Source organism: Kitasatospora paranensis (genome assembly GCF_039544005.1).
In the GTDB taxonomy this organism is placed as follows: Bacteria; Actinomycetota; Actinomycetes; order Streptomycetales; family Streptomycetaceae; genus Kitasatospora; species Kitasatospora paranensis.
This window is the reverse complement of the sequence record NZ_BAABKV010000001.1, coordinates 1521814-1579484: the sequence shown is the minus strand read 5'-3', so window position 1 is coordinate 1579484 and position 57671 is coordinate 1521814. Positions and strand designations below refer to the sequence as shown.

Below are 57671 nucleotides of genomic sequence, written 5' to 3'. Positions count from 1 at the left end.
CCGCTGCCCGGCCTCCTCGAGGGGCCGGTGGGCAGCCCGGGAAATCTGCAACTCATCGCCCTGTGCCTGGTGTTCGGCGCCCTCGCGACCGGGTACGACCTGCTCCTCGGCCGCACCGGACTGCTGTCCTTCGGGCACGCGCTCTACTTCGCCGCCGGTACCTACGTCACCGACATCCTGATGCTCCGCCTCGGTCTGCCGTTCGCCGCGGCCGCACTGCTCGGGCTGGCCGCCGGAGCTGCCCTCGCCGCCCTGCTGGGAGCGGTGAGCCTGCGGGTGACCGGCATCGGCTTCTCGATGGTCACCCTCGCCTTCGCCCAGGCGGGATCGATCCTGGTCGAGCGCAACCCCGGCGGTGTCACCGGAGGCGAGGAGGGCGTGGCCGCCCCCGCACAGCAGCTGCCCGGTGCCCTGGTCGGGATCGGGAACACCGCGAACCTGTACTGGATCGCCCTGGCCTACCTGGTGCTGACCTGCGGCGTCGTGCACTGGGCGGTCCGCTCGCCGACCGGGCGGGTCTGGGAGGGCATCAGGGAGAACGAGCGCCGGGTGGAGGTGTTGGGCCTGCGGCCGTACGGCTTCAAGCTGACCGCCTTCGTCCTCGCGGGCACTCTCGCCGCTCTCGGCGGCACCGTGTACCTGCTGCTCACCGGCGGCGCGACCCCGCAGACCACCACCTCCGACTTCACCCTCTCGCTGCTGGTCATGGTGGTCCTCGGCGGCTCCGGCAGCCGCTGGGGCCCGCTGATCGGCGGCATCCTCTACACGTGGGCCAACCACCGTCTCGGCGACCTGGCCGGATCCGGTGCGGTCGCCGACCTTCCCGCGGTGCTGCGGGTACCGCTGTCCCAACCCCTGTTCCTGCTGGGCGCGCTCTTCGTCGCGGTCGTCTACCTGCTGCCCGGCGGCGTGGTGCGCCTTCCGGAGCGGATCCGCGCGGCCCGCGGGCGCACCGGTTCCCCGTCCGGAACGGGCGGGCGGAACACGTCCGCGAAGGAGCGTGCATCATGACCCGGCAGGCCCGTCCGACCGGCTCCCCGGCGGCCGATGAGGCGCCGTACGAGGAGTTCCGGATCCCCGTGGCCGGCGGGAAGCTCACCGTACTCCGGTGGCCGGCGCGGCTCCCGGACGCGCCGGTGGTCCTGGCCCTGCACGGCATCACCGCCAACGCACTGTCCTGGGCGCGGGTCGCCCACCACCTCGCCGGGCGGGTCGTGCTGGTCGCCCCCGACCTGCGCGGGCGGGCCGGCAGCGCAGACGTCGAGGGGCCGTGGGGCATCGGTGCCCACGTCGAGGACGTCCTCGCCGTGATGGACGCTCTCGGACTCGGACGCGCCGTGCTGGCGGGCCACTCCATGGGGGCCTTCGTTGCCGCACGGACCGCGGCACGGCACCCGGGGCGGGTCACCTCGCTGGTGCTCGTGGACGGCGGACTCGGCTTCCCCGCGCCGCCCGGGCTGGACGGCGACGAGCTGATCACCGCGGTGATCGGCCCGGCCATGCGCCGGCTGTCGATGACCTTCCCCGACCGGGCCGCCTACCGCGCGTTCTGGCAGGCCCACCCGGCATTCGGCGCGGTGTGGTCCCCCTGGGTCGACGCCTACATCCAGCGCGACCTGGTGGGCGGGGAGCCGGAGCTGCGCTCGTCCTGCCGGATCGACGCCGTCCGGGCCGACGGCATCCAGCTCTTCGACGCCGAGACGCTCGATGCCATCCACCGGCTCGACTGCCCGGCCGAACTGCTGTGGGCAGAGCGCGGACTGATGGACGAGCCGCAGGGGCTCTACGACCCGCAGCGGCTGGCCGACGCGGCGCTGGACGGCACCGGCGTCGTGCCCGTCCCGGTGCCGGAGACCAACCACTACACGATCCTCGTCGCCGATGACGGCGCCGGCGCCGTCGCCGACCGGATCGCCACGGCGGCCGGGCCTCCGGCGCCCCGTCCCTGAGCCTCTGGTCCACCAGGCCCCGGGGCGCGCCGAGCGGCGCGCCCCGGGGCCTTCCCAGTCAGTGGTGCAGCGCCAGCAGATCGAGCTGAAGGGCGAGTTGGAGCTCCAGGGCGCGATCCGGGCTGTTCCAGCCCGATCCCAGGATGGACTCGATCCGATCCAGCCGCTGGACGACGGTGTTGACGTGGATGTGCAGTTCCTCCTTGGCCCGGGTCAGATTCGTGCCGGAGGCGAAGTAGGCGCGCAGGGTCCCGACCAGATCCGTGCCTCGCCGGCTGTCGTAGTCCAGCAGAGGCCCGAGGACCGAGCGGACGAAGCCTCCGACATCGTGGCCCTCGCCGAGGATCACGCCGAGGAACCCGAGGTCGGCGGCGCAGGCGCCCGCGCCGGTCCGACCCAGGACGTGCATGGCCCGCAGACAGCGCACGGCCTCGGTGTGCGCTGCGGCGAGACCCGCCGGGCCCGCGGCCGGCCCGGCGGCGGCGACGGTGACCGGGGCGCCGGTGAGACGGGAGAGTCCGGCGGCGGCGCGGCGGGCGGCCGCCCCGGGGGCGGTGTCGCGCTGCGGGAGCAGGATGACGGTGGTGTCGCCGTGCTCGGCGCTGATGCCCCCGCTGCCGAAGAGGTGCTGCAGGCCGGCGGTGGGCAGCTTGGCGCGTGTGTGTTCCGTGCCCTGGGCGACGAGCATCAGGTGGGGGCGGTCCAGGTCGGTGCCGAGACGGCGTCCGCGGTCCACCAGACCGGCGGGGTCGCGATCGGGGCCGGTGAGCAGTTCGGTCAGCAACTCTCCGCGGATGCGGTTCTCGGTCTCGGCGACCGTCCGGCGCAGCAGCAGGAGCAGCGCCGTGACGACACTGGCGCGCTCGAAGAGCCGGCGGTCGGCGTCCCCGAGGGCCCGGTGGTCGAGCAGGACCAGGCTGCCGAGGAGTTCGGGGCCGGCGAGGACGGCGCAGACCCAGTGCCGTTCCAGCGGTACGGCCCGGGCGGCTGCCCGGGAGGCGCCGGCGGCTGCGGTCACCGCGTCGGGAGTGAGGTCCGGGCACGGGCCGGCCTGGGCGAGCCGGTGCCCGGTCGGGTCGTGGACGGCGACGGGAGTGCCCAGGAGTTCGGCGAGCGCCGCCGCCACGTCGGCGGTCGCTCCGCCGCTCAGCACGAGGTCGGTGAGGCGGTCGTGGACCTCCTCCGCCCGCTGGACGGAGGCGGCGTGTTCGCGGATGACCGCGTTGGCCTCGGCCAGCCCGGTCAGGGCGGTGCGGGTGTCGGCGAGGGCCCGCGCGGTGTCGATGGCGATGGCGGCGTGGGCGGCCAGCGAGCACAGCAGGGCCACCTCGTCGGGTGAGAAGGCTCGGGCGGTGCGGTCCGCGGCGAACAGCACCCCGATGACCTTCCCGCCCTCTCTGGTGCTGGAGCCGAGCAGCAGCGGCACGCCCAGGATGGCGACCAGTCCTTCGTCCACCACACCGGCGTCGATGGTGCGGGTGTGGTCGAAGCGCCCGTCCATCGGGTAGTCGCGGGTGGCGTAGGGGCGGGCGGTCTGGGCGACGAGGCCGCCGAGCCCCTTGCCGAGCGGCACCCGGAGTTCCTGGAACAGCGGGGAGACGGAGCCGTCGGTCACCCGCATGTACGTGTCGCCGGCCTGCTCGTCGGGGAGCGTCAGGTAGGCGGTGTCGGTGCCCAGCAGCAGGCGGGCCCGGCGGACGATGGACTGCAGCACGGCGTCGAGGTCGCGCAGGGCGGCGAGGTCGCTCGCAGTGTCGAAGAGCGCGGTGAGTTCGGCCTCGCGGCGGCGGTGCTGACGCAGCGTCCGGTGGACGCGCATGGCGAGCCACGCGCCTTCCTCGATCTCGGCGTACTCGTGCGGTTGCGTGCCGCCGGCGCGGGCCTCGGCCACGGAACGGCTGATGTCCTCGGCAGAGGAACCGTCGGCGAGGAGCTCCAGCAGGCGACGAAGGGCTGACGTGACGGTGTGGTCGGACATGGTGGCCGCAATCGTTGCGCAGGTGGGGAGGGAACGCCCGCTCCGCCCGGCCGAGCGGGGGCTCGGCCGGGCGGAGCGGGTTCGCCGGGTGTGTCCCGGCAGGTCAGGACCCGGCGCCGGAGGCGGCGAGGTCCTGTGCGGTGGCCGCTCCGGCGGTGGTGCCGGAGGAGGGGCCGACCTCCGCGAGGTCACGGTCGCGGGTCTCCTTGGCGAAGAGCATCGCGACCACGGTGATCACCGCGGCGATCCCGACGTACACCGAGATCGGCGTGGAGTCGCCGTACGAGGAGAGCAGGGCGACGGCGATCAGCGGAGCCGGGGCACCCGCCGCGACGGAGGCGAACTGGGCACCGATGGAGGCCCCGGAGTAGCGCATCCGGGTGCCGAACATCTCGGAGAAGAACGCCGCCTGCGGGGCGTACATGGCGCTGTGGAAGAACAGGGCGACGGTCACCGCGAGAGTGATCATCCCGAAGCTCTTGGTGTCCACCATCGCGAAGAACGGCCAGATCCAGATGCCCACGCCGATGGCGCCGGCGAGGTAGACCGGCTTGCGGCCGATCCGGTCGGACAGCGCACCGAACATCGGGATGAGGAAGAACTGGATGGCCGAGGCGATCAGGACGGCGTTGAGGGCGGTCTGCTTCTCGACCTTCAGGTGGCCGACGCAGTACGCCAGGATGAAGGTGGTGATGACGTAGTACGAGATGTTCTCCGCCATCCGGGCGCCCATCGCGACCAGGACGTCCTTCCAGTGGTGGCGCAGCACGGCGAGCAGCGGTGCCTGCTCCTGGCCTGCTCGGCCTTGCGGGTCTCGCTGTTGGCCAGGGCCTGCCGGAAGAGCGGGGACTCCTCGACCGACAGGCGGATCCACAGGCCGACACCGACCAGGACGGCGGAGAGCAGGAACGGGATGCGCCAGCCCCAGGCGAGGATGGTGGCGTCGGTCTGCACGTTGGCCAGCAGGGTGAGGGCGCCGACCGCGAGCAGGTTGCCGAGCGCCGCGCCGCCCTGCGGCCAGGAGGCCCAGAAGCCGCGGCGCTTGGGGTCGCCGTGCTCGGAGACGAGCAGTACCGCGCCGCCCCACTCGCCGCCGAGGGCGAAGCCCTGGACGATCCGGAGCGCGGTGAGCAGGATCGGGGCGGCGATGCCGATGGAGCCGTACGTGGGCAGGCAGCCGATCAGGGCGGTCGAGATGCCCATCATCAGCAGGCTGACGACCAGCAGCTTCTTGCGGCCGAGGCGGTCGCCGAAGTGACCGAAGACGAGGGCTCCGATCGGTCGGGCGGCGAAGCCGATGGCGTAGGTGAGGAAGGAGAGCAGGGTGCCGGTCAGCGGGTCGGAGTGCGGGAAGAAGAGCTTCCCGAAGACCAGGGCGGCCGCGGAGCCGTAGAGGAAGTAGTCGTACCACTCGATGGTGGTGCCGATGAGGCTTGCGCCGACCACGCGGGCAAGGCCGCCGGGTCTGGCGGGCGCGTTCACAGCACTGGGAGCGCTGGCCATGGTGTCACCGATTTCGGGGGAGGGAGGGGACGGCGCACGCACGGTGGGTGTGTGCGGCTCGGGGGACGGCCGCCGGGCGGGGGTTGAGGCCGCCCGGCGGGGTTCGGAGGGACGGCGGGGGCCGTCAGTGGGCTGTCCAGCCGCCGTCCAGCGGCAGGGAGGTGCCGGTGATGTAGCCGCTGTGCGCGGAGCAGAGCCACAGCGCGGCCTGTGCCACCTCGTCGGGTTCGATCAGCCGCTTGATCGCGGAGCGTTCGAGCATCACCTGCTCCACCACGTCCTGGACGGGGATGCCGTGGGCTCGGGCCTGTGCGGCGATCTGGTCCTCGACCAGCGGCGTACGGACGTAACCGGGGTTGATGCAGTTGCTGGTGACACCGTGCGGGGCCCCTTCGAGCGCCGCCACCTTGCTCAGTCCTTCCAGGGCGTGCTTGGCGGCGACGTACGCGGACTTGAAGGGGCTGGCCCGCAGGCCGTGCACCGAGGAGATGTTGATGATCCGTCCCCACTCCCGCTCGTACATGTGGGGCAGGGTGCGGCGGATGATCCGGAAGGGGCTTCGACCATCACCCGCTGGATGAGCTGGAAGCGCTCGGGCGGGAAGTCGTGGATCGGGGCGACGTGCTGCAGGCCGGCGTTGTTGACCACGATGTCGGCGTCCTCGGGCAGCCCGTCCACGGCGACCGGGTCGGAGAGGTCGACGGCCAAGGCCGTCCCGCCGACCTCCTCGGCCACGGCCTTGGCCGCGTCCGCCGCCCGGTCCACGACGTAGACCCGGGCGCCCGCTGCGGCGAAGGCGACGGCGCAGGAGCGGCCGATGCCGCTGGCCGCCCCGGTGATCAGCGCGGTGCGGCCGGCCAGGAAGGGAGCGGCGGCCGTGTGCCCGTCGACGGCGTTGCCGGCGCGGAGACCGGCGGTGTGGGTGCTGTCCATGTCGGGTCACCGTAGAGAGGATGCGGTGCGGCTCCCATGTGCCGTGCGGCCACAGTGCCCGCGCCGCGCATGGTGCTGCGGCCCATTCCGCCGCCGGCCGACGGGTCGGCTCAGCCGCCGAGGGCGTGGACCATGTTCGTGACGGCCGTCATCTGGGGCGCACTCCTGACCGCGAAGTCGGGGCCGTTGTAGCCGAACCAGTCCCAGCAGCCCTGGGGGTTGACGGGCAGGGCGGTGGCGATGGCCTCGGGGTAGAGGACGACGAGGTTGTTGGTGTCGGCGTACGTGTCGAGGTTGCCCCATTCGGCGAACTCGTCACCGAGGAGGTACTGGCCGGACAGGCAGCCGTGGAGGGCGACCACGAGCTTGCAGGGCTGTCCGGCGGCGCAGGAGGGCGGCACGTAGACCTGGCCGGTGGTGTCCATCGCATAGACCGGTCCGAAGCCGCCGGGGACGTAGGCGTTCTGGTCGAAGTGCGTCAGGGTGCCCTTCGGCACTTGCGTGTTGGGGGCGTTGACGCGGCCGAGCCACGCGGTGAGCATCTCGCGCTCGGGGTCGTCGAAGCAGTTGTTCATGAACGGGGCCGAGGTGAACGAGCAGGCCACGGGTCCGTACGGGGTGACCCAGGAGTGCCCGGCCGGGTCCCAGTTGTGGTAGCTCGTCCGCGCGCCGAAGTGCTGGTAGAAGGCGACCCCGGCATCGGAGAGCGCGGCGTTGACCACCGGGTCGAGGGTGCCGTGGTAGGTGTACACGGGCTTGCCGGTGAGGTTGGAGACCGGGTCGATCCGACCCTGGGCGGCCCAGGTGACGGCCTGTTGCTCCAGGACGGGCAGGCCGATGCCGAGGTCGCAGGCCTCGAAGCCGATGACGTTGCCCTGGCCGCAGTCGTAGGGGCCCGCGGCGATGACGCCGGCTCCCTGGAAGGTGCCGGAGTAGGCGACCTGGAGCTGGCTGGCCATGAAGCCGCCGGAGGAGACGCCGGTGACGTACGAGCCGGTGATGGCGAGGTGCGGCAGGGGCGGGGTGGACGCCTGGGCGGGGGAGGCCGGGCCGACCGTCGTGAGGGCCGCGCAGGCGCCGAGGGCGGCTGCGGCACGGGCGGCGCGGCGGAGGGAGCGGAACATCATGGGACGCACTCCTGGGTGGGGGAGGCGACCGGCCGGGGAGACCGGTCGACGGTGCTGGGGTGGCGACGTGCCTCGGGCCCGCGGCCGTCCGGTGCGTGGGGGCACCGGACCGGTCCGCCGCGGGCGGAGCGGCGGGTGTGCCGTCAGAAGCTCTCCGGCGGCAGGACGATGTCCCGCTTGAGGATCTTGCCGGTGGCGCCCTTGGGGAGGGCGTCCACGATCCGTACCAGGCGGGGGTACTTGTAGGCGGCGACCCGGGCCCTCACGAACGCGCGCAGCTCGTCCGGGCTGCTGTCGGCGCCGGGCCTGAGCGCGACCACGGCGGCGACCTCCTCGCCGTGCGTGGGGTGCGGCACGCCGATCACGGCGGCCTCGGCCACGGCGGGGTGCTCGTGGAGGACCTCCTCGATCTCCCTGGGGTAGACGTTGAAACCGCCGCGGATGATCAGGTCCTTCTTGCGGTCCACGATGCGGAAGTATCCGTCGGGGTCGCGGACGCCGAGGTCGCCGGTGCGGAACCACCCGTCGGGGATCGCCTCGGCGGTGGCCGTCGGGTTGCGCCAGTAGCCCTTCATGACGTTGTGCCCGCGGACGGCGATCTCGCCCGTCCGGCCGTCGGCCACCTCGGCGCCGTCCGGGTCGAGCACGCGGAGCTCGACGCCGAGGACCGGGGTGCCGATGGTGCCGGGTCTGCGGGGGCGGTCCGGGTGGTTGAAGCAGGCGACGGGTGAGGTTTCGGACAGGCCGTAGCCTTCCAGGACGGTGCAGCCGAAGGCCTCTTCGAAGGCGTGCAGGACCTCCACCGGCAGCGCAGCACCCCCGAGACGCACACCCGCAGGGACGCCGTGCCGCCGGGGTCGCGGCCGGTGAGCAGCATGGTGCCGTACATGGTGGGCACGCCGAGGAAGGCCGTCACCCGGTCGCGTTCGATGATCTCCAGCGCCCTGGCCGGGTCGAAGCGGGGCAGCAGCGTCAGGCAGGCCCCCGCGGCGACGGCGCAGTTGAGGCCGACGACCTGCCCGAAGGCGTGGAAGAGCGGGAGGGCGCCGAGGACCACGTCGTCCTCGGTGAGCCCCAGCAGGGTCGTGCGGGTGATCTCGGTGTTGCGGATCAGGTTGTCGTGGGTGAGCTCGGCGCCCTTGGGCCGGCCGGTGGTCCCGGAGGTGTAGAGGATCACCGCGGTGTCGGCCGGATCCCGGGCGATCAACTCCGGTTCGGGGTGGTGTCCCGCCAGCAGGTCGTCGAGCCCCCGGTCGGGCACGGCGATGCAGGGGACTTCCGCGGCGACCGCGCCTCGGAGCGCCTCCTCGGCCCCCAGCGGTGCGAAGAGGAGGCAGGAGCCGGAGTCGTCGAGGTGGTACGCCACCTCGCGTTCCTTGAGCAGCGGATTCATCGGCACCACGACGGCCCCGGCGCGCAGGACGGCGTAGTACAGGACCGGGAAGGCGGGCACGTTGGGCAGCAGCAGGCCGACCCGGTCGCCCGGCCGGACACCCGAGGCCCGCAGGAGGGCGGCCGCTCGGGCGCTCGCCCGGTCGAGCTCGGCGTAGCTCGTGGTGGCGCCGTCCAGCACGACGGCCGGCCGGTCGGGACGGCGCTCCGCCGAGTTCACCAGGAATGCGGCGAGATTGGTGCGGGGGTGGGCACGTCGGGGGCTCCTTCGGTCCTCCGGGTCTCGGAGCGGCTGCCCGCGGAGCCCGGCACAACCAACCAATCGATCGGTTGTTTCCGTGGTGTTGCGAGATACCATCGGGCCCTCTGCGCTACCGTGTCAACCAATCGATCGGTTGGTTTTGCGTTCTGGGTGCGAGGAGAGGCAGATGGACGTCCCCGACTGGGAGCCGCGCCGGGTCGCGGCCGTGGCAGTCGCACTGCCGGACGGCGTGACTCCCGCCGGCACCCGTGGCAGGATCCTCGAAGCCGCCTTGGCGCTCTATGCCGAACTCGGTTTCTACGGGACTTCGATCCGCCGCATCGCGGACCGGGTCGGGATCAATTCCGCCACGCTCTACGCGCACTACCAGTCCAAGGAGCAGGTGCTGGCGGAACTCGTCCAGGTCGGCCACCGCGAGCTGCACGACCGGCTCGCCGCCGCGGTCGGGGCGGTGCCGGACGCCGACGGTGCGGCCGCACAACTGGCCGCGCTGGTCCGCGCCCACGTCGGGGTCCACGTCGACTACCCGCTGCTGGCCGTCGTCACCAACAGCGAACTGCACGCCCTCTCGCCCGAACACGCCGCGCCCGCGCTCGAACTCCGGGCGGCCTGCCGCCGGATGCTCCTCGACGTCCTCGCCCGCGGCGTCAAGGACGGCGAGTTCGCCGTTCCCGATCTCGTGCTCGCCGCCACCGCCATCGGCGCGATGGGCATGCACGTCGCCCAGTGGTTCGGTCCCGACCAGCCCTACGGCGGCGAGCAGATCGCCGAGACGTATGCCTGCCTGGCCCTGCGCATCGCCGGCGCCGCCGCGCGGTAGCTGCGCGCGGAGCCGCGGGCGTCCTGCCGGGGACGACATGTCCCCGCCCTCACTCTCGACGGGCCCTGCCCGTGTTGTCAGACAGGGAGATCCACGCTCATGCAGTCGCTCGTCACCACGCGGAACGGCGCCCTGCGGGGTGCCGTCACGGAAGGCGGGATCCTCGCCTTCAAGGGCATCCCCTACGCGGCGCCGCCCTTCGGTCCGCACCGGTTCCGGCCGCCCCGCCCGGTCGAGCCGTGGCACGGGGTCCGCGACGCCCTGTCCTACGGCCCGACCGCACCCAAGGCCCCGTACGCCGCACCCTTCGACCGGCTGATCCCCGAGGTGGACATCCCCGGTGAGGACTGCCTCAATCTGAACGTCTGGACCCCCGACCCGGGCGGCTCGCTGCCGGTGATGGTCTGGCTCCACGGCGGGGCATTCGCCAACGGGTCCGGCTCGGTGCCCGGATACGACGGCACGCGCTTCGCCCGTGACGGCGTTGTCTGTGTGACCGTCAACTACCGTCTGGGCGCCGACGGTTTCCTCCATCTCGGCGACGGTGCCGCCGCCAACCGGGGCCTGCTGGACCAGATCGCCGCCCTCGCCTGGGTGCAGGAGAACATCGGCTCCTTCGGCGGCGACGCGTCCAACGTCACCGTCTTCGGCGAGTCCGCCGGTGCCATGAGCATCGGCACCCTCCTGGCCGTGCCGGGCGCCGCGGGGCTCTTCCGCCGCGCCATCCTGCAGAGCGGCGCCGCCCACCACACCCTCGGCCCGGCGAGTGCCCGGCTGATCGGCGGCCGTCTCGCCGACCTGCTCGGCGTCGAGCCGAGCCATCGGGCCGTCGCCGCCGTCCCGCTCGACGTGCTCGCCGCGGCCCAGCAGCGGCTGCGCGCCGAGATCTCCGCGGATCCCGCCCCGGAGCGGTGGGGCGAGGCCGCCCTCAACCTCATGCCCTTCGAACCCGTCGTCGACGTGCTCCCCGCGCCTCCCCTCGAACGGATCGCGGCGGGTGCGGGAGGAGACGTGGACCTCCTGATCGGCACGAACAGCGACGAGTTCCGGCTCTTCCTCGTGCCGACCGGCGTGGCCGGATCGGTGACCGAGGCCGCCCTGCGCGGCGCCGCCGCGCGCTACGGGCTCGACTCCGACGCCGACCTCGCCGTCTACCGCGCCCAGCGCCCGGATGCGACCCCCGGCGAGCTGCTCGCCGAGATCGCCACCGACTGGTTCTACCGGATTCCCGCCGTCCGGCTCGCCGAGGCCCGCGCGGCCTGCTCCGGCAGCACCCACCTGTACGAGTTCGGCTGGCAGCCACCCACCTTCGAGGGGCGCCTCGGGGCCTGCCATGCCGCCGAACTGCCCTTCGTCTTCGACAATCTGGACGACCCGGCCTTTGCGGGCCTGATCGGTGCCGAACCCCCGCAGGGGCTCGCCGACACCATGCACGCCGCCTGGATCGCGTTCGCCACCTCCGGCTCGCCCGGCTGGCCCGGGTACGAGACCCGGCGGCGCACCACCATGCGCTTCGACGCCGTCTCCGAGGTCCTCGTGGACCCGCGATCCGACCAGCGCGCCCTCTGGGACGGGCGCCGCTGACTGCTCCGGGAGCGCCCGCCGGCCGGGCGCTCCCCGGTGGCGGCGCAGCAACATTGCAATACCGAACGACTCGGTTTAGATTTATGGGAGGCGCCGGCCACCTGCGTCGTCGCGTCCCCTCCGGAAGGACCCCCATGCAGTACGCAGTCCTCGGCACCGGCGTCGTCGGCCGGACCATCGCCGCCAAGCTCGCCTCCGTCGGCCACGAGGTCGCCATCGGCACCCGCGACCCGCAGGCCACCCTCGCCCGCTCCGAGGCCGACGCCATGGGCACCCCGCCCTTCGCCCACTGGCACCAGGACCACCCCGAGGTGCGCCTGGAGACCTTCGCCGACGCCACCGCCTCCGCCGACGCCGTCGTCAACGCCACCTCCGGTGCCGCGGCCCTGGACGTGCTCGCTCGCGCGGGTGCGGAGAATCTCGACGGCAAGCTGCTGCTGGACATCGCCAACCCGCTCGACTTCTCCCAGGGCATGCCCCCGTCGCTGAACCCGGTCAACACCGACAGCCTGGGCGAGCAGATCCAGCGCGCCTTCCCCGGCGTCAAGGTCGTCAAGACCCTCAACACGATGAACAGCGCGGTCATGGTCGACCCGGCCCGGGTCGCGGGGAGCACCACGTCTTCGTCTCCGGCGACGACGCCGACGCGAAGAAGGCCGCCACCGAACTCCTGGTCTCCTTCGGCTGGCCCGCCGCCGCCGTCCTGGACCTCGGCGACATCACCACGGCCCGCGGCACCGAGATGCTGCTGCCCATCTGGCTGCGCCTGTGGGGTGCCCTCGGTCACGCCGACTTCAACTTCCACATCCAGGGCGCCCGCGCCGCGTCCTGACACCCGGCCGGCACCCGGCCCGTGTGCGGATCCGTGCACGGGCCGGCCCGCGCCGCCGGACGCGGGTCGGCTCAGCCGGCCGCTGGGGGCCGGAGGCCCGCCAGGACGAGGTCCACCGCGCCTTCGGCCCACGCCGGCCGACCCCCGCGACCGGCCATGTAGTCGGCGTAGAAGGGTCCGAGGAGAGCCGAGACCGCCTCCTCCAGGTCGGCGTCGGTGCGGATCTCGCCGCGGTCGCGGGCCCGTTCCAGCAGTTCACCCAGCAGGGCACGGCGGGGGAGGACCGTCCGTTCGCGCAGCAGGGCGATGAGTTCCGGCGTGTGGGTCTCCTCGGCGAGGCACGTCCCGATCAGCGCCATGCCCCGGACCCGCTGCACCGTCGCCGCGAAGTCCTCCAGGACGGCCACCAGGTCCGTCCGGGTGTCCCCTGTGGCCGGCGGGGCCTCCGCCATACGGACGGCCTCCAAGGCCGCCGTGACCAGGTTCCCCTTGCTCTTCCACCGGAGATGGATGGTGGACTTGCTGACCCCGGCGGCCGCGGCCACCTGGTCCAGCGTCATCCGGACGAAGCCCTGGGACGTCAGCAGCTCCAGTGCCGCCCGCAGGATCGCGGCCTCCTTGTCCGCCGACCGCGGCCGCCCTGCGCTCCTGCTCTCGCCCATCCCCGCAGGATAGCCAATCCCGTCCCGAACCGTTCGGTATCCCCGCCGGGCGGAGCCGGCCCGTCGGGCTCCCCGACAGGTGCCGGTGTCTGCGGGCACCACTGCGGACCTCCGCGGTGTGGCCCTGCACCATCTGGGGCGAGCCGCTGCGGCCGCATAGCCTGTCCCCGCCTCGGACGGTTCGGCCGCCCGGTGCGGGATCCGGCCGACGAGCCCGAGCGGCCGGGCCGTACCCCGGCCTCCCGCGCGCCGCGCCACCGTTCCGGCGCCGGCCCCGTGTACGGGCCGACCGGCGCCGTCCACGGCCTCCTCGTCAGACCGACTCCCGGATGGTGACCCCTCATGCCCTCAGCACCGCCGCGCACCACGGCCCTTGACCACAGACCCGAACGCCTGGCCGGGATCATCGGTGCGAGCCTCATCGGTACCACGATCGAGTGGTACGACTTCTTCCTCTACACCCTGGCTTCCGCGACGGTCTTCGGCCCGCTCTTCTTCCCGAAGTCCGACCCCTGACGGGCACCCTGCTCTCGTTTCTCACCTATGCGATCGGCTTCGCCGCCCGTCCGATCGGAGCCCTCGTCTTCGGTCACTTCGGTGACCGCGTCGGCCGCAAGAAGCTGCTGATCATCAGTCTGGTGATGATGGGTGCCGCCACCACGCTCATCGGGTGCGTGCCCACGTACGGCTCCATCGGCGTCGCCGCCCCGATCCTGCTCACCTCGCTCCGGGTCGTCCAGGGGTTCGCCCTCGGCGGCGAGTGGGGCGGCGCGGTGCTGTTGATCTCCGAGCGCGGCGATGCCGAGCGCCGTGGCTACCGGGCTTCCTGGCCCCAGGGGGTGCGGCACTCGGCTTCGTCCTTGCCGCCGGCGCGCTGACCGTGCTCACCAGCGCCTGGGGCCCGGACGGCGTCCTCGCCTTCGGCTGGCGCATCCCCTTCCTCGCCTCTTTCACCCTGCTCACCACCGGGGTGTGGATGCGCATCTCGATCGAGGAGTCGCCCGTCTTCCAGCGGGCCCTCGCGGAGGCCGAGGCCCGGGAGGCCCAGGGGACGAAGGAGACCGCGCCTGTGCTCTCCGTCCTGCGCCACCACTGGCGCGACGTCCTGGTCGCCATGGGCGTGCGGATCGCGGAGAACATCTCTTTCTACGTGGTCGGGACGTTCGTCATCACGTACTGCGTCACGGTGGTCGGGCTCAGGGAGCAGACCGCCCTGAACGCGGTGCTGATCGCCGCAGCCGTCGAGTTCGCCCTCATCCCGGTGTTCGGAGCACTCTCCGACCGGGTCGGCCGCAAGCCCGTCTATCTGACCGGCGCGATAGGGATGGGGATCTGGGCATGGCCGTTCTTCTCCCTCGTGGACACCGGGCGGTACCCGATGATCCTCCTCGCCGTCACCGTCGGCCTCGCCCTCCACGCCGCCATGTACGCCCCCCAGGCGGCCTTCGTCTCGGAGCTGTTCGGCACCCGCATGCGCTATTCCGGAGCCTCCGTCGGCGCGCAGTTCGCCTCCCTCGTGGCCGGCGCCCCGGCGCCGCTGATCGCTGTCGCCCTGCTCAAGTCCTACGGCAGTTCCACGCCGATCTCGGTCTACCTGAGCGCCGCCGCGGTCGTCACCACCGTCGCGCTGCTCGCGGCCGAGGAGACCAGGGGCCGCAACCTCGCCACCGTGGCTCCGACCTCCCGCCCCGGCCGTGCAAGGGCACACGCCTCGGTGCGGGGCTGACCCGGGCGCCCGCCGTCCCGCGGACACCGGGCGGGCCGGTGTCCGGCAGGCGGTCCCCGGCGCGGGGCCGGCCACCCCCGTCCGCTCCGGTCGTGCGGCCCTACGCCGTCGGCGCCCGGACCACGACGACCGTGCACGGTGCGTGCTCGGTGCAGTGCCGGCTCACGGAACCGAGCAGGGTCGCGGCGACGCCACTGCGGCCGCGGTTGCCGACGACCAGCAGGTCCGCCCCGCGGGCCCGCCGCGGCAGGATCTCCGAGGGGTCGCCCGACTCGACGATCTGACGGATCACCTGGTGACACCTGCCCCCGGCAGCGTCGGCGACCGCATCCGCGAGCATCTGCCGGGCCACTGAACCGAGTTCCCGGTCCACGGACGCAGGCGTCAGCCCATGCACCCACGGGAAGCCCCAGCAGATCACGGCCTCGACGACGGCACCGGTCGCGGCAGCCTGGCCGGCGGCCCAGCGGAGCGCGCACACGGACGAGGCGGACCCGTCGACGCCGACCACGATCCGCCGCTCGGCAGGAAGTGACGCGGCCATCGGAGACCTCGATCCGGACGGGGGAACGGCACGGCATGCTGCCGCTGTCCCTCCACCATGCCCGGCCGGTCCCGCGCCGGGCAGGGCCGTCCGGCCCCGTAGAGGTGCCCGTGCCGTCCTGGCGGGTGGACCGGCCGTCGGGGCAGGGTGGAGGTGTCCGCGCACCTGCCGGGTGGGTGCGCCGCCCCGGCATGTCGTCCTGGAGGTGATCGCCGTGACCGTCACCGATTCGTCGCCGGTACGGGTGGAGGCCGAACTCGACACCCCGCTCTCCCGCTGGCTCTGGCTGGTGAAGTGGATCCTGGTCATCCCGCACTGGATCGTCCTGGCGTTCCTCTGGGTGGCGTTCTTCCTGCTGACCGTGGTCGCGTTCTTCGCGATCCTTTTCACCGGGCGCTATCCGCGGGGGATCTTCGACTTCAACCTCGGTGTCCTGCGCTGGTCGTGGCGGGTGGCGTTCTACTCGTACGGAGCGCTCGGCACCGACCGGTACCCGCCGTTCGGTTTCGGGGAGCACCCCGAGTACCCGGCCCGGCTGGACATCGCCCCACCGGGCGAACTCTCGCGCGGCCTGGTGCTGGTGAAGTGGTGGCTGCTGGTGCTGCCGCACTACCTGGTGGTGGCGATCTTCGTCGGCAGTGCCCGCGAGGGCTGGGGCGGCGGCGGCCTGATCGGACTGCTCGCGCTGTTCGCCGGTGTCGCCCTCGCCGCCACCGCCCGCTACCCGGCCGGGATCTTCGACCTGCTGGTCGGCCTCAACCGCTGGGTGCTGCGGGTGGCCGCGTACGCGGCGCTGATGACGGACTCCTACCCGCCGTTCCGGCTGGACCAGGGCGGAACCGAGCCGGTGCCCGTCCCGGCCGGACGGCCGGATCCGTGACGGGGACGGCCACCCGCCCCACTGGGCTGACCGCGGCCGAGGCCGCCCGCCTGCTGGCGGAGCACGGTCCGAACCGGGTGGGCTCCGCGCCCCGCACACCGATCCGGTCCCGGGTGGCCGCCCAGCTGCGCGACCCGCTCGTTCTGGTGCTTCTCGCTGCCGTCGTCCTCACCGTGGTGACCGGCGACCACGCCGACGCGATCGTGATCGGCCTGGTCGTCGTGGTCAACACTGCCGTGGGCGTCGCCCAGGAGGTCCGCGCGGACACCGCGGTGGCCGCCCTCTCCACGCTCTCCGCCCCGGCGGCCAGGGTGCTCCGCGACGGCGGTGAACGCGAACTGCCGTCCGCCGAGCTGGTGCCCGGTGACGTGCTGTTGCTCTCGGAGGGCGACATCGTCCCCGCCGATGCCGCGCCGGTCGAATCCACCGCCCTGCTCGTGGACGAGTCCATGCTGACCGGCGAGTCCGTGCCGGTCGAGAAGGACGCGGCGGTGCCCTCGGCGCGCCTCGCCGCCGGCACGGTGGTGGTCCGAGGTCGCGCGGTGGCCGTGGTGACCGCCACCGGCCAGGACAGTGCCCTCGGCCGGATCGCCGCCTCGCTCCACCCGCGGCCCCGCCTCACACCGCTGCAGCAGCGCCTGGCCGGACTCGGCCGGGTCCTCGCCCTGGTGACGGTCGTGCTCTGCCTGGTGGTCTTCGTGCTCGGCCTGGCCCGCGGCCAGGCCCTGGAAGCCATGGCCGTCACCGCGATCAGTCTGGCCGTGGCGGCCGTCCCCGAGTCGCTCCCCGCGGTCGTCACGCTCGCCCTGGCCATCGGCGCACGCCGGATGGCGGCCCGCCGCGCGATCGTCCGCCGCCTCCCCGCCGTCGAGACCCTCGGCTCGGTGACGCTGCTCGCGACCGACAAGACGGGAACCCTCACCGAGGGCCGGATGACCCTCGAACGGCTCTGGGGCCCGGGATGGGAGGCCACCGTGACCGGGCCCGGGGACCGGCCCGAGGGCGAGCTCCTGGTCGAACCCGCAGCCGGGCGGGCAGCCGCCGTGGCGCTGCTGCGGACGGCTGCGCTGTGCAACGACGCCTCGCTGCGGCCCCCGGTGGCCGCGGACGGCCGCTGGACACTCCTCGGCGACCCGACCGAGGCGGCCCTGCTCGTCGCCGCCGTGAAGGCCGGACTCGACCCGGCCGGTCTGGCACGGCACAGCCCCAGGGTGTCGGAGGAGCCGTTCGACAGCCTCCGCAAGCGGATGGCCACCGTCCACCGGGCGGGTTCCGGCCCACTGGAGATCTGCCTCAAGGGCGCGCCCGAGGCCGTCCTGGACCCGGCAGTGCTGGACGCGAGCCCGGAGCTGCTGGCCTCCGCGTCGCAGCAGGCGGCCCGGCTCGCCGCCCGGGGATATCGCGTCCTGGCCGTGGCCAGCGCCTTGCGGGACGCCCCCGGCCCCACGGAGTCCGGCCTCCGGCTGCTCGGCCTGGTGGGCCTCGCCGATCCGCCCAAGCCCGCGGCGGCGGCCACGCTGGCGGCCTGCCGGAGGGCCGGCATCACACCCGTCCTCATCACCGGTGACCACCCGGCCACCGCCCGTGCGATCGCCCGGCGTGTCGGACTGCTGGACCATGCCGACCGGGCCGCTGCCGTCGCCGCCGGAGGCGACCGTGCCGCCGGAGCCGTCCCGGATCTCACGGCCGTCCGGGTCTTCGCCCGGACGGACCCGCAGCAGAAGCTCGACATCGTCCGGGCGTGGCAGGCACGTGGCGCCGTCACCGCGATGACCGGCGACGGCGTCAACGACGGTCCGGCCCTGCAACAGGCGGACATCGGTGTCGCCATGGGGCGTCGAGGCACCGAAGTCGCCCGCCAGGCCGCCGACCTGGTCCTCGCCGACGACGAACTCGCCACGCTGGTGGCGGCGGTCGAGGAGGGCCGCCGCGTCTACGACAACATTCGGCGTTTCCTCCTGTACGCCCTCGCGGGCGGTGTCGCGGAGATCCTGGTCATGCTGCTCGGCCCGCTGCTCGGGCTCGCGCTGCCACTCCGCGCGGGCCAGATCCTCTGGATCAATCTCCTCACCCACGGGCTGACCGGTGTGGCGGTCGGTGCCGAGCCGGTCTCCGAGCAGGCGATGCGGCGGCCGCCGCGGTCCCCGCGCGAGCATGTGCTGGCCGGGGGCTCTGGCAGGGTGTCCTCGGACTGGGCGCCGTGGTCACGGCCGTCAGCCTGGCCACCGCGGTGTGGGCGCGGGCCGCCGGGGCGCCGTGGCAGAGCGTGCTGTTCCTCGCTCTGCTGGCCGCTCAGCTCGGGGTAGTGCTGGGCTTGCGGGAGCGGCTGGTGACCAGTGCCAACCCCTTCCTGCCGCTGGCTGTCGCGGGGTCAGCCGGTCTGGCGCTCGCGGCGTTGTACCTGCCGGTTCTCCAGGACGTCCTGCTGACCGAGCCACTGGCGTTGCCGGAGATCGGCGCGGCGGCGCTCGCGGGCGTGGTCGGTTTCACGGCGGCCAGGGTCGGCGGGCGCGGCCGGATCCTTCCCGCCGGGCGGTCGGACCGGGTCGGCCCGCCTCGCGGGGCTGGGGGCTGAGCGCCTCACGGTCCGTGGCGGCCGTGGCCGGCCGCGACCCGGCGGGCGTGGGCGACGATCTCGGCGGCCGCGTGCTCGCTCACGCCGAGTGCGTGTTGGAGACGGTGCTCGCTCCAGCCGTGCCGGGCGAGGAGCACGGGCAGCGGGTGGTGCGCGGTCTCCTCGACGGCGGGCCGGGGTGCAACCGCGGGCGCGGGTACGGGTGCCGGGGCCTCGGGAACGGCAGCCGGGTGGCGGCGCCGCACGAGCGCCCGGCGCAGCTCGTCCGCGCCCCAGACGACGATCGGGAACGGCAGCACGACGGCCAGCTGGGCCGGGCCGAGGGAGGCGGTACCGAAGATGCCCTGCAGCCACGGCAGGTAGACGATCACGGCGGCGAAGGCGAGCGAGAAGCCGATCCCGGCCAGCAGGTGGCGGTTGCCGAGGACACCGACGGACCACAGGGAGGCCCGGTCGGTGCGGGCCGCGAACGCGGTGCCGATCTGGCAGAAGACGATGCCGAGCCAGGCCACGGTGGTGGCCTGCCGGTAGGCCAGGTGCAGGGCGGTGCCGGGTCCGGTCGGATCGCCCGGGTGCCATCCGGCCGCGCCGAGCGTCAGCAGGAACCCGGCCATCACCAGGCAGGCCGAGATCAGCCCGAGGAATCCCCACGCCCGGGCCAGCATCCGGGCCTGGATCACCTTCTCGCCGCGTGGGCGGGGCGGGCGGTCCATCAGACCCGGCTCACCACGCTCGCGTCCGAGGGCGAGCGCGGGCAGGGTGTCCGTGCCGAGGTCGACGGCGAGGATCTGCATCACCGTGAGCGGCAGCGGGATCGCCCCGCCGGCGAGGGCGAAGACCAGGAACGGCACGACCTCGGGGACGGCGTGGGCGAAGATGTACACGATGAACTTGCGGATGTTGTCGTACGTCCGCCGCCCGGCCTCCACCGCCGCGACGATGGTGGCGAAGTTGTCGTCGGTGAGCACCATGGTCGCGGCCTCGCGGGCGACATCCGTGCCGGAGCGTCCCATGGCGACCCCGATGTCGGCGCTGCGCAGGGCGGGCGCGTCGTTGACGCCGTCGCCGGTCATCGCGACCGTCTGCCCCTCGGCCCGCAGCGCGTCGGCGATCCGCAGTTTGGCCTCGGGGGAGGTGCGGGCGAAGATCACCTCCTCGCCGCGGGCCAGCAGGGTGTCCAACCGCTCGTCGCTCAGCGACGCGAGTTCCGTACCGGTGACGATGCGTGAGCCGCGGTGGCCGATCCCGACCTGGCCGGCCACCGCCGCCGCGGTCATGCCGTTGTCACCGGTGACGACGTGCACGGTGATCCCGGCCCGGTGGGCCAGCCCGATGGCGTGGGCGACCTCCGCACGGGGCGGGTCCGCCATGGCCACGACGCCGAGCAGGCACAGGTCCCGCTCCGCGTCCTCCCGTCGGACGGGCGGGAGCCGGCCCGGTGGCAGCACGCGGCGGGCGACGGCCAGGACGCGCAGGCCGCGCGCCGCAAGGGCGCCCACGGCCTGCACCGCCGCCGTCCGGTCGGCGGGGGTGAGCGGTCGTTCCCGGCCGCGGTCGAGGAGCCGGCCGGCGTGGACGAGGACCTCCTCCGGCGCGCCCTTGGTGTGCAGCACGACCGTGTCGTCCACCGCATCGGCGGTTGTCATCAGCTTGATCCGCGGATCGAAACGGTACAGCGCCCGCCGGTCGAGGTCCCGCTGCCCGGGCCTGCACGGCGTACCGAGCAGGTCGGCCAGGTCGAGCAGAGCGGACTCCGTCGGGTCGGCGTGGCCGGCCTCCGGGTGGGCGGAGGTGCAGGTCGCCGCTGCCCGGGCCAGGACCCGGACGGCCTCGGGCAGCCCGGTCGGCTCCGGCGGCGGGTCGAGGGCCATCTCGCCGTCCGGTGTCCAGACGGCGGTCACCCGCATCCGGTTCTCGGTCAGTGTCCCGGTCTTGTCGGTGCACACCACCGTGGTCGATCCCAGGGTCTCGACGGCGGACAGCCGCTTGACGAGGGCGCCGCGCCGGGCGAGGTCGCGGACTCCCGCGGCGAGCGCCAGGGTGATGGTCGGGAGCAGGCCCTCGGGGACATTGGCGACCAACAGGCCGATGGCGAAGCTCACCGCGGCCGCGACCGACAGTCCGGCGGCCAGTCCGAGGGGCAGGAACGCGAGCCCCACGCCCACCGCGATGACCGCGATCAGCCGGGCGGCCCGTTTGACCTGGGCCTCCAGCGGACTCTCCTCGCGGCGGGTGCGCTGGCTGAGCGCAGCGATCCGTCCGAGCTCGGTGCGCATCCCGGTGGCGGTGACGGTTGCCTCGCCCTGGCCGCCGGTGCAGACCGTTCCGGAGAAGAGCAGGTCCCTGGCCTGCAGGAGGTCCCCATCGGTGTCCACGAGATCCGCCGAACGGAACACCGGCTCGGACTCGCCGGTCAGCGCGGACAGGTCGACCTCCACGCCACCGGACAGTAGCCGGGCGTCCGCGGAGATCCCCCGCCCTCCTCGATCACCAGCACGTCGCCGGGGACGAGCGCGACGGCCTCGACGTCCCGCCGCACCCCGTCACGGAGCACGGTCGCCTGCTCGGGAAGGAACTCCGCCAAGGCCTCCACGGCCTTCTCGGCCTGCTGTTCCTGGGCGAAGGCCAGCATGGCGTTCAGCACGATCACGGCCACGATCGCCACGGCCAGCGCCGGGGCCCCGCTCACCGCGGCCAGGACGGCGGCCAGTGCCAGCAGGAGGGCCAGCGGGTGGGTGAACTGCCGGGCGAGTTCCCGCGGCCATCGGCGCCCGCCGCGCCGGGTGAGGGTGTTCGGGCCGTGCACGGTCAGTCGGCGGGCCGCCTCGCGCTCGGTGAGGCCCCGGGGCGACGTCCGCAGGTCCCGGAGGAGCAGCTCGATCCCCTCGCGCGGGTCGAGGGCGCCGGTCCGGTCCCGCTCGGCGGGGTCGTCCTGCCGCAGGGCTCCGGGCGTGCTCATGCGCCCGGCCGGGGCACCGTGATCACCGGGCACCGGGCCCGGTGCAGCAGCCCGTGCGGGACGGAGCCGAGGCGCATGCCGGTGAACCCGCCGCGTCCCCGGCGTCCCACGACGACCGCGAGCGCGTGCCGGGAGGCCTCGGCCAGTTCCTCCACCGGATGCCCGCGGACCACCTCGTGGGTCACCTCCACGTCCGGGTACGCGGCGCCGTGGCCGGCCGTGGTCTCCGCCAACAACCGTCGGAGGGTCTGCAGGGCGGTGGCCTCGTCGACGTGCGCGATCAGCTGCGACGGCCACACCCAGACGGCCCGCAGGGCCGCGCCCCGCCGGGCCGCCAGGTCGAAGGCGCAGTCCACCGCCGCGGCGGACGACGGGCTGCCGTCGACGCCGACCACCAGGTAGGGCTGGTCCTGGGTGGTGTGCTCGGGCGCGCGCACGACCACGACGGGGCACGCCGCCTGGGCCGCCACGGGCACCGTCACCGAGTAGGCGCTGAGGTACTCCTCCGTGCGGGACAGTCCGCGGGAGCCGAGCACCACGAAGGAGGCCTCCGCGGACGCCCGGCACAGCACCTTGGCCGGGCTGCCCTCCACCAGGGTGCCCGCCACCTCCAGCCCGGGGTGCCGTTCGCCCACGAGGACGGCGGCCTGGTCGAGGACCTCCCTGCCGTTCCGCCGCAACCGCTGGTGCAGCCGTCCTTCCAGCCCGTCCAGGTCGTGCAGCGCCACCGTGACGGCGTGGATCAGGCCGAGCGGCAGACCCCGGCGCGCCGCCTCGTCGGCGGCCCACACCGTGGCGAGCAGGCCCGGTTCCCGGCCGTCGACGCCGAGGATGACGGGGTGTCGCGTGCTGGCGGACGTCATGGCTCCTCCACCGGTCCGTGCGGCGGGGCGGACCTCCCGCCGCGCCCCCACCGTAGGCACATGTCCCGGCGGGCAGGCAGGGCCGAGGGGCCCAGGGGCCAGGGCCGGTCAGAGGTCCTGCGCGGGACTGCGGGACTCTCGCCGCCGCGTGGCGCCGCAGCCCATCGTGGAGGTACGGAGGCGGATGACCGGTGCTCCCGCGCCGGCCCCCTCCCACCGGGGGAAGGCAAGGAGGTCCCGTCATGCCTGCGTCGCCGATGACACTCGCCGATGTGAGGCTGCTCGCGGCCGCCGCGGGCGCCGCGCCGTCGCTGCACAACAGCCAGCCCTGGAGGTTCCGGCCGACGGCCGGTTGCCGGGGTGTGGAGGTCTGGGCCGACCGCTCCCGTGCCGTGCCGGTCACCGACCCGGTGGGACGGGCGATGAGCATCTCGGTCGGTGCGGCGCTGCTGAATCTCCGCCTGGCCGCCGGGCATCTCGGCCGGTCGGCGGTGGTCAGGCTGCTGCCGGACGAGACCCGTCCGGACCTGCTCGCCACCGTCGGGCTGGCTCAGGCCGCGCACGAGCCCGTCGAGGAGCTGTACGCCGCGATCGTGCACCGCCACTCCACCCGCCGGCCGTTCGCCAACCGCGACGTCCCGGAGCGCGTGCTCGGGGAGTTGATCGCCGCGGCACACGCCGAGGGCGTGATCCTCGCGCCGCTGGAGGAGGCCGGGGTCCGACGGGTGCTGGCCCTGACCGCCGAGGCCGAGGCACGGATCGAGGCGGACGTGGCACGGCAGGCCGAGACCCGTAGCTGGCTGCGGTTGGAGAAGCCGGCTGCCGACGGTATCCCGGCGTCGGCCCTGGGGCCGCTGGATCACGATGCACGGGTGCCGATGCGCAGCTTCACCGGGAGCCGCCCCGCCATGGCGACCGAGCGGTTCGAGGCCCTGCCGCAGCTGTGCACCGTCACCACACACGGCGACGACCCGGTGGACTGGCTGCGCGCCGGTCAGGCCCTGGAGCGGGCCTGGCTGGTGGCGACGGTCCGTGGTGTCCGGCTCTCCGTCCTGCACCAGGCGGTCGAGTGGCCGGACACCCGGGCCCTGTTGCGCGACCCCGAGGAGGGGCCGGGCCACGTGCAGTTGGTGGTGAGGTTGGGCTACGGCCCGCCCGGGCCGGCCACACCCCGGCGCCCGGTGTCGGAGATCCTCGACCTCTCCGGCTTCCCGGTGATGCCCGATGCGAGGTGATCCGGCTTCACCGGCGGATGCTCGGGCACCTGCGTCAGGGCGCGAAGGTGTGGAGCTGCTCGGACGGGTCTGCCGGCGGTGCGGCCTCGGTACCGTCCTCGTGCGCGTAGTGGTGCAGGATCGTGTCCGGCCCCGGGAACAGCAGCGTGGTGCGGCCACTCTCCGACCAGAGCACGTCCCACGGCGGGGTGCCGTCCGCGTGATGGAGCGCGACGATCTTCCCGTCGCGGTCGTGCACGCCCGTGAAGGTACCCCGGACGATGACCCGGTCCCCGACCTCGGCTCTCATGATCGCCTCCCGTTGCTCCGGACCCGGACGGCCGAACGGGCCCGTCCCCGCCTCCAGCGCACCAGAACCCTGCCGCCGGTGCGAGGGCCGGACGGTCACGGCACACAGGGCCGGGTGGGCCGCGCGCCCGCCCGGCGGACAACCCGCTCGGACCGCTCTGTTCGCGGCCCCGGCCGGAGCGGAGCAGCGTGGAGGACGACCGACCGGAAACGAGGTGGTGCGGGGTGACCGCGAACAGCACGTCCGCCCGCGTGGTGGTGGGAATCGACGGCTCGCCGTCGTCCGAGGAGGCCCTGCGCTGGGCGCTGCGCCATGCCTCGTCGACCGGGGCCGTCGTCGATGCGGTGGGAGCCTGGGAGGCCACCCCCTGTTCGCGGGCCCCACGGTGGTCGAACCCACGTTGGAGGCCGAGACCGCACGCGAGCGCTTCGCCGGGGAGCTCCGACGGGTCCTCGCGGAGGCGCCGTCGGTCGAGGTCCGCGAACGCCTGGTGCGCGGCAACGCGGCCGACGTCCTGCTCGCAGCGGCCGAAGGTGCTGACCTCCTGGTGGTCGGCAGCCGGGGGCGTGGCACCTTCGCCCGCGCTCTCCTCGGCTCGGTCAGCCAGCGATGCGCCATGCACGCGCCCTGCCCGGTGGTGATCGTCCGGCCGCCGGTCTGATCCCGGTCACGCGCTGCGGTCCCCGCTCTGCTCGGCGAGGGACGCAGCGATCCGCTCGGCCCACGCCGTGACGTCCGCCCAGTTCCGGTGGTCGCCGTACCGCCCGCCCATGGCCCGGAACACGAGCCGTCCCGCCGGCGGCCAGTGCCCGCGTGCCACCGCACCGGCGAAGTTGCGGTGCCCGCGCACTTCCAAGGCGCGGGCCCCGGCCGGCCGGTCCGCCGCTCGCGCGTCCCGCAGCCGGCGCAGCAGGCGGGCCGTGCGGGGGCCGAAGGCGCTGCCGCGGTCGCCGAGCAGGCCGACGCTGAACAGCCAGACCGGATGCCGGCCGAGGGGCACGGTACTGCGCCGCAGGAACTCCTCGGCGGCGGGCAGCCAACGGCCGTCGTGCACGGCACTGCCGAGGACGGCGGCGTCGTAGCCGTCCACCACGATGTCCGGACCCAACGGCACCAGGGTCACCCGGTGGCCGAAACGGCGGGAAAGTACCGCGGCGATGTGCTCCGCCACTCCCCGGGTGGAGCCATGTGCGCCGGCGTAGCCGATCAGGACCTCCATGATTCGCCTCCGCACCGTTGGCCCGACACCCTCAGCACAGCGCACCTCGGCTGCTCGCATCAGGGCCGCTCGACCTCGGGTCCGGGGCGAGTGGCCCTGTCGTCGCGCCGCGGACCGGCGGAGCCTGGAGGGTGCAGGCCGGGTCGGCCGGGCCCGGCGCCGGAGACGAGGAGATCCGCCGTGAAGACCCGGAGAATTCTGGTCGCGTACGGGAGCAAGCACGGGGCCACCGCCGGCATCGCCGACGAGATCGGCCGGACGCTCACCGAGGACGGCTTCGAGACCAGCGTCGTCCCCGCCGGGAAGGTGCGGGACGTGACCGGCTTCGACGCCGTCGTCCTGGGCAGTGCGCTCTACGCGGGGCACTGGCAGCACGACGCGCTGGCCTGCGCCCGCCACAACGCCGATGCGCTGGCGCAGCGTCCGGTCTGGCTGTTCAGCAGCGGGCCGGTGGACAGTTCGGCGGAGCAGCACGACATCCCTCCGGTGCGCGGTGCCTCGAAGGAGATGAAGCGCCTGCACGCCCGCGGCCACGTCACGTTCGGCGGCAGCATGACCGCCGAGACGCCGGGGTTCATCGCCCACAGCCTCGTCAAGCACGGCAAGGGCGGCGACTTCCGCAACCCGGAGCGCATCCGGGAGTGGGCCCACGGGATCGCCCGGGAGTTGCAGCCGGAGGGCGCCGGTCCGGCGACCGCTCCCTGACGGAGCGGGCCGATCTGCCGCCGAGGAGGAGCATCATGTCGACTGCGTCCGCACCACAGCGACGCCAGGTCCCGCGTACCCCGGCCCTGCGGCACCTGCGGTGCGCCGCAGGCCTGGAGCACAATCCGCTCTGCCGGCACGTCGACCGGGCGCGCAGCCGGCTGGTGCTGGCCGCGGTGGTCGCGTTGGCCCTCTCGGTGGCGGCATCCACGGTGGTGGCGCTGGTGCTCCTGCACGGGATGCGGGCGGGCGCGGCGGAGACGGCGCGGCACCGGCACCAGGTGACGGCGACGACGACGGCTGCACCGACGGGCGGGGCCGTCCAGGGCGTCGCCGCCGGCGCGCAGGCCGTCTGGTCCTACCCTGCCGGGCACCGGGACACCGGGGTCATCGAGGTGCCGAACGGCGCGCCCGTCGGCGCCGATGTCCGGATCTGGGTGGACGACAGCGGCGCTCAGGCGCCTGCGCCGTCCAGCGCAGGCGAGCTCGAGGTGTCCGCCTCCGTCTACGGACTGGCGGCGTTCTGCGGGATGACCGCGGCGGCGGGTGGGGCCTACCTGCTGCGCCGGAGCGGCATCGAGCGCGCGGCCGCCCGCGGCTGGGAGGCGGAGTGGACGGATGTGGAGCCCGTGTGGTCGCGGCGAAGCCGGCCGGGGGTCCGGCGGACCAGTGACCGCCGGGGCGCCGACGTCCTGCCGGCCCGGGATTCAGAGTGGGAACTCCCGGCGCTCCCCGGGCCGGATCGTGACGGCCGAGCCCCGGAAGCGGACCTGCACCGGGTCCTGACGGCTCTCGCGCAGGGCGACGACCACCGTGCGCCGGTCCACGTGGATGCGCACGCCCCAGTGTCCGCGGTAGCGCAGGTCGAGGTCGATCCGGCCCAGTGCGGACGGCAGGCGCGGGTCCAGCCAGAGCGCGTCCTCGCGGATCTCCAGGCCGGTGTAGCACCGCTGCAGCAGGTCGACGGCGCCCGCCATCGCGCCCAGGTGGACGCCCTCGGCGGTGGTGCCGCCCTGGAGGTCGTGCAGATCCCCGTCGAGGGCGTCCCGGAAGAACCGCCAGGACGCCCGCCGGTCGCTGCGGGTCAGCACCCAGGCGTGCACGACGGCGCTCAGGGTGGACCCGTGGACGGTGCGGCGCAGGTAGTGGTCGACCGTCCGGTGCAGCAGGTCGTGTCCGGCGGGGTAGCCGAGCCTGCGCAGCAGGTCGCGGACCTCGCGGGGCGAGAACAGGTAGCACAGCATCAGCACGTCCGCCTGCTTGGAGGCCTTGTAGCGGTTGACGGTGTCGCCCTCCGCCTCCAGGATCCGGTCCAGGCGGCGCAGGTCGGGGTAGCGGGCCCGGTACGCCGGCCAGTCCAGCTCGGCCAGCCGTTCGTAGCCGTCGAACTGGCTGAGGATCCCGTCGTGGAACGGCACGTGCAGCCGGCGGCCGACCTCCTGCCACCGGTCGAGTTCGCCGCGGCCCAGGGCCAGGCGTTCCAGGAGCTCGTCGCGCCGGCGTGCCGGCAGGATCTCCACGGTTTCGAGCGCCCGGGCCAGCACCCAAGAGGCCAGCACGTTCGTGTAGGTGTTGTCGTCCAGCCCGGGGCGGTCCGACCAGGGGTAGCCGTCGTGGTACTCGTCCGGGCCGAGGACGCCGCGGATCGAGTACCGGTTGCGTGCCGGGTCGTGGACGGCGGCGGACGACCAGAAGCGGGCGATCTCCCACAGCATCTCGGCGCCGGTACCGGCGAGGAACTCCAGGTCGCCGGTGGCCTGGTAGTGCTGCCAGACGTTGTAGGCGACCGCCGAACCGACGTGCCGCTGCAGGTGGCTGTGGTCGGGCAGCCACCGCCCGGAGAGCGGGTTCAGGTGCAGCTGCTGGGACTCCTCGCGCCCGTCGCTGCCGCTCTGCCACGGGTACATCGCCCCGCCGTACCCGGCCCGGCGGGCGGCTGTGCGGGCCGCGCCGAGGCGTCGGTGACGGTACTGCAGGACGGCCCGCGCGAGCTCCGGGAAACGCAGGTTGAGCAACTGGAGGACGAACAGTTCGTCCCAGAAGACGTGCCCGCGGTAGCCCTCGCCGTGCAGGCCCCGGGCCGGGATGCCGACATCGAGGTCGACCGAGTGCTCCGAGTACGTCTGCAGCAGGTGGAAGAGGTTGAGGTGGAGGGCGGTCGCCCCGTCGAAGTCGGCGTCGATCCGGCACCGGTGCCACAGTTCGGCCCACCGTGCGGCGTGGTCCCGCAGCAGCCGGTCGAACCCTGCGGTGCGCGCCGCGAGACGCCGGGCCGCGGCGAGCGGGTCGCCGGTCGCACGGTCGCGCGAGGTGAAGACGGCCACCGTCTTCTCGACCGTCACCGGGACGCCCCGGACCACGTCGATCCCCAGGGTCTGGGATGCCGCGTCCGCGCGGAGGTCGTCGCTGCGGGACACCTCGGGGTTCGGACCCTGGTGCCGCACCCGGGTCCGGGCGGCCAGGGCGATGCGCAGCGGTGTGCCCGCAGTCGAGACCTGGAGCCACAGCACTCCGTCGGGGCCCACCCCGTCCCGGCGGGGACGAGGTGGCGGCCGGTCAGGTGCCGGTAGCGGGCGACGCCGGTGTTGGTGACGGCGCCGTCCAGGGCCGAGCGGACCTCCATGCGGCCCGACCAGTTCTCCGGGGTCAGCTCCGTCTCCAGCGCCAGCAGGTGCGGCTGTGCCTGACTGGCGAGACGGCGCTGCACCAGGCGGGTACGGCGGCCGAGGGTGTCGACAACCAGGGCTCGGCGGGTCAACAACCCTTTTTGCATGTCGAGTTCGAGCGTCTCTTCGGCCGGTGGCCCGGTGAACCAGGCACCGCCCGACGGGCGGAAGGTCAGCGGCAGCCAGTTCGGGCAGTTGACCAGGTCCTCGTTCTCCACGGTACGGCCCGCCACCTCGGACGACGCCCGGTCGTAGACGCCGGCCAGGTAGGTGCCCGGGTAGTGCACGCCGTCGGCCCGCGCCTCCGGTGCGCTTGCCCGGCTGACCAGGTAGCCGTTCCCGGTGGCGCACAGCACTTCGCGGGTGCCCGTCCCGGCCGGGTCGGAGCCCTCGAAGCGGAGCAGCCATGCGGCGTCCGGTCGCCCGGATGTCACGGAGTGTCCGGCGGGGCCGCGTCCGTGCTGCGCAGCGCTCGGCCGGTGATTCGGCCCGGGCTGATCCGGACCCACGTGTCGCGGCCCTCGTCCCCGACCCATGGCCGGGGGTCGGCGTGCTCTCCGAACCAGGCGAGGGCCTCGGGTTCGGTGACGAGCTTCGCGGGGCCGACGACGAGCACGCTCCAGCCGTTGCGGAGCGCGTCGTCGAGCCGGTCGACCTCGAAGGCGACCGTGCTGCCGGCCGCCCCGGCCGGGGTGCTGTGCGCGGTGGTGCGGTAGAGCACCGTCCCGTCCAGGACCCGGTAGTTGACGGGGATGACGCATGGTCCGTCCGGCAGCGCCAGAGCGACGCGGCCGACACCCCGGGGCGCGAGCTTCGCCCAGCACTCCCAGGACTCCAGCTCCTCCATGACGGGCCGGCCGGCCGGCAGAGGAGGACCGGATCCACTGTCGCCCAGGAGGTCCGGGACGGAGGTGCGCAGGGCCGCCGCGAGGCGGGACGCCGTCCCCAGCTCCACGACGCCCCGGTTCGATTCGAGGTATTCGAGGTGGGCTGTGCCCATGCCGGCCTGCCCGGCCACCTCCTCGCGACTCAGTCCCAGCTGCTTGCGGCGGGCGACCAGCCGTCGGCCGGTGTCCCGGGGGCCGACGGGGCCGGCCCGGACAGAGCCGCCTTCCGTGGTGCTCATGAACATCTCCGCCTCCCGGCTGCGTAGCGGTGACCGCCCGATCACGGCTGGGTCCTTCCCTTCCATCCTCGGCCCCCGGCGGGGCGGACGGGAGGGCCGAACGGGCCGGTCGGCCGGGCCGCGAGGTCCGCCGCTGCCCCCTGTGGCCCGCAGTCCCGGACCGTACGGCCCTGTCGGCCCTGTGCGCCGCAGGCGAGTCTGGAGAGGACGACGCACCCGGGCGGCGCCGCGCCCCGGGCCCAACGGAGGGAACCGCCCATGTCCGCCATCGAGGACCGGCCCTTCAGCGCCGAGGTGCTGCTCTCCGACGGCACCACCGCCCTCATCCGGCCGCTCGGCCCGGCCGACCACGATGCCGTCCACGCCCTGCACGCCGTGCGGATGTCGGAGGCCAGCCGGCGGCAGCGCTTCTTCGGCGCCAGCCGACTCGCACCCCGGATGGCTGCCGACCGGCTCTGCGGCCCGCCGAGGCCCGGCCTGCTCGCCCTCGGCGCCTGGGTGGACGGCGCCCTGGTCGGGGAGGCGGACTGCGAGAGCGTCGACGGGCGCTGCGACACGGCCGAACTCGCGCTCGCCGTCGCCGACGACTGGCAGCACCACGGCGTCGGGACGCTGCTCGTCGAGCACCTCGTCCACGTCGCCCGTGAGCGCGGCGTCCGCGAACTCGCGGCCGACACGCTGGCCGGGAACCGGGCCGTCCAGCAGCTCTTCTCCGACCTCGGGCTGCCCGTCCACCGCCACCTCGAACACGGCGAGATCACGGTCCGCGTCCCGATCGACGAGGACGACGAGCACTACCGGGAGGCCGTCGACGAACGCGGCCGCACCGCCGACATCGCCAGTCTGACCGCCCTGCTGAGGCCCGGATCCGTCGCCGTGGTCGGTGCCTCCCGGCGGCCCGGTTCGGTCGGCCGGGCGGTGCTGGCGAAGATCCGCGAGGGCGGCTTCACCGGCGACCTGTGGGCCGTCAACCCGCACGCCGAGGAGATCGCCGGCGAGGCCGCCTTCCCCGCGATCGCCGCCCTGCCCGGTGTCCCCGACCTGGCCGTGCTCGCCGTTCCGGCCGCCGCCGTGCCCGGTGCGGCCGAGGAGTGCGGCCGCGCCGGGGTCCGCGCGCTGCTGGTGCTCACCTCCGGTCTCGCCCCGGACGAGGCTCGCGACCTGGTGGACTCCTGCCGGCGCCACAGCATGCGGCTGGTCGGCCCCAACAGTCTCGGGATCGCCCAGACCGACCCGGCCGTGCAGCTCGACGCCGAGTTCGGCGGCGCCTTCCCGCTGCCCGGCACGGCCGGTGTCGCCGTGCAGTCCGGCGGTGTCGGTATTGCCCTGCTGGCGCGCCTCGCCTGGCTCGGCATCGGCGCCTCCAGCTTCGTCTCCCTCGGTGACAAGTACGACGTGAGCGGCAACGACCTGCTGCGGTGGTGGGAGGGCGACGGGCACACCGACCTGGCCCTGTTGCACCTGGAGTCGTTCGGCAACCCGCGCGCCTTCTCGCGGACCGCGCGCCGGGTCACCCGGCGGTTCCCCGTCCTGACCGTCGATGCCGGCCGCTCCGCCGCCGGCCGCCGCGGTGCCGCCTCCCACACGGCCGCGGCCGCCACCCCGACCGTGACGCGCGAAGCCCTGTTCCGTCAGGCCGGCATCACTGCCACCCGCAGCATCGCCGAACTCGTCGAGACGGCCGCCCTTCTGCACGCCCAGCCACTGCCCGCGCCGCGCGGCTCCGTCGTCGTGGTCTCGAACGCCGGCGGGATCGGCATCCTCGCGGCCGACGCCTGTGCCGACGCCGGGTTGCTGCTGCCGGAACTCCCCGCGGACCTGGCGGCGGCCCTGCGCGCGGTCCTGCCGGCCGGGGCGAACGCCGGGAATCCGGTGGACACCACGGCGGCCGCCGACCCGGCGGCGATCCAGGCGTGCACCGACCTCCTGGCCCGGCACCCGGCGGTCGACGCCCTGCTGATCTGCCTCGTCCCCACCGCGCTGGCCGGCGGTGCGGCGCACGAAGCCCTCTGGGCGCTCCGCGAGGGCCCGGCCCGCCGCCGCGTCCCCCTCGCCGTCGTGCAGGCCGACCAGCAGGTGCCGGTCTGCCATGTCAGCTGCGTGGGCGGCGGCATGCTCCCGTCCTACGCCGACCCGGCCGCGGCCGCCCGCGCCCTGGCCCACGCCCGGGACCGGGCCGCCTGGCTGGCCGAACCCGTCGCCGTGCCCGCCGCCGCGCCCCGGGCCGACACCGCCACCGCCCGGCAGCTGGTGGACGACTTTCTCCGCTCCCGCCCCGGCGGCGGCTGGCTCGACCCGGGGCGGACCGCCGACCTCCTCGCCTGCTACGGCCTCCCGATGACCGTCTCGTACTGGGCACGGGACGAGGACGAGGTCCTCCACGCCGCCCGGACCCTGTGCACGCAGGGCCATGACGGGAGGATCGCACTCAAGGCGTACTGGCCGGACCAGGTGCACAAGAGCAGGGCCGGCGCCGTCCGGACCGGGCTGGCCGGCGAGGCCGAAATCCGCGCCGCCTACCGCGGATTCGCCGAACGGTACGGCCGCCGGATGGACGGCGCGGTCCTCCAGCCGATGGCCGCGCCCGGCCTCGAACTGCTCGCCGGCGTCGTCCAGGACCAGGTGTTCGGCCCGCTCGTCGTCCTCGGCCTCGGCGGCACCGCGGCCGACGTCCTGGACGACCGCTCCGCCCGGCTGGCCCCGCTCACCGAACACGACCTGACCACCATGGTCAGCGAACTCCGCAGCGCGCCCCTGCTCACCGGAGCCGCCGGCGGGCCGCCGCTCGACGTCGCCGCCGTCCGCCGCACCCTCGCCGGACTGTCCCGGATGGCCTCCGACCTGCCCCAGCTCGCGGAGGCCGATCTCAACCCGCTGATCGCCCGCCCCGACGGACTCCTCGGCGTCGACGCCCGGATCCGTCTGGAACCCCGGCACGCCATCGACCCCCACCTGCGCCGGCTGCGCCGCCCGGCCACCACCGAGGAGCACTGATCACCGTGGACCACAGCATCCTCGACGGCACCTCTGCCACCACCTTCGCCAGGCCGCGGAGCCCGCGCCCGCTCCGCCACACGCAGGTGCGCACCTGCATGACCCGTCCCGCCGTCGCGGTCACCCCCGACACCGGCTTCGCCGCCGTGGTCACCGCCCTCACCGCCTCCGGACGGGGGATCCTGCCCGTCGTCCGGCCGGACGGCACGGTGGCCGGCGTGATCGCCGCCTCCGACGTCCTCGCGGCGTACGCCGCGACACAGGCCGGACGCAGCACCGACGTCGGGATCCTCGCCCACGACCTGATGACGGCCCCGGCCGTCACGGTCGCCGACAGCACCGGCATCGGCGAAGCGGTGGCCCTCGTCAGCGAGAGGGGACTCCACCACCTTCCCGTCGTCGACCGCGACGGCCGCCTGGTCGGCCTGCTGACACTGCACGACCTCCTCGACGCGCTCCGCGAGCACGACGAGGCCATCCGCACCCTGGCCCTGACCCTTGCCCTGACACCCGGCTCCGGAGTGGCCCCCGGCTCGCTGCACGTCCACTGCGAACGCGGCCGCGTCACCCTGACCGGCCGCACCCGCACCCGCGGCGACGCCGCCTCCCTCTGCCTCCAGGTGGCCCGGATCGAGGGACTCGCCGGTGTCACCGACCGGCTCACCTGGGACGTCGACAACGACACCGACGCCGCCGACGGGCGGGCCGACCCGTGAACGGGACCGCCCGCCCGCACGGGCCACCCGACCCCGGGCGGCCGCGCATCGACGCCCGCCGCATCGACGCCGTGGTCGTCGACACCGACGCGGTCCTCACCGACAGCCTGCCGCTGCGCACCGCTGCCTGGGCCGACGCCATGCAGGCCTTCCTGGGCCAGTACGCCCACGTCACCGGAGAACCGTACGGCGCGCACCCACCCGTGCACCTGGCGCCCGATGAGGCGGGTCTCCTCGACCTGGACATCGCGGCCGTTCTGCTGAGGCAGCAGACCGGGCGGATCGACCTCGCGGCCGAACACCTCGGACCGTCCGAGGACGACCTCGTCCTGCTGCTCGCCGCGGAGGGCGCGCGGCGCTTCCGTGACCTGATGCAGGAGCGGGCCCCCGGTGCAGGCCGGGCGCCCACCGGCTGCTGCGTGCGCTGCGGGCCGAGGGCATTGCGGTGGCCGCGGTGTCCACCACCCGCCACGGCGCCTTCCTGGTGCGCCACGCGGGTCTGGCGGGGCTGGTCGCGGTGTGTGTCGACGCCGTGGACGTCGAGTACTACGGGCTGGGCGGCCCGCCGAGCCCGGCGATGTTCCGGCTGGCCCTCGCGCTGCTTCACACCGACGGCGGCCGGGCGGCGTCCCTGGCCGGCAGCCTGCCGCATCTGACCGCCGCGGAGGGAATCCCGTTCGGGCTGAGCATCCTCGCCCGTCCGGACGGCCACGGACCGCCCCGACCGGTGACCGCGGGCCCAGTCGTGCAGCACCTGGACGAGGTCACGGTGGGTGCGGCGCCCGCAGGCTGACCCGCGGATCAGCGCACCAGCACGCGTTCCCCCGGCCGGGGCACGACGGCCGTCCAGCCCAGCTCGCGGTCGATCCGGTCGCGCAGTGCCGCGGAGCCCTCCGGCTCGCCGTGGACCAGGTAGGTGGCACCGGGCGGCGGTGCGGCGCGCAGCCAGTCGAGGATCTCGGAAGCGTCGGCGTGCGCGGAGAAGGCGGGCACGTTGACGACCTCTGCGCGCACGGGGACGTAGCTGCCGTACATCTTCAGGGCCCTTGTGCCGTCGACCAGATCGCGGGCCCGGGTGCCTGCGGCCGCGAAGCCGACCACGATCACCGTGTTGCGGGGATCCGGCAGCAGGCCGCGCAGGTGGTGCACGACACGGCCGCCGGTGGCCATTCCCGAGGCGGACACGATGACGGACGGGACACGGGAGCGTTCGAGCGCCAGGGACTCCTGGAGGGAGCGCACCAGGGTGAACGGCTGCGGGTCGAGGGCTGCGGCGCCGCGCTCCAGGACATCGGGCCGCAGCTCGTCCGAGCGGTTCCCGAAGGCGTCGCGGTAGATCTGCAGGGCCGACAGGGCCATCGGGCTGTCGACGAAGACAGGGGTGTCCCCGGGGAGCCGGCCCTCGCGCCGCAGCTCGGCCAGTTGGTGCAGCACGACCTCCGTCCGGTCGACCGCGAACGACGGGACGACCACGGTGCCACCCCGGGCGAGGGTGCGCTCGATCGCCCCGGCGAACCACTCGCGTGCGGCTGTCTCCTCGTGACGCCGGTTGCCGTACGTGGACTCGACCACCAGCGCGTCCGCGCCGCTGAAGGGCTCCGGTGCGCGCAGCAGCGGGTGGACGGGCCGGCCCAGGTCCCCGCTGAAGGCCACGGTGTGTCCGTCCTCCAGGGTGAGGTGTGCCCAGGCCGAGCCGAGGATGTGTCCGGCACGGCGCAGCCGCAGGACGATCCCGGCGGTGATCTCGACATCGGTGTCCAGTGCGACGGGATCGAACATCCGCAGGGTGTTCTCGACGTCCTCGTCGTCGTACAGCGGCTCGGCGGGGCGGTGCTTGGACCAGCCGTACCGGTTGGCGTGGTCGGCGTCCTCGCGCAGCAGGTGGGCGCTGTCCCGGAGGATCAGTTCGGCGAGGCGCGCCGTGTCCGGGGTCGTCAGCACGGGGCCCCGGAACCCCTCGCGGACCAGCCGGGGAGGTAGCCGCAGTGGTCGAGGTGGGCGTGGGTGAGGACCACCGCCCGGACGTCCGCAGCGTCGAGCGGGAGCGGCCGGCGGTTGCGTCGCCGTAGTTCGGCCAGGCCCTGGAACAGGCCGCAGTCCACCATCAGCCGCGCGTTGTCGGTCTCCACCAGGAACTTGCTGCCCGTGACCGTCCCGACGCCGCCGAGGAAGGTGAGCAGTCCCGGTCGGGGCGCCGGTCGGCCGGCGCCGTTCTCCGTGGTCATGTCCGGCCTCCGATGGCTGGTCCTCTGCCCATGGTCGCTCCGCCGGACCGTTCCGGGCACGGGCGCAGCGGCCCCGGCTCCGGGACCGAACGGCCCTGTGCCGTCGACGCCGTGCGGCGGACAGTGGAGGAGTTCGGACCACCCGGAGGAGTGAGGACCATGTCGCACCGCACCGTTCACGACGTCATGACCCGCGAGGTCGTCACCGCCGGCCCCGACACGCCGTTCAAGGAGATCGCGCTGCTCTTCCACCGCAACGACATCACCGCCCTGCCGGTCGTCGACGACCAGCGCCGTCCGCTCGGGATGGTCTCCGAGGCGGACCTCCTCCGGAAGGCGGCGGTGCTGCCCGACCCGGAGAGCGGTACGCCCGGACGCTGGCTCGGCGCGCACGACCGGGCCCGGGCGGAGGCCGAGACCGCCGGCGGGCTGATGACCGCGCCCGCTGTGGCGGCCCGTCCCGGCTGGTCGATCCCCGAGGCCGCCCGCGCGATGGACAAGCACAGGGTCAAGCGGCTGCCCGTGGTCGACGAGATCGGTCGGCTGGTCGGCATCGTCAGCCGGCGGGACCTGCTCCAGGTCTTCCTGCGCCACGATGGTGCGATCCGCGAGGAGATCACCCACGACGTGCTCGGCGGGACGCTGTGGCTGGCCCCGGACGCCGTCCGGGTCACCGTGCACGACGGTGTGGTCACGCTGACCGGCCGGGTACCGAGGCGCAGTCTCGTCGCCGTCACCGAGCAGTTGTGCCGCGCGGTGGACGGAGTGGTGGCCGTCCACCAGACCCTGGACTTCCTGGAGGACGACACCGACGTGGCGGTCGAGCATCCCCGGGCCTACCACGCAGGGCGGTGACCCCTGCGTCCCGTGCCGGGCCGGCACGGGACGGAAGGCCAGGTGTCAGCCGGCGAGCGCCTGCTCAGCCGCCGCCACGTGCTGCTTCACCGCGGCGAAGCTGTCCGGTGTCACCGAGACCGAGTCGATCCCGGCGCCGACCAGGAACCGGGTGAATTCCGGGTCGTTGCTCGGACGCTGACCGCAGAGGCCCACGGTGCGGCCGGCGGTGTGCGCCGCGGTGATCAGATGCTCGATGCTGCGGGTGACAGCCGGATCCCGTTCGTCGAAGAGGTGGGCGAGCAGCTCGGAGTCGCGGTCGACCCCGAGGGTGAGCTGGGTCAGGTCGTTGCTGCCGATGGAGAACCCGTCGAACCGCTCGGCGAACTGCTCCGCCAGCAGGATGTTGGACGGGATCTCGGCCATCACGTACACCCGCAGGCCGTGGTCGCCGCGGGCCAGGCCGTTGCCCGCCATCGCGGCGAGGACGCGGTCGGCCTCCTGCGGTGTGCGGCAGAACGGGATCATGACGACGACATTGGTCAGGCCGGTGTCCACCCGGACCCTGCGCAGCGCCCGGCACTCCAGGGCGAAACCCTCGCGGTAGCGCTCGTCGTCGTACCGGCTGGCGCCCCGCCACCCGATCATCGGGTTGGCCTCCACCGGCTCGAACGGCGCGCCGCCGACCAGCCGTGCGTACTCGTTGGTCTTGAAGTCGCTCATCCGCACGACGACCGGGTCCGGCCAGCGCGAGGCGGCGATCCTGGCGATGCCCTGCGCCAGACGCTCGACGAAGTACTCCGTCCCGTCCGGGTATCCCTCGGTCAGTTCGTCGAGCAGGCGCCTGTCCGCGGCCGGCAGCCGTTCGGGGTGGACCAGTGCCATCGGGTGGACGCGGATCTGGTGGGCGACCATGAATTCCGTCCGGAGGAGCCCCACACCGTCGGCCGGCAGCCGCCACCAGCGGAATGCCGCCGACGGATCGGCGAGGTTGAGCATCACTTTCGTCCGGGTCGCGGGCAGCGCCGAGGCGTCCGTCTCGGACTCCTCGAAGTCCACGTGCCCGGCGTACACGTGCCCCTCCGAGCCCTCGGCGCAGGAGACCGTCACCTCCTGCCGGTCGGTCAGCACGGCGGTGGCCCGCCCGGTACCGACCACGGCCGGCACGCCGAGTTCCCGGCTGACGATGGCCGCGTGCGAGGTGCGGCCGCCGTGGTCGGTGACGATCGCCGAGGCCAGCTTCATCAGCGGCTCCCAGTCGGGGTCGGTGATCGGGGTGACGAGCACCGCCCCGGCCGGGAACCGTTCCAGCTCCACGGGGCTGGTGAGACCGCACACGGGGCCGGTGCCGATCGCCTCGCCGACGGCGATGCCGGTGGCCAGCCGCTCGCCGGTGCCGGTCAGCCGGTAGCGGCGCAGGACGGCCCCCGGCGCCGTGACTGGACGGTCTCAGGCCTGGCCTGGACGATGTACAGCCCTCCCGTGGTGCCGTCCTTCGCCCACTCGAGGTCCATCGGGCAGCCGTAGTGCTCCTCGACCGCGACCGCCCACCGGGCGAGGCTGCGCACCTCGCTGTCGGTCAGGACCAGGAGGCCCGCTCCTGCGCCGTGGTGTCGACCGTCCGTGTCAGGCCCTCGTCCGCGTACACGGCCTTGCGCCGTTTGGCTCCGACGGTGGACGCCAGAACCGGATCCAGGTTCTCGTCCTTGAGCAGCGGCTTGAAGACCAGGTACTCGTCGGGGTCGACCTGCCCACTGACGACGGTCTCGCCGAGGCCCCAGGCCGCGCTCACCACGACGGCCTGCGGAAAGCCGCTCTCCGGGTCGAGGGTGAACATCACTCCGGCGCCGCCCAGGTCCGAACGGACCATCAGCTGTACGCCGACCGACAGTGCCACCGAGAGGTGATCGAAGCCGAGCCGTTCCCGGTAGTCGATCGCCCGGTCGGTGAACAGGGACGCGAAGCAGCGCCGGCACGCCTCCGACAGGGCGGCGGCGCCGCGGACGTTGAGGAACGTCTCCTGCTGCCCGGCGAAGCTCGCCTCCGGTAGGTCCTCGGCGGTGGCACTGCTGCGGACGGCCACGTCCGGATCGGGCCGACCCGTCTGCTCGGCGAGTCGGGCGTACGCATCACCCATCTCCGCCACCAGCGGGTACGGCAGCGCCGTGGCCAGGAAGGCGGCCCGCACCGCGGATCCCACCTGCGCCAGCGGCGCGCCGTCGTGCAGGCGGCGGATCTGTTCGGCGACGGTCTCCCGCAGCCCGCCGGTGGCGAGGAACTCGCGGTAGGCGTCGGCGGTCACGGCGAACCCGTCGGGCACGCGGACGCCCGCCGGCGCGAGGTGGCCGACCAGCTCGCCCAGCGAGGCGTTCTTGCCTCCCACCCGTCCGACGTCGTCGCGTCCCAGATCGGCGAACCTGACGACACGGCACATGGCTGCTCCCGGGGCGTGTTAGGTCCGGCCGGGGGCCGGACGGAGTGCGCAGACACGGCGGAGTGCGCGGCCGCGCGGGCGGGGCGAACCCGGTCGGGGTCGTGCCACCGCCTTCGGGACCGGCAGTCCGCCGTTCTGCTCCCTTCCCTCCCCGCCCAGCGTCACCGACCGGGGCCACGCCGCTCCAGAGGCTCGTGCCCCCTGTCCGCAGGGCCGGGCAGCGCCCGCGAGGGGCCGACCGACCCAGCGGCGGTGCCCTGCCGAGCCCTCGCCCGGGGCTGCCAGGTGTGGCGTCCTGAAGAGGCGGGCCGGGAGCCGGCGGCACCAGGAGGCCGCGAGGCCCCGACCACGTGGCAGGAGCACCGATGCGCATCGCCGACCTGATGATCACACCACCGGTCACCGTCCCTCTGCACGCGACCGCCCGCCACGCGGCCGCCCGGATGGCCGAGCAGTCCGTCGGCTGCGTGCTCGTCACCGGTCCGGACGGTCTGCACGGGGTCCTCACCGACCGCGACCTCGCACTCCGCACCCTCGCGGCCGGCCTGGGACCGGACACCCCGGTCTCGGGCCTGATGTCCGCCCCCGTGACCACCGTCGACGCCGCGGACGACCTCGGCACCGCCTACCGGACGTTCCGGCGTACAGGGGTGCGCCGGCTGCCCGTGCTCGGCGGTGGCCGACTCGTCGGCCTCCTCTCCGTCGACGACCTCTTCCTGGACGTCCTGCAACGACTCGAGGACCTGCTGGGCCCGCTCTCCTGGAGCACGCTCCGTGAGGGCGCCGCAGGCCCGGCGCCCCGGGGGCGCCGCCCGACCACCTGAGGAGCACCTCATGAACAGCCGGCTGAACACCGTCGCGGACGTCATGACCCGGGCTGTCGTCGCCGTCGGCCGCAGCGCGACCTTCACGGAGGTCCTGGAGACCCTGCAGCAGTGGAAGGTCCGGGCCGTGCCGGTCCTGGCCGGTGACGGCCGGGTCGTCGGCGTCGTCTCCGAGACCGACCTGCTGGCCGCCCGGGACCACGACCCCGACCGGGCCGACGCGTACACCGCCGGCCGGCTGATGTCGGAACCGGCGATCACCGTCCACCCCGACAGCCCGCTCGCGGAAGCCGGGCGCGCCATGGCGCGCGGCCGCGTCAAGCGCCTCCCGGTGGTCGACGACGAAGGCTTCCTGATCGGTGTCGTCAGCCGCGGTGACCTGCTCAAAGTGCATCTCCGGGCCGACACCGACCTCGTCGACCAGATCGTCGCCGAGCTGCGGGCCGTCCTGGGCCCCGCTCTCGCCGCGTCCGTCGGCGTACGTGCGGAGGACGGCCGTATCACCCTCACCTGCGGCCGGCAGGACGCCGCCGTCCTCACGCAGCTGGCCGCGGCCGTCCGGGCCGTCCCGGGTGTCGTCGACGTCACGGTGGCGACCACTGCGCCGGTCTGACGATCGGCCCGGTGCGGCCCGCCGCCGTCCGGTGCCTGCCGCTGCGCGCCACCGTGCACTCACGCGCAGAATCGAGGAGACCGATGTCTGCCCGAGGGAGCCACGATGGACGGCACGCGCCACGGCGAGGACGGGCCGCCCGTGCGGGTGTTCCTCCTCGACGACCACGAGGTGGTGCGCCGGGGTGTCCGGGACCTGCTGGAGGCCGAACCCGACATCGAGGTGATCGGCGAGGCGGGCACCTGCGCCCAGGCCCTGGCCCGGGTGCCGGCGCTCCGCCCGGACGTGGCCGTGCTCGACGTCCGCCTCCCCGACGGTGACGGCGTCACCGTCTGCCGGGAGCTGCGCGACACCATGCCCGACCTGGCATGCCTGATGCTGACCTCGTTCGACGACGACGACGCCCTGCTGGACGCCATCATGGCCGGCGCGGCCGGGTACGCCCTCAAACAGGTCAAGGGTGCGGACCTCGTCGCGGCGGTGCGGACGGTGGCGTCCGGGCAGTCCATGCTGGACCCGGCCACCACCCGCAAGCTCATGGAGAGCCTGCGCCACCACGACGAGAGCGACACCGATGCGGCGCTGGCCCAGTTGACCCCTCGCGAGCGCGAGATCCTCGTGCTCGTCGGCGAGGGCAAGACCAATCGCCAGATCGGCCAGGAGCTCTACCTGGCGGAGAAGACCGTCAAGAACCACGTCTCGCGCCTGCTCGCCAAGCTCGGCGTCGAGCGCCGCCTCCAGGCCGCAGTACTCGCCGCGCAGGCCGAGGCCGAGCATCCGCCCCGGTCGCACTGAGTCCACCCGGCCCGGCGGAGGGAGCCGATCGGCCCCATCGCGGGGCCGGAGCCCGGGCGGATGCTGGTGGTGAGGGTCGCACGACCCGACCACGCCCGGCCGAGGAGGCCGCGATGATGTACGACCACGGGATGAACGGCTGGGGATGGGGCCTGATGACCGTTGCCATGGTGCTCTTCTGGGGCCTGCTGGTCTTCGGCGTCGTGCTCCTCGTCCGCTACCTCGGCCGTGCGCAGCACCAGCACCCCGGCGCCCGGCCGTCCGACCCGCGGGCCGGCGGTCCGGTCCCGCGGCCCACGCCGGAGGACATGCTCGGTGAGCGGTTCGCGCGCGGCGAGATCGACGCCGACGAGTACCGCCACCGCATGGACGCCCTCCGAGCCGGCCGCGGCGCCGGGCCCGGCTGACCCGGCACTCGGAGGAGACCGCCATGACCACCCCGGCCATCGATGCCGCGGCCCTGGAGAAGCTCATCTCGGCCGCCGTCGCCGCCCCGTCCGTCCACAACAGCCAGCCCTGGCGGTTCCGGCTCAGCGAGGACATCTCCAGCCTGGAACTCCGGGTGAGCGACGACCGCCCGCTGCCGGCCATCGACCCCGACGGGCGCGCCCTGTACCTCTCCGTCGGCGCCGCGCTGCTCAATCTGCGCACCGCCGCCCGCCGCCTGGGCTGGGCACCCGAGGTCCGGCTGCTGCCGGACTCGGAGGCGCCCGACCTGGTGGCGTCCGTCGTGCTGGACCGGCCCTCCCCGGTCGCCCTGCCGCTCACCGGCAGGCTCTACGACGCGATCTGGCGCCGGCACACCGTCCGGACACCGTTCACCGGTGAGCCCGTCCCGGCCGCCGTGCTCGACGACCTCGCCGAGGCCGCCCGGGCCGAGGAGGCCGACCTGTCCTTCCCCGACCGGGAGGAGACCACGCGGCTGCTGGACCTCGCCGTCCGGGCCGAACGGCGCAGCGCCGCCGACCCGGCGCGCCGCGCCGAGGACCGGAGCGCCGTCCACGAGCCGGGCGGGCCCGCACGCGGCATCCCCGTCGCCGCGCTCGGGCCCCACGACACCGCAGGACGGATACCCGTGCGGGACTTCGCGGGCACCGGCCGGCCCCGGTCCGCGGCCTTCGAGGCCGAGCCGTGCCTGGCCGTCCTCACCACCGCGCACGACCGCCCACGGGACTGGATCCGGGCCGGCATGGCCCTGGAGCACGCCCTCCTGCTGGCCACCGTTCACCACGTCCGGGCGGGTCTGCTCCACGAGCTCGTGGAGTGGCCCGATCTGCGCGCGGCGGCGCAGGACCCGGACCGGGGCCCGGGCCACGTCCAGATGCTGGTGCGCCTCGGGTACGGGCCGGAGGGATCCCCGACGCCCAGGCTCCCGGTCGGCGACGTGCTGGAGATCAGCCGTCCTTGAGCGGCACCCGCCACACCAGGCGGGTCCCGCCGTGGGGCAGCCGCCCGGCGTCGAACGACCCGCCCAGCGCGGCAGCCCGCTCGCCCAGGTTGGCGAGGCCGCTGCGCCGGCCGCCCGTGGGCAGCCCGACGCCGTCGTCCGTGACGGTGACCACCAGCTCGGCACCGGCGTCCAGGGTGACCTCCGCCCTCCCGGCCTGCGCGTGCCGGGCAGTGTTGGACAGGCCCTCCTGGATGACGGCCACCACCTCGTCGGCCACCTCAATGGGGACGGCGACGTCCAGCAGGCCGGTCATCCGCAGGCCGGGGAGAAGCCCAGTGCCTCGGCCGCCCGTTCGACCGCCTCCACCGCGCGGGCGCGCAGGCCCTTGGCCTGCGGACCGGCCTCGCGGGCCCGTAGCCCGAAGATCGTGGCCCGGATCGTCTTCGCGGTCTCGTCGAGGTCGTCGATGGCCCGCAGCACCCGGTCGGCCGCCTCCGGGTGATCGATGAACCGGGTCGCGCCCTGGAGGGTCATGCCGGTGGCGAACAGCCGCTGGATCGCCAGGTCGTGCAGGTCCCGGGCGATCCGGTCGCGCTCCTGGAGCAGCAGGAGCTGCTCCGCGTCGCGGCGCCGCTCCGCCAGCTCCATGGCGACGGCCGCCTGGGCGGCGAAGCCCGCCAGCGGCGCCGACTCGTCCTCCTCGAACAGGGGTCGCCCGGCGGCCCGGGCCAGCAGCAGCACACCGCGCGCACGGCCCTCGCCGGTGGCGATCGGCACGGCGACGGCAGGTCCGAGGCCGGCCCAGCGGGGTGGTCCGGCCGTGATCCGCGGATCCTTCCGGACGTCCGCGCTCACCACCAGCCCGCCGGTCCGCAGGGCGGCGCCGCCGAAGGATCCCTGCAGCGGCAGCACGAGCCCGGCGTGATCCTCGGCGTCGAGGCCGACAGCGATGCGCACCTCGAGCTCGTCCGCGTCGGCGATCGGAGCGGCGACGACCGTCAGATCCGCGCCGGCGATCTCCCCGGCCCGCGACACCAGCAGGTCCAGCACCTCCTCCTCACCGGCGTCCGACATCAGCCGGTGGGTGATCTCCGCGCTCGCCGTCAGCCAGCGTTCGCGCAGCCGGGCCTGGGTGTACAGCCGGGCGTTGTCGACGGCGACACCGGCCGCCACGGCCAGCGTGGTCAGGACGGACTCGTCCTCGGTGTCGAACTCACGGCCGCCGCGCTTCTCCGTCAGGTACAGATTCCCGAACACCCGCCCCCGGATCCGGATCGGGACCCCCAGGAAGCTGTGCATCGGGGGGTGGCCGACCGGGAACCCGGACGACGCGGGGTGCGCCGAGATCTCCGCAAGCCGCAGCGGCCCCGGGTGGCGGATCACCTCGCCCAGCAGACCGTGTCCCGACGGAAGCGGACCGATCTCCTTGATCTGAGCGTCGGTGAACCCGATCGGGATGAACCGCGACAGCCGCCGGTCCTCGCCGATCACCCCGAGCGCGCCGTACTCCGCGTCGACGAGCGAGACCGCCGCCTCCACGATGTGCCGCAGCACCTGCGAGAGCTCCAGGTCACTGCCGACCGCCAGCACGGCCTCCAACAGGCTGTGCACCCGGTCGCGCGTGCCCCCTGCGGCGACCGGCCGCGCCTGCAGTTCGTCCAGGAGGTCGTCCGGCCGCAGCGGCGGCACGGGCACCGAGTCCCCTTCCGACGTACTGCCCACCGGTTCCTCCGAACGTCTCCCGACCAACGGTCACCACCGCCCGCGCCCCACCGCCCAGCCTAGATCCGGGGCCCGCGTGCGACCCGTCGACCGGGCCCGGGTGGGCCGACCGGCCCGGTTCCCGGCCCGCCCGGCCCATGGACGCGGCCACGGGCCGGGGCAGGCTGGAGGAGGGCGATACATCCGGTACGCGACGGGAGGAGGCCGCCATGCGGCCGACCGAGTCCGGCCCCGACACCACCACCGGGCCGACGATCGACATGGATGCCGTCAGGCAGCGCATCGCCGACCGCCGCAGCCGGTTCGGCCTCGCCGAGGAGACCCTGGCCGACCGGGCCGGCATGGCCCCGGCCTACTTCCAGCACGTCATCGAGGCCGGTCCGCTCTTCGACCCCGGCGGTCTGCAGCGCATTGCCGCCGCCCTCGGCATGACCTACGAGGACCTGCTGGACGGCCCGATCGACCCGCCGCCGGGCCGATCCGCCCCCTCGGGCCACCCCGCCCTCATCCGGCTCACTGAGGCCGAGTGCCGGGACAGGATCGGCGACCGCGGCGTGGGCCGGATCGCCCTGCCTGCGGACGCCGGTCCGGTCGTGCTGCCCGTCAACTACACCGTCGACGGCGGGACGGTGGTCTACCGCACCGCGCCGCACACAGTGGCGGCGGTCCTTCCGGGCTCGCCGGTCTCCTTCCAGGTCGACCGGATCGACGAGCGGACGAGGCGCGGATGGAGCGTCCTGATCACCGGGGCGGCCGAGCACGTCACCGACCCGGCGGCCGTCGCGCAGCTCGAACGGCGGCCCGGCGCCGAGCCGTGGGCCGGCGGCGACCGGCCGGTGTGGATCCGCATCCGGCCCGACCACATCACCGGCCGCCGGATCGGCGCGGTGAGCGCCGAGGGCCGTCTGGAATGACCCCGCCCTACGGCCCCGGCGAACCGTCCGGGGCACCTCGGCGGTACCGCGCGACCTCGTCCGCGATCCGTCGGACCAGTGGGGCCACGGCCGCGCGGACCGGTGCCGAGAGGCCCCTGCCCAACGAGCAGTCGGCCCCTTCGACGGCGTAGACGACCAACCGGCGCGGCAGCCGGTCCAGCTCCCGGGCCAGCTCGACGGCATCCCCGAGGCCGAGGCCGTGCGAGCTGGTCGGGTGTTCCGAGTGCAACCGCCCGCCGGACACCTCCAGTCGGTGCACCCGTCCGGGCCGGCTCGGACGGGCGTGGGCCGCGTCCACGACGACCGCGAGATCCGCCCCCTCCCAGAACGCGATCAACCGTGCGGGGTCGCCGTCGCACAGCAGCAGGTCGGGGCCGCCCGGCAGCCCACCGTGCGCCCCCAGCGCGGCCAGCCCGGCCACGACCGCGCAGCCGACGCCGTCGTCCCGCCGGTACTCGTTGCCCACGCCCACGACGGCGATCCGCGCGGCGCTGTCCATGGGGCGTGCCCTTCCCCACCGGGGGCGCCGGCAGCGGCGTGTGCGGCCGACGGCACCCGCACGGGCTACGGATCAGGGCCACCCGGGTCACAGCGGCGGCGTCCGCCGCCGGCAGCCTTCGACACTGGGCTGGACAGTGGTCGCGACCCGGGAGGTTCGGCAGTGGCGGACACCAAGGCGGCGGCGGTGATCGACCGGGACGGCCTGCACGCGCTGATCGGCGTCCTGGCCGCCCGCGGCCGCACGGTCGTCGGACCGACCGTGCGGGACGGTGCGATCGTGCTCGCCGAGATCTCCGGCGGTGACGACCTCCCGTACGGCTGGGGCGTCGAACTGGAGGCCGGGACCTACCGGCTGCGGGCCCGTTCGGACGGGGCCGTGTTCGCGCACAGTGCCGGCCCGCAGTCCTGGAAGACGTTCCTGCACCCGCCGAGAGTCCGGGAGTGGAGCGCCGACCGCGGCGCCGACGGCGACCTCGTCGTGACCGCGGACGAGACCGTGCCCCCGTCGTACGCCTTCCTGGGCGTGCGCCCGTGCGACCTGCGGGCGATCGCGATCCAGGACCGGGTGCTGACCGGCGGCCGGTACGCCGACCCCGGGTACCGGGGCCGCCGGGAGCAGGCCTTTCTGGTCGCGGTGGAATGCACCGATCCGGGCGCCACCTGCTTCTGCGTCTCCATGGGGACGGGCCCGGCCGCCGGGCCCGGCTACGACCTCGCGCTGACCGAGGTCCTCGACGACGCGGGGCACCGCTTCCTCGTTCGCGCCGGGAGCGAGGAGGGTGCGGCCGTACTGGCCGAACTCCCGCGCTGCCCGGCCGATCCGGCCACGCAGGAGGCGGCCCGCGACCGGGTCGCCGGGGCTGCCGACCGGATGGGCCGGAGCATGCCGCCGGTCGACCTGCAGGCCCTGATGCGCGACACGCTCACGGCCGAGCGCTGGGACGACGTCGCGGCCCGCTGCCTGACCTGCGGCAACTGCACCATGGTCTGTCCGACCTGCTTCTGCACCTCCGCCGAGGACGTCACCGACCTGACGGGTGACCACGCCGAACGGTGGCGGCGCTGGGAGTCCTGCTTCGACCTCGACTTCAGCCACCTGGCGCCCGGACCCGTCCGTGCGTCGCCGCGCAGCCGATACCGGCAGTGGGCCACCCACAAGCTCGGCACCTGGTTCGACCAGTTCGGCAGTTCGGGGTGTGTCGGCTGCGGACGCTGCATCGTGTGGTGCCCGGTCGGCATCGACATCACCGAGGAGGCGCACGCGCTCCACCGGGAGCGGGAGGCCGGGGCCGGGGCCACCGGCCAGGGGACCCGCGGTGAACACGGCCCAGCACGGCTTTCTCGCCGCCCTCGCCCCCGCCCACCGGGACAGGTTGCTCGGGTACGCCCGGGAGGTCGCCGTCCCCGGCGGCGCCCGGATCTTCGAGGAGGACGGTTACGCCGACCGGTTCTGGATCATCCGGTCCGGGCACGTCGCCCTCGACATCCACGTCCCGGGCCGACGCGCCGCCGTCGTCGAAACCCTCGGTCAGGGCGATCTGCTCGGCTGGTCCTGGCTGTTCGAGCCCTACCGGTGGCACCTCGGCGCGCAGACCCGCGGCCCCCTGGCGGCGTCCGAGTTCGACGCTGCCCGCGTCCGCACGGCATGCCGGGAGGACCCCGCCTTCGGTCTGGCGGTGACCCACGAGGTCGCCGCGGTCGTCGCCCGCCGGCTGAAGGCCACCCGGACACGGCTGCTGGACCTCTACGGATCGGCCGGTGCCGCGGAGACCGGCCGGGCCCCGTGACCGCGCCGCCCCTCGGCGGTCCGGCCGCGGTCCCGACGCCCTACCGGGTGGTGGCCGCCGGACCCGAGACCCACGACACCGCCACGATTGTCCTCGAACCGGCCGGTCGAGCTCTGCCGCCCTTCACTCCGGGCCAGTTCGCGATGGTCTACGCGCTCGGCGTCGGCGACATCCCCCTCTCGGTCAGCGCCCTGGACGGCGACCGGCTGACCCACACCGTCCGCTCCGTCGGAGCCGTCTCCACCGCCCTGCATGCCCTGGAGACCGGAGCCGCGGTCGGCGTCCGCGGGCCCTTCGGCACCGGCTGGGGCCTGCCCGCGGCAGCCGGTCGCGACCTGCTGGTGGTCGCGGGCGGCATCGGCCTGGCACCACTGCGCCCGCTGGTGCGCGCGGCGCTGGCGGCGTCGCAGGGGTACGGGCGGATCGGCGTCCTGATCGGCGCCCGCACACCGCGCGACCTGCTGTACACCGCGGAGATCCGCGACTGGCAGTCCGCGGCCCGCGTCCTCACCACCGTGGACCGGCCCGACAGCCTCTGGGGGGAGGTCGGCGTCGTCACGACCCTGCTCGACCGCATCGCACTCCGGCCCGAGGACACGGATGCCTTCGTCTGCGGTCCCGAACCGATGATCCGTGCCACCGCGGCCGAACTCACCCTGCGCGGCGTCGAGCCGGCCCGGGTCCACGTCTCACTGGAGCGCACCATGCACTGCGGGACCGGCCACTGCGGCCACTGCCAGCTCGGGCCCCTCCTGCTCTGCCGCGACGGGCCGGTGGTGGGCTGGGCCACCGCCCGGCCGCTCCTCATGGTCAGGGAGTTGTGACATGACAGCCGACCCCCGTCGCCGACCGACGCTCGCCGTCTGGAAGTTCGCCTCCTGCGACGGCTGCCAGCTCACCCTGCTCGACTGCGAGGACGAACTCCTCGCCCTCGCCGACCGGGTGGAGATCGCACACTTCACGGAGGCATCCAGCGCCGACGTCCCCGGCCCCTACGACCTGTCCCTGGTCGAGGGCTCGGTGACCACCCCGCAGGACGTCGACCGGATCCACCGGATCCGTGCCGCCTCACGCCGACTGGTGACCATCGGGGCCTGCGCCACCGCCGGCGGCGTCCAGGCGCTGCGCAACTACGCGGACATCGAGGAGTTCCGGGCCGCCGTCTACGCCCGCCCCGACTACGTCGCCACCCTCGCCACCTCCACCCCCATCGGCGCCCACGTCGCCGTCGACTTCGAACTGCGTGGCTGCCCCATCGACCGCCGTCAGCTGATCGAGGTCATCTCCGCGTACCTCGCCGGACGCACCCCCGATGTCCCCGCGCACTCCGTCTGCTTCGAGTGCAAGCAGCGTGGCACGGTCTGCGTGACGGTGGCCCACGGCACCCCTGTCTCGGGCCGGTCACCCACGCCGGCTGCGGCGCGATCTGCCCGACCTTCGGGCGCGGCTGCTACGGCTGCTTCGGCCCGTCCGATTCCACCAACCTGCCCGCCTTCGTCCCGCTCCTGCGCCGGGACGGCATGCAGACCCTGGACGTCGTCCGGGTGCTGCGCACGTTCAACACCGCGGCCGAGGAGTTCGAGGCCGCCTCGCGGAAGGAACTCGAACGGTGACCCACCGAGGCTCCCGGGTCCTGCGGGTCGGGGCGCTCTCCCGTGTCGAGGGCGAGGGCGCCCTCCACCTGCGGTTGCGGGGACGGGAGGTCGCCGAGGCCCGACTGGCGGTCTACGAGCCGCCGCGCTTCTTCGAGGCGCTGCTGCGCGGACGTTCCTACACCGAGCCCCCGGACCTCACGTCCCGGATCTGCGGCATCTGCCCGGTCGCGTACCAGCTGAGCGCATGCCGCGCGATCGAGGACGTCTGCGGGGTCGAGGTCGACGGCCAACTCGCTTCCCTGCGAAGCCTGGTCTACTGCGGTGAGTGGATCGAGAGCCACGCCCTGCACATCCACCTCCTGCACGCCCCCGACTTCCACGGCTGCGACAACGTCGTCGAACTGTCCCGGATCAGGCGTGCCGACGTCGAACGCGGCCTGCGGCTCAAGCAGACCGGCAACGCGATCATCGAACGGCTCGGAGGCCGGGCGATCCACCCGGTCAACCTCCGCGTCGGCGGCTTCCACCGGGTCCCCGGCCGGGCCGAACTCCTGACTCTTGTCGAGCAGTTGCGCAGGGCACGGGAGGACGCGGCGCTGACCGTCGACTGGGTGGCCGGATTCGACTTTCCCGAGGCGGGCTGCGACCACGACCTGCTCGCCCTCGCCGAACCCGGCAGCTACGCGATCGCGTCGGGCACCCCGACCGTCATGGCCGCGCCGCACACGGCCGGACTCGCCGCCACCAGCGACCGGGCGCTGGCCACCCGCACCTTCGCCGTCCGCGCCTTCGGGGAGCACGTCGTCGAGCACCAGACGCCGCACTCCACCGCCCTGCACGCACGTCTCGACGGCCGCCGCCACCTGACCGGGCCACTGGCCCGCTACGCCGTCAGCGGCCGCTGGCTCGCGCCGGTGGCGCGGCAGGCCGCCCTGGACGCCGGACTCGGCGACCCGCTGCAGGGAGCGGTCTGCCGCAACCCGTTCCGCAGCATCGTCGTCCGGGCGGTCGAGGTGCTGCACGCCGTGGACGAGGCCCTGCGCATCATCGAGGACTACGAGCCGCCTCCCCGTCCGTACGTCGAGGTGCCCGCAAGGCCCGGCACCGGGCACGGGGCGACCGAGGCGCCCCGCGGCCTGCTGTACCACCGCTACACCCTCGACGCGGACGGAGCCGTCACCGCCGCCGATCTCGTCCCGCCGACCGCCCAGAACCAGGACGCGATCGAGGAGGACATCCGACGCACGGTGCAGGACCGGCTGCGGTCCGGCGACCCCGGTGACGCCGAGCTCACCACCCTCTGTGAACGGGTGATCCGCAACCACGATCCGTGCATCTCCTGCTCCACCCACTTCCTCGACCTCACGGTCGACCGGGACGGGGCGGCCGGCTGACCTGCCGTGTCAGCGGGCCGCGACGGACGAGCCGGCCGGCGCGCCGCCCTGTTCGACGCCGGGGGCCTTGCCGGGCGGCATCGGTGGGGCGGTGACCAGCGTCCGGCCGTACGCCCCCATGGCGACGACCATGACGGCGAGGATCAGCGCCCAGCGCAGGTGCAGCCGCGCCGGGAGGCTGAGCAGCCAGGGCAGTGGGCCTCCGTAGGTGGGTCGGGGGACGGTGCGTCCGCGCCGGGCACGGCGGCTCAACGGCGTCTCCTTCGTGTCGTGGTCCGCGGCTGCGGACGAGTGGTGTGACCGACGAGATCCCGGTGGGCGAGGAGTTCGAGCGGCATGTCGAAGGCCACCGCGGCGACCGTCTGCGGGCCGTGCCGGGTCGGGCGGGTGTACCTGGCCACGAATCGCTCCGAGCGCAGCGAGCCCTCGACGATCTCGACCTCCTCGCCGAGCGCGGGGATGCCCACGGCCTGGATGCGGGTGCCGTGCTGCTCGGACCAGAAGCGCGGCACCGGGGTGAACCGGGCGGACCGCGCGGGGCCGCGGAGCAGCGAGTCGGCGGCGTGCTGGCCCATCTCGACGGCGTGGATCAGGTGTTCGATGCGGCGTGGGACGGTGTCGAAGCGCGGGTTGGGCCACCGGGCGACGTCGCCCGCCGCCACGATGTGGGGCACGGCCGTCCCGCCGAGGTCGACCGCGTGGCATGTCTCGTCGGTCAGTACGCCGTCGGACACGTCCAGCCCGCTGCCGCGCAGCCACTCGGTGCGGGGCACCCCGCCGAGGCCGAGCACCACGAAGTCGCTGTCGATGACGTCGCCGTCGTCCAGTCGGAGCCGCAGTCCGTCGCCGGTGTCCCGCCACTCGGTGATCCGGGTGCTGAGCCGGACGTCGACGCCGGCCCGGCGCTGGATGTCGCCGACCACCGTGCCGATCCGGGTGCCCAGGACCCGGCGCAGCAGTGGTGCGCTGTGTACGACGAGGGTCACGTCCATGCCGTGTTCGCGGGCGGTGCAGGCCAGTTCGCAGCCGACGAAGCCGCCGCCGAGGATGACGACGTGGTGTGCGCGGGCGGTGTGCATGGCCCGCTGCACGACGGCCGCGTCCTCCAGGGTGCGGATGGTGCGCACCCGCTCGCTGAACACGGGCGCCTCGGGGAGGCGCCGGGCGTCCACACCGGTGGCGATCACCAGCCCGTCGAACGGCAGCCGTTCGCCGCCCCGCAGTTCCAGGGAGCGTCCGGCCACGTCGAGGCCGACCACGCGGGTGTCCAACTGCCAGTGGGCGTCCAGCGAGGCGTCCGCGCGGAACGGGAGGTCCTCGGCGCCGAGGGAGCCGGCCAGGTACTGCTTGGACAGCGGAGGGCGGCTGTACGGGCGGTGCCGTTCCTCGCCGACGATCACCAGCTCGCCGTCGAAGCCGCGTTCGCGCAGTCGGGTGGCGGCGCTCAGCCCGGCCAGTCCGCCGCCGGCCACCACGATCCGGCGCCGCCTGCGGGCCGGTGTCCGGCCGCTTGCGGGAGCCGGATCGCCGGGGGCCCCGTCCTCGCGGAACCGGCCGCCGCGGATCGCGATGGCCTGCATCGGGCAGACCCGGACGGCCTGCCGGGCCTGCGCCGCGAAGCGGGCGGGCACGTTCCGGGTGTAGTGGAGTGAGCCGCCCTCGGCGATCCGGAAGACCTCGGGGGCCTCCTGCTGGCAGATGCCGTAGATGTGGCAGCGGTTGTTGTCGACGCTGATGCGGACGGCCGCGGTCTCGGGCACCGGCGCCGGTCGGGCCGGGCCGAACGACTCCGCGGGCAGCGGTGCGGGCGGCGGGAGCTCGGGGGCGGCGCCGCCGGGACGGGCAGCGGCGGTGTGTACGGCACCGGCTGGTACACCGGGGGCGGCTGCACGGCCGGCGCCGGGTACCACGGCCCCGCCTGCGGGTGCGGGAGGAGCGGGCCGGGCGGCAGCGGCGGGAGGTGCGGGTGCGGACCGGTCCAGGAGGTGTGCGGGTGGCCAGGGTGGGCCGGTACGGGGTGGGGGGACAGCGGCCCCTCGCCGTGGACCGTCACAGGGAGCCTCCCATGCCGGCCGCGAAGGACTTCCGGGCCCGCAGGCGTGAACGCGAAGGAAGGATCCGGATCAGGAAGGCGAACAGGCAGGCCCCGGCCCCGGCGGCGATTCCGACGGCCACCGGGTTCAGGTGCCGCGGTTCCGGGTGCACGGTGAACACATGGACCCAGACCAGGGCGAATGCGACGTAGGCGAGCTGGTGAAAGCGCAGCCAGCGGGCGTATCCGAGCCGCTGCTGGAGCCAGATCGAGCAGCCGACCGCGATTCCGAGTTCGGTTCCGAGAATTCCGTAGCCGACCGGGAGGCGTTGCCGACCGCCCGAGAACGGGACGACGAGCTGGTGCAGCCCGATGTCCCAGATGGGCTGGTAGAGGAAGGTGACGCCGTGAATGCCGCCGAAGATGAGCGCGGAGAGGGCCAGCGTCATATGGGCGCCGTACATCGTGGTGCGGTTCACCGTCCGTTGCATGAGCCTGAGCCTGAGCAGCGCACCGAGGACGACCGTGGCCACCATCAGTGCGTAGGCGATGATCGCGGCCAGCCGGGCGATGCTGTGCACACCCGTGTCGTACGGGATTCTCCGGTTGTACGCGTCCAGCGGTGACCCGGGTATCGGTGGGGCCGCTGCCGATGCCTCCGGCGCCAGAGCGGTGGCCACCACCAGCAGCACCGCCAGCGCGGTGAGGAGAACGGCCGGGTTGCCAACCGCCCGCCGTCGGCCGGGAGGACCGGAATCTGTGGTCATGGAACGGGACTCCTTGCTCCGGCGCGCTCACGGGGCGCCACGGCAAGGGGCCGACCCGGGAGACGCCGGGTCGAGAAGTCTTCACAATTCTCCGTGAATACAGGCGTCGACCCCGGGGAGACCTTGCACGTGTGCTCTTTCCCCGGAAGAGCGCGCTGCTTCGGGCGATGACGCTACACCAGGATCAAGCACTGGTGCCGGGTTCCGGAAAGGCTTCGGCACGGTCTTCGTGGAGATCTCGGATTCGCATCGTAAGGAATCCGTGAAAGCGACATCTCGGATATGTCGGATCAGTCATCCTCGGACGCCGCGGAGGTGGGCGCTGCCGCACCGCCCCGGCCTGCCAGGAGGACGGCGCCGGCCGTCAGCACGAGGGCAGCCTCCACGGCGATGGCGACCAGGCCCAGGGGCTCGCTCCAGTTGCCCCGGTCGTCGCTGTAGTTGGGCAGGCCGGGCCCTCGGGAGAGGATGTAGCCCACCAGGGGGCCGACCGCGACGGCTGCGGCGAGCAGCCATGGGGCGCGCCGCCCCTGCCGGCCATGGGTGATCAGGAGTGCGGCGGCGACGATGCCCGCGGCCTCCAAGAGGTAGTAGCCGGCGCCGACGTAGCCGGGCGCCTTGTCGCCGGGGAATCCGCCCTGGTCCTGGATGTGGATCCAGGACACCGCGAGGCAGAGGGCGGCGGCGGCCGCGCTGAGGGCGGTGGGGGCAGGAGTGCGCGGTGACATGGGGCCTCCGGGGATCGAGGGCCGCGCCGGTCCGCCGGAGGGCGCACCGCCCGGGGCGGGCAGCCCGGACGGCGTTCCACTCCGGCGGACCGACGCGGTCGTACGCCCCGTCGTGATTGACGTGGCGCCGCCAAGTCTGATGCTCCGTCAGGTTGTTGTCAGCGCCTCGAACCTCTGAGGTTCCTCTCAGTTCCACCATGCGGACGCAAAGAAGCCCGAGGCTGCCGGGCACACCCGCGCTCAGCCGCGCCGATCCGGTCGCAGTGCCACGGCAGGGCACTGGTCCGGCCGGGGCCTCCGGTCCCACGACCCCGCCCGTGCGTGGGCCGGCGGCTACGCCGAGGGGTGGGGGTCGGTCCGGGAGCCCGGCGGTCGGGCCGAGGGTGCTCGACGAGACGGGAAATGTCGTGGGCGGTGACGATGCCGACCGGGCGTCCGCCGTCCAGGACCAGCAGCGGCAATGTCATGCCCGCACGTTCCAGCGTCTCGACCAGGCTGTCGCCGGGGAGGCGACGGGGCACCGCGACAGGGGAACAGCCAGCTCGCGGGCCCGTACTTCAGCACGCCGTGCGGCCGGGACGGCCGACAGACGGCGAACCGCGAGCAGGCCGCTCGCCCGCCCGTCGAAGTCGACCAGCGGAAGCACCGAGTGGCGGCCCTTCGTCGGGAGTTCTTCGAGGAGCCGTTCGGTGGTGAGCCAGTCGGAGGCGGTGACGACAGGGGAGGACATGGCCTCGGTGATCGGGACACCCTGCAGTGCGGTCTCCAGAGCGGAACGGCGGACCTCGGCCCCCGCGGACACCGAGACGAAGAATCCGATCAGCAGGAGCCACAGCCCCGCGCCCGAACCGTGCAGCACTTCGAACCAGCCGCCGAACACCATCAGCGCGCCGGCCACCTGGCCACAGCGGCCGGCCACCCGCTCCGCCTGCTCGCGATCACCGAGCCGGCGCCAGACCGCGGCCTGGAGGACCCGCCCGCCGTCCAGGGTGCCGCCGGCAGCAGGTTGAAGACCCCGAGAAGCAGGTTGGCCCACCCCGTCCAGAACAGTACGGCCGCGAGCACCGCCGCACCGGCCTGGTGCGCCCCGACCCCGGTGGCCAGCCCGAGCCCGCCGAGGGCCAGGCTGGTCAGCGGGCCGGCAGCCGACACCGCGAACTGGACCCGGGGCGTCCCGGCCCGCCCCATCCGGGTCACCCCGCCCAGGCCCCACACGGTGACGTCCTGGACGCCGATCCCGGCGCGGCGGGCCACGACCGCGTGCGCGGCCTCGTGCGCGAGCAGGCTCGCCAGCAGCAGCACCGCGCCCAGCAGGCCCGCCGCCGCGTAGACGCCGGCGGAATGCCCGGGCGCCCAGGCGGGCAGTGTCCGCCCGCTCAGGCTGTTGCTCAGCAGGAGGACCAGCAGGGGTGCGCTCCAGTGGATCCGCAACGGCACGCCGAAGAGCCGGCCCAGCGGCACCGAACCGTTCATCGCGTCCTCCTTCCGTGCCCGCCTCGCGTGACCCGTACGGACGCGGCAGCGGCCCCTCCACTCCCACTCTCCGCCCATGCTCCGGCCCCGGACAGGGCCGTTCGGTCCCGGTCGGTCGGCGGTCGGGTGGCCTGCTCGCTCTGGTCCGTGCTTCGCCGCTTCGGGCACGCGCTTCCGCTGATCGCGCCCGGCCGTCTTCCGCTCACCGCGGACGCCGGTGAGCTGCCGGCGGAGCCCGTCCGTGGGACCGGCAGGGTGGAGCAGCGCGCCGAATCGGGGGACGGGCTCCTGTCGCGGGTCGTCGGGGTGCTCGGCCCGGCCGGGGTGCCGGCGGCGGCCACTTGGCAGGGGCGTCACCACCGGGTGCCACGAGAGGGGTCGGGCGCCCGAACGGCTGACCCCGAAGCCGGCCCATACGATTCCCTCTCCGACCGTTGGGAATGTCTTTGCCAGGCTCGACGGGAAGTCAACTTCTGAGTTTCCTCTGAGTTCTGACGCCTGAACAGAAACCGTCGCAGGATCCGTTGACCCCTCTCGGTCAACCCTGCTTTGCTTCACGCCAGCGATCGGCACACCAGCTGTCGGAGCGTCAGATCCGGTGCATCCCGCCCCGCCTGTGGCGCTCACCCTCACGCCAGTACGGAACGTTCCCCGCACCTCACCCCACCGTGGACCCGGTGTCCACCCTGCCCGGGCCCCCGCCTGGGCGGACCGGAGCGGAGAGCTGCCCTGCCGTCCTGTCGCGAGAACGCCGGCCCTCGTCCGGCCACCCCGAAATGCCGCACGACCCGTGCCCTTCACTGCCCTGTCCCACGGACCTGTCCCACGGAGCAGACCGCCCGCGCCGACCGGCGCCGGGGTCTGCAGGAGAGAGGAACCCCCACACATGGGTATCCCCCGTACCGGCAGCGCGGCGCGCACGGCCCTGACCGGCCTTGCGTCACTCTCGCTCCTCACCGGCGCACTGCTGGCCACCGCCGCACCCCAGGCATCGGCCGTCACGGCCGCGGAGCCGTCGCAGAGCGGCGCCGTCGCGAACCCCTTCAGCCCCGCCTACCAGCACACCTACCGGCACGGCGTGGTGCCGACGATCCCGCAGCACGCCAAGATGCAGGCCTGGGCGGCCGGCCACCCGGCACTCAACGCCGCGACCGGCCCGCAGACGCTGTCCTACGGCGGCGGCATCGACGGGATCGGCGTCCAGAGCGGCCACTCCAAGGTCTATCTGGTGTTCTACGGAACGCAGTGGGGCACGCAGAGCACCGACGCCAACGGGAACGCGAAGTTCTCCGGCGACTCCGCCGGGGCCGCGGGCGCCGCGCAGCAGATGTTCAAGGGCATCGGCACCGGCAACGAGCTCTGGTCCGCGGACCTGACCCAGTGGTGCGACGGGCCGAACGTGACCACTGGTGCCACGAGTTGCCCCTCCAACGCCAACTTCGTCCCGTACCAGAGCGGTGGCGTGCTCTCTGGCGTCTGGTACGACAACGCGGCCGCGTCGCCCAGTGCCGCCAGCGGCCACCAGCTCGGCCAGGAGGCCGTCAACGCGGCCGCGCACTTCGGCAACACGACGGCTGCCTCCAACCGTGACGCGTACTACGTGATCCTCTCGCCGCACGGCACCAACCCCGACAACTACCAGAACCAGTACTGCGCGTGGCACGACTACAACGGTGACAGCACGCTCACCGGCGGCGCCGTCACCTCCCCGTACGGCGACATCGCGTTCAGCAACCAGCCGTACAACATGGACTCGGGCGCCGGGTGCGGCGTCGGCTTCGTCAACTCCCCCGGCACGCTGGACGGGTGGACGATGACGCTGGGCCACGAGTGGCACGAGATGATGTCCGACCAGAACCCGGCCGGCGGCTGGACCAACCACACCGGCGGCAGCTACGACGGCCAGGAGAACTCCGACGAGTGCGCCTGGCTCTCCCCGGGCACCACGGGCGGCGCGGCCAACATCACCTTCGGCGGGTTCGGCACCTGGGCCGAGCAGGCCAGCTGGTCCAACGACACCAACTCCTGCGCCATCTCCCACCCGATCGTGGGCGGCGGCTCCACCGGCAACACCGTGACGGTC

The 57671-nt window shown here is 74.0% G+C and carries 41 protein-coding genes and 13 pseudogenes (2 of these 54 only partly in view); 28 read left to right on the top strand and 26 right to left on the bottom strand.

The window, feature by feature from the left end; genetic code table 11:
* Both ABEB13_RS07950 and ABEB13_RS07945 read left to right on the top strand, forming a co-directional pair.
* Positions 1–1011, top strand: the 3' portion of a protein-coding gene (locus ABEB13_RS07950) for a branched-chain amino acid ABC transporter permease (protein WP_345704887.1). Its footprint begins 126 nt before the window's first position; the window shows 1011 of its 1137 coding nt (coding positions 127–1137); the start codon falls outside the window, past its left edge; it ends in the stop codon at positions 1009–1011.
* Entirely contained in the window at positions 1008–1949 is a 942-nt protein-coding gene (locus ABEB13_RS07945; RefSeq protein WP_345704886.1) for an alpha/beta hydrolase, read from the top strand. The genes ABEB13_RS07950 and ABEB13_RS07945 overlap by 4 nt, the downstream gene beginning before the upstream one ends.
* A gap of 58 nt (positions 1950–2007) precedes the next feature.
* Here the strand turns inward: ABEB13_RS07945 and ABEB13_RS07940 are convergent, their stop codons facing one another.
* The 5 genes and pseudogenes from ABEB13_RS07940 to ABEB13_RS07920 form a co-directional block, all read right to left on the bottom strand.
* Complete coding sequence (locus tag ABEB13_RS07940; protein WP_345704885.1) at positions 2008–3927, bottom strand: helix-turn-helix domain-containing protein; 1920 nt, start codon at positions 3925–3927, stop codon at positions 2008–2010.
* A 103-nt stretch (positions 3928–4030) separates the two neighbouring features.
* A pseudogene (locus tag ABEB13_RS07935) lies at positions 4031–5430 on the bottom strand (MFS transporter).
* 124 nt (positions 5431–5554) lie between these two features.
* Positions 5555–6363: pseudogene (locus ABEB13_RS07930) on the bottom strand (3-hydroxybutyrate dehydrogenase).
* Positions 6364–6473: 110 nt separating this feature from the next.
* Positions 6474–7490, bottom strand: coding sequence for an extracellular catalytic domain type 2 short-chain-length polyhydroxyalkanoate depolymerase (locus ABEB13_RS07925; protein ID WP_345704884.1), 1017 nt, complete (start codon positions 7488–7490; stop codon positions 6474–6476).
* A gap of 143 nt (positions 7491–7633) precedes the next feature.
* Positions 7634–9102: pseudogene (locus tag ABEB13_RS07920) on the bottom strand (long-chain-fatty-acid--CoA ligase).
* Positions 9103–9310: 208 nt separating this feature from the next.
* Between ABEB13_RS07920 and ABEB13_RS07915 the strand changes: the two are divergent.
* The 3 genes and pseudogenes from ABEB13_RS07915 to ABEB13_RS07905 all read left to right on the top strand — a co-directional run bounded on the left by ABEB13_RS07915 (position 9311) and on the right by ABEB13_RS07905 (position 12380).
* A complete protein-coding gene (locus ABEB13_RS07915; protein WP_345704883.1) occupies positions 9311–9964 on the top strand; it encodes a TetR/AcrR family transcriptional regulator in 654 nt (217 codons plus the stop codon).
* Between the two features lie 99 nt (positions 9965–10063).
* The gene (locus ABEB13_RS07910; RefSeq protein ID WP_345704882.1) at positions 10064–11548 is read left to right on the top strand and encodes a carboxylesterase/lipase family protein; all 1485 of its coding nucleotides are present in this window, start codon (positions 10064–10066) and stop codon (positions 11546–11548) included.
* 134 nt (positions 11549–11682) lie between these two features.
* Positions 11683–12380: pseudogene (locus ABEB13_RS07905) on the top strand (NADPH-dependent F420 reductase).
* A 71-nt stretch (positions 12381–12451) separates the two neighbouring features.
* Here the strand turns inward: ABEB13_RS07905 and ABEB13_RS07900 are convergent.
* Entirely contained in the window at positions 12452–13042 is a 591-nt protein-coding gene (locus ABEB13_RS07900; RefSeq protein WP_345704881.1) for a TetR/AcrR family transcriptional regulator, read from the bottom strand.
* 342 nt (positions 13043–13384) lie between these two features.
* Between ABEB13_RS07900 and ABEB13_RS07895 the strand changes: the two are divergent.
* Positions 13385–14768 (top strand): annotated as a pseudogene (locus ABEB13_RS07895) (MFS transporter).
* Between the two features lie 100 nt (positions 14769–14868).
* Here the strand turns inward: ABEB13_RS07895 and ABEB13_RS07890 are convergent.
* A complete protein-coding gene (locus ABEB13_RS07890; protein WP_345704880.1) occupies positions 14869–15312 on the bottom strand; it encodes a universal stress protein in 444 nt (147 codons plus the stop codon).
* Between the two features lie 214 nt (positions 15313–15526).
* Here ABEB13_RS07890 and ABEB13_RS07885 point away from each other — a divergent pair, with 214 nt between their 5' ends.
* Positions 15527–16192: a DUF4389 domain-containing protein gene (locus ABEB13_RS07885; RefSeq protein ID WP_345704879.1), complete on the top strand. Its 666-nt coding sequence runs from the start codon at positions 15527–15529 to the stop codon at positions 16190–16192.
* Positions 16189–18767 (top strand): annotated as a pseudogene (locus tag ABEB13_RS07880) (cation-translocating P-type ATPase). Before ABEB13_RS07885 ends, ABEB13_RS07880 begins: the two are co-directional and overlap by 4 nt.
* Before the next feature lie 5 nt (positions 18768–18772).
* Here the strand turns inward: ABEB13_RS07880 and ABEB13_RS07870 are convergent.
* Genes ABEB13_RS07870 through ABEB13_RS07860 form a run of 3 tightly spaced genes read right to left on the bottom strand, consistent with a single transcriptional unit; the run spans position 18773 to position 22589 of the window.
* Entirely contained in the window at positions 18773–21205 is a 2433-nt protein-coding gene (locus ABEB13_RS07870; RefSeq protein WP_345704875.1) for a cation-translocating P-type ATPase, read from the bottom strand.
* Entirely contained in the window at positions 21181–21726 is a 546-nt protein-coding gene (locus ABEB13_RS07865; RefSeq protein ID WP_345704874.1) for a cation-transporting P-type ATPase, read from the bottom strand. The genes ABEB13_RS07870 and ABEB13_RS07865 overlap by 25 nt, the downstream gene beginning before the upstream one ends.
* A complete protein-coding gene (locus ABEB13_RS07860) occupies positions 21723–22589 on the bottom strand; it encodes a universal stress protein (protein ID WP_345704873.1) in 867 nt (288 codons plus the stop codon). The genes ABEB13_RS07865 and ABEB13_RS07860 overlap by 4 nt, the downstream gene beginning before the upstream one ends.
* A gap of 242 nt (positions 22590–22831) precedes the next feature.
* Here ABEB13_RS07860 and ABEB13_RS07855 point away from each other — a divergent pair, with 242 nt between their 5' ends.
* On the top strand, positions 22832–23824 hold the full coding sequence (locus ABEB13_RS07855) for an Acg family FMN-binding oxidoreductase (protein WP_345704872.1): 993 nt from the start codon (positions 22832–22834) through the stop codon (positions 23822–23824).
* Positions 23825–23858: 34 nt separating this feature from the next.
* Here ABEB13_RS07855 and ABEB13_RS07850 read toward each other — a convergent pair whose 3' ends face one another.
* Complete coding sequence (locus ABEB13_RS07850) at positions 23859–24113, bottom strand: DUF1918 domain-containing protein (protein WP_345704871.1); 255 nt, start codon at positions 24111–24113, stop codon at positions 23859–23861.
* 251 nt (positions 24114–24364) lie between these two features.
* Between ABEB13_RS07850 and ABEB13_RS07845 the strand changes: the two are divergent.
* Positions 24365–24774 (top strand): annotated as a pseudogene (locus ABEB13_RS07845) (universal stress protein).
* Positions 24775–24780: 6 nt separating this feature from the next.
* Here ABEB13_RS07845 and ABEB13_RS07840 read toward each other — a convergent pair.
* Positions 24781–25332 carry a flavodoxin domain-containing protein gene (locus tag ABEB13_RS07840; RefSeq protein ID WP_345704869.1) on the bottom strand — a complete coding sequence of 184 codons (552 nt, stop codon included), beginning with the start codon at positions 25330–25332 and terminating at the stop codon, positions 24781–24783.
* 180 nt (positions 25333–25512) lie between these two features.
* Here ABEB13_RS07840 and ABEB13_RS07835 point away from each other — a divergent pair, with 180 nt between their 5' ends.
* Together ABEB13_RS07835 and ABEB13_RS40390 are read left to right on the top strand one after the other, a co-directional pair.
* On the top strand, positions 25513–26037 hold the full coding sequence (locus ABEB13_RS07835) for a flavodoxin domain-containing protein (RefSeq protein WP_345704868.1): 525 nt from the start codon (positions 25513–25515) through the stop codon (positions 26035–26037).
* A gap of 35 nt (positions 26038–26072) precedes the next feature.
* A pseudogene (locus ABEB13_RS40390) lies at positions 26073–26654 on the top strand (Rv1733c family protein); the annotation flags it as partial.
* Positions 26655–26744: 90 nt separating this feature from the next.
* On the opposite strand, the pseudogene ABEB13_RS07830 reads toward ABEB13_RS40390, so the two are convergent.
* Positions 26745–29239: pseudogene (locus ABEB13_RS07830) on the bottom strand (glycoside hydrolase family 65 protein).
* A complete protein-coding gene (locus ABEB13_RS07820; RefSeq protein ID WP_345704866.1) occupies positions 29134–29829 on the bottom strand; it encodes a helix-turn-helix domain-containing protein in 696 nt (231 codons plus the stop codon). The pseudogene ABEB13_RS07830 and the gene ABEB13_RS07820 overlap by 106 nt, the downstream one beginning before the upstream one ends.
* Before the next feature lie 258 nt (positions 29830–30087).
* Here ABEB13_RS07820 and ABEB13_RS07815 point away from each other — a divergent pair, with 258 nt between their 5' ends.
* From ABEB13_RS07815 to ABEB13_RS07805, 3 genes are read left to right on the top strand one after another with little or no spacing between them, the layout of a single operon-like run.
* Complete coding sequence (locus ABEB13_RS07815; protein WP_345704865.1) at positions 30088–32823, top strand: bifunctional acetate--CoA ligase family protein/GNAT family N-acetyltransferase; 2736 nt, start codon at positions 30088–30090, stop codon at positions 32821–32823.
* 5 nt (positions 32824–32828) lie between these two features.
* Positions 32829–33539, top strand: coding sequence for a CBS domain-containing protein (locus ABEB13_RS07810; RefSeq protein ID WP_345704863.1), 711 nt, complete (start codon positions 32829–32831; stop codon positions 33537–33539).
* Positions 33536–34195: a hypothetical protein gene (locus tag ABEB13_RS07805; RefSeq protein ID WP_345704862.1), complete on the top strand. Its 660-nt coding sequence runs from the start codon at positions 33536–33538 to the stop codon at positions 34193–34195. Before ABEB13_RS07810 ends, ABEB13_RS07805 begins: the two co-directional genes overlap by 4 nt.
* A 145-nt stretch (positions 34196–34340) precedes the next feature.
* Here ABEB13_RS07805 and ABEB13_RS07800 read toward each other — a convergent pair whose 3' ends face one another.
* Positions 34341–35480, bottom strand: coding sequence for an MBL fold metallo-hydrolase RNA specificity domain-containing protein (locus ABEB13_RS07800; RefSeq protein ID WP_345704861.1), 1140 nt, complete (start codon positions 35478–35480; stop codon positions 34341–34343).
* Entirely contained in the window at positions 35474–35764 is a 291-nt protein-coding gene (locus ABEB13_RS07795) for an MBL fold metallo-hydrolase (protein ID WP_345704860.1), read from the bottom strand. Before ABEB13_RS07795 ends, ABEB13_RS07800 begins: the two co-directional genes overlap by 7 nt.
* A 159-nt stretch (positions 35765–35923) precedes the next feature.
* Between ABEB13_RS07795 and ABEB13_RS07790 the strand changes: the two genes are divergently transcribed.
* Positions 35924–36619: a CBS domain-containing protein gene (locus ABEB13_RS07790; protein ID WP_345704859.1), complete on the top strand. Its 696-nt coding sequence runs from the start codon at positions 35924–35926 to the stop codon at positions 36617–36619.
* A gap of 45 nt (positions 36620–36664) precedes the next feature.
* On the opposite strand, the gene ppsA is transcribed toward ABEB13_RS07790, so the two are convergent.
* Both ppsA and ABEB13_RS40380 read right to left on the bottom strand, forming a co-directional pair.
* On the bottom strand, positions 36665–37969 hold the full coding sequence (gene ppsA, locus ABEB13_RS40385; RefSeq protein WP_425559957.1) for a phosphoenolpyruvate synthase: 1305 nt from the start codon (positions 37967–37969) through the stop codon (positions 36665–36667).
* Positions 37970–37998: 29 nt separating this feature from the next.
* A pseudogene (locus ABEB13_RS40380) lies at positions 37999–39032 on the bottom strand (PEP/pyruvate-binding domain-containing protein).
* Positions 39033–39397: 365 nt separating this feature from the next.
* Here ABEB13_RS40380 and ABEB13_RS07780 point away from each other — a divergent pair.
* The 5 genes from ABEB13_RS07780 (at position 39398) to ABEB13_RS07760 (ending at position 42672) form a co-directional block, all read left to right on the top strand.
* Positions 39398–39856 (top strand): CBS domain-containing protein, encoded by a 459-nt coding sequence (locus ABEB13_RS07780; RefSeq protein WP_345704858.1) that lies wholly within the window; start codon positions 39398–39400, stop codon positions 39854–39856.
* 10 nt (positions 39857–39866) lie between these two features.
* Positions 39867–40469, top strand: a complete 603-nt coding sequence (locus tag ABEB13_RS07775; RefSeq protein ID WP_345704857.1) for a CBS domain-containing protein — start codon at positions 39867–39869, stop codon at positions 40467–40469.
* 105 nt (positions 40470–40574) lie between these two features.
* The gene (locus tag ABEB13_RS07770; protein WP_345704856.1) at positions 40575–41264 is read left to right on the top strand and encodes a response regulator; all 690 of its coding nucleotides are present in this window, start codon (positions 40575–40577) and stop codon (positions 41262–41264) included.
* 113 nt (positions 41265–41377) lie between these two features.
* Positions 41378–41671 (top strand): SHOCT domain-containing protein, encoded by a 294-nt coding sequence (locus tag ABEB13_RS07765; RefSeq protein WP_345704855.1) that lies wholly within the window; start codon positions 41378–41380, stop codon positions 41669–41671.
* Positions 41668–42672, top strand: a complete 1005-nt coding sequence (locus ABEB13_RS07760) for an Acg family FMN-binding oxidoreductase (RefSeq protein ID WP_345709589.1) — start codon at positions 41668–41670, stop codon at positions 42670–42672. Before ABEB13_RS07765 ends, ABEB13_RS07760 begins: the two co-directional genes overlap by 4 nt.
* On the opposite strand, the pseudogene ABEB13_RS07755 reads toward ABEB13_RS07760, so the two are convergent.
* Positions 42659–44376, bottom strand: a pseudogene (locus ABEB13_RS07755) (sensor histidine kinase). The gene ABEB13_RS07760 and the pseudogene ABEB13_RS07755 sit on opposite strands and share 14 nt — an antisense overlap.
* A 209-nt stretch (positions 44377–44585) precedes the next feature.
* On the opposite strand from ABEB13_RS07755, the gene ABEB13_RS07750 reads away from it, so the two are divergent.
* Positions 44586–45290, top strand: a complete 705-nt coding sequence (locus ABEB13_RS07750; RefSeq protein WP_345704854.1) for a helix-turn-helix domain-containing protein — start codon at positions 44586–44588, stop codon at positions 45288–45290.
* 7 nt (positions 45291–45297) lie between these two features.
* On the opposite strand, the gene ABEB13_RS07745 is transcribed toward ABEB13_RS07750, so the two are convergent.
* A complete protein-coding gene (locus ABEB13_RS07745; RefSeq protein ID WP_345704853.1) occupies positions 45298–45810 on the bottom strand; it encodes a hydrogenase maturation protease in 513 nt (170 codons plus the stop codon).
* A 162-nt stretch (positions 45811–45972) separates the two neighbouring features.
* Here ABEB13_RS07745 and ABEB13_RS07740 point away from each other — a divergent pair.
* From ABEB13_RS07740 to ABEB13_RS07720, 5 genes and pseudogenes are all read left to right on the top strand, one after another.
* A pseudogene (locus ABEB13_RS07740) lies at positions 45973–47109 on the top strand (4Fe-4S dicluster domain-containing protein); the annotation flags it as partial.
* A 19-nt stretch (positions 47110–47128) separates the two neighbouring features.
* Positions 47129–47599 (top strand): cyclic nucleotide-binding domain-containing protein, encoded by a 471-nt coding sequence (locus tag ABEB13_RS07735; protein ID WP_345709588.1) that lies wholly within the window; start codon positions 47129–47131, stop codon positions 47597–47599.
* Complete coding sequence (locus tag ABEB13_RS07730; RefSeq protein WP_345709587.1) at positions 47596–48423, top strand: FAD/NAD(P)-binding protein; 828 nt, start codon at positions 47596–47598, stop codon at positions 48421–48423. The genes ABEB13_RS07735 and ABEB13_RS07730 overlap by 4 nt, the downstream gene beginning before the upstream one ends.
* 1 nt (position 48424) lies before the next feature.
* Positions 48425–49212, top strand: a pseudogene (locus ABEB13_RS07725) (NADH-quinone oxidoreductase subunit B family protein).
* Complete coding sequence (locus ABEB13_RS07720) at positions 49209–50588, top strand: Ni/Fe hydrogenase subunit alpha (RefSeq protein WP_345704852.1); 1380 nt, start codon at positions 49209–49211, stop codon at positions 50586–50588. The pseudogene ABEB13_RS07725 and the gene ABEB13_RS07720 overlap by 4 nt, the downstream one beginning before the upstream one ends.
* 9 nt (positions 50589–50597) lie before the next feature.
* Here ABEB13_RS07720 and ABEB13_RS07715 read toward each other — a convergent pair whose 3' ends face one another.
* From ABEB13_RS07715 to ABEB13_RS07690, 6 genes are all read right to left on the bottom strand, one after another.
* On the bottom strand, positions 50598–50840 hold the full coding sequence (locus tag ABEB13_RS07715; protein WP_345704851.1) for a hypothetical protein: 243 nt from the start codon (positions 50838–50840) through the stop codon (positions 50598–50600).
* Entirely contained in the window at positions 50837–52348 is a 1512-nt protein-coding gene (locus ABEB13_RS07710) for an FAD-dependent oxidoreductase (protein WP_345704850.1), read from the bottom strand. The genes ABEB13_RS07715 and ABEB13_RS07710 overlap by 4 nt, the downstream gene beginning before the upstream one ends.
* Positions 52349–52637: 289 nt before the next feature.
* Positions 52638–53387 carry a ferric reductase-like transmembrane domain-containing protein gene (locus tag ABEB13_RS07705; RefSeq protein WP_345704849.1) on the bottom strand — a complete coding sequence of 250 codons (750 nt, stop codon included), beginning with the start codon at positions 53385–53387 and terminating at the stop codon, positions 52638–52640.
* Between the two features lie 290 nt (positions 53388–53677).
* Complete coding sequence (locus ABEB13_RS07700) at positions 53678–54115, bottom strand: hypothetical protein (RefSeq protein ID WP_345704848.1); 438 nt, start codon at positions 54113–54115, stop codon at positions 53678–53680.
* Between the two features lie 463 nt (positions 54116–54578).
* Positions 54579–55013 carry a hypothetical protein gene (locus ABEB13_RS07695; protein ID WP_345704847.1) on the bottom strand — a complete coding sequence of 145 codons (435 nt, stop codon included), beginning with the start codon at positions 55011–55013 and terminating at the stop codon, positions 54579–54581.
* Positions 54998–55588 carry a site-2 protease family protein gene (locus tag ABEB13_RS07690; protein WP_345704846.1) on the bottom strand — a complete coding sequence of 197 codons (591 nt, stop codon included), beginning with the start codon at positions 55586–55588 and terminating at the stop codon, positions 54998–55000. The genes ABEB13_RS07695 and ABEB13_RS07690 overlap by 16 nt, the downstream gene beginning before the upstream one ends.
* An 886-nt stretch (positions 55589–56474) precedes the next feature.
* On the opposite strand from ABEB13_RS07690, the gene ABEB13_RS07685 reads away from it, so the two are divergent.
* A protein-coding gene (locus tag ABEB13_RS07685) for a putative Ig domain-containing protein (protein WP_345704845.1) crosses the window boundary here: on the top strand, positions 56475–57671 show its 5' portion. 714 nt of this gene lie beyond the right edge of the window; 1197 of the gene's 1911 nt are visible here — the first part of the coding sequence; the start codon lies at positions 56475–56477; its stop codon lies off the right edge, out of view.

Bases quoted from the DNA above. Each gene is read 5' to 3' on its own strand.
- ABEB13_RS07945 (WP_345704886.1), top strand. From the start codon at position 1,008: ATGACCCGGCAGGCCCGTCCGACCGGCTCCCCGGCGGCCGATGAGGCG.
- ABEB13_RS07940 (WP_345704885.1), bottom strand. From the start codon at position 3,927: ATGTCCGACCACACCGTCACGTCAGCCCTTCGTCGCCTGCTGGAGCTC.
- ABEB13_RS07820 (WP_345704866.1), bottom strand. From the start codon at position 29,829: ATGAGCACCACGGAAGGCGGCTCTGTCCGGGCCGGCCCCGTCGGCCCC.
- ABEB13_RS07855 (WP_345704872.1), top strand. From the start codon at position 22,832: ATGCCTGCGTCGCCGATGACACTCGCCGATGTGAGGCTGCTCGCGGCC.
- ABEB13_RS07815 (WP_345704865.1), top strand. From the start codon at position 30,088: ATGTCCGCCATCGAGGACCGGCCCTTCAGCGCCGAGGTGCTGCTCTCC.
- ABEB13_RS07750 (WP_345704854.1), top strand. From the start codon at position 44,586: ATGCGGCCGACCGAGTCCGGCCCCGACACCACCACCGGGCCGACGATC.
- ABEB13_RS07770 (WP_345704856.1), top strand. From the start codon at position 40,575: ATGGACGGCACGCGCCACGGCGAGGACGGGCCGCCCGTGCGGGTGTTC.
- ABEB13_RS07890 (WP_345704880.1), bottom strand. From the start codon at position 15,312: ATGGCCGCGTCACTTCCTGCCGAGCGGCGGATCGTGGTCGGCGTCGAC.
- ABEB13_RS07925 (WP_345704884.1), bottom strand. From the start codon at position 7,490: ATGATGTTCCGCTCCCTCCGCCGCGCCGCCCGTGCCGCAGCCGCCCTC.
- ABEB13_RS07915 (WP_345704883.1), top strand. From the start codon at position 9,311: ATGGACGTCCCCGACTGGGAGCCGCGCCGGGTCGCGGCCGTGGCAGTC.
- ABEB13_RS07860 (WP_345704873.1), bottom strand. From the start codon at position 22,589: ATGACGTCCGCCAGCACGCGACACCCCGTCATCCTCGGCGTCGACGGC.
- ABEB13_RS07850 (WP_345704871.1), bottom strand. From the start codon at position 24,113: ATGAGAGCCGAGGTCGGGGACCGGGTCATCGTCCGGGGTACCTTCACG.
- ABEB13_RS07765 (WP_345704855.1), top strand. From the start codon at position 41,378: ATGATGTACGACCACGGGATGAACGGCTGGGGATGGGGCCTGATGACC.
- ABEB13_RS07865 (WP_345704874.1), bottom strand. From the start codon at position 21,726: ATGAGCACGCCCGGAGCCCTGCGGCAGGACGACCCCGCCGAGCGGGAC.
- ABEB13_RS07795 (WP_345704860.1), bottom strand. From the start codon at position 35,764: ATGACCACGGAGAACGGCGCCGGCCGACCGGCGCCCCGACCGGGACTG.
- ABEB13_RS07700 (WP_345704848.1), bottom strand. From the start codon at position 54,115: ATGTCACCGCGCACTCCTGCCCCCACCGCCCTCAGCGCGGCCGCCGCC.
- ABEB13_RS07900 (WP_345704881.1), bottom strand. From the start codon at position 13,042: ATGGGCGAGAGCAGGAGCGCAGGGCGGCCGCGGTCGGCGGACAAGGAG.
- ABEB13_RS07780 (WP_345704858.1), top strand. From the start codon at position 39,398: ATGCGCATCGCCGACCTGATGATCACACCACCGGTCACCGTCCCTCTG.
- ABEB13_RS07705 (WP_345704849.1), bottom strand. From the start codon at position 53,387: ATGACCACAGATTCCGGTCCTCCCGGCCGACGGCGGGCGGTTGGCAAC.
- ABEB13_RS07775 (WP_345704857.1), top strand. From the start codon at position 39,867: ATGAACAGCCGGCTGAACACCGTCGCGGACGTCATGACCCGGGCTGTC.
- ABEB13_RS07840 (WP_345704869.1), bottom strand. From the start codon at position 25,332: ATGGAGGTCCTGATCGGCTACGCCGGCGCACATGGCTCCACCCGGGGA.
- ABEB13_RS07690 (WP_345704846.1), bottom strand. From the start codon at position 55,588: ATGAACGGTTCGGTGCCGCTGGGCCGGCTCTTCGGCGTGCCGTTGCGG.
- ABEB13_RS07790 (WP_345704859.1), top strand. From the start codon at position 35,924: ATGTCGCACCGCACCGTTCACGACGTCATGACCCGCGAGGTCGTCACC.
- ABEB13_RS07910 (WP_345704882.1), top strand. From the start codon at position 10,064: ATGCAGTCGCTCGTCACCACGCGGAACGGCGCCCTGCGGGGTGCCGTC.
- ABEB13_RS07745 (WP_345704853.1), bottom strand. From the start codon at position 45,810: ATGGACAGCGCCGCGCGGATCGCCGTCGTGGGCGTGGGCAACGAGTAC.